The organism is Snodgrassella alvi wkB2 (assembly GCF_000600005.1).
GTDB classification, from domain to species: Bacteria; Pseudomonadota; Gammaproteobacteria; order Burkholderiales; family Neisseriaceae; genus Snodgrassella; species Snodgrassella alvi.
This window is the reverse complement of the sequence record NZ_CP007446.1, coordinates 288356-346026: the sequence shown is the minus strand read 5'-3', so window position 1 is coordinate 346026 and position 57671 is coordinate 288356. Positions and strand designations below refer to the sequence as shown.

Sequence of the window (57671 nt, the reverse complement as noted above, 5' to 3'; positions counted from 1 at the left end):
CGCAATTCACTAAATGGTTTAGCAGCTGCTATCCCTGCCGGTGGTATCCTGATTTACACCAATCAACCCTGGCACCCACAATTGAAAACCATTGCATGGTCTTTAACCAGCCATCGTCAGGGTCAGCCGTGGATTATGCGTAATCGTTCTCAAGGTGAAATGGATGCTCTGGTAAGTGCAGCCGGTTTTGATAAATGTGCACAAATTATTGATGAATGGGGGATTTTCAGCGTATCCATGGCAATTCGCCGTGCATCATGAATTTGCGTAGTCAATTAAACTGTCTGGCAGTAGGCTGGTTAATCATTCTGGCGCCGTTTTTCTTGGTAATGTATGAACTGGTTAATCAGTTTACTGCCACACGAGCTGATATTAATAGTGTGGTATATAGCTGGGAACAATACATCCCGTTTATTCCACTCACCATTATTCCTTACTGTAGTCTGGCTTTGCTTTATAGTATATCTTTATTTTTGTGTCGCTCTGTATCTGAACAGACTCGTCAGGCCTGCCGGTTAGTATTAGCTTCTACAATAGCCTGTATCAGTTTTTTACTATTTCCTCTTCGTTTTAGCTTTATCCGTCCCAAAGTTGAAGGTTTTACCGGCTGGTGGTTTTATCAGCTGGAGCAGTTTAATTTATCTTATAATCAGTCTTCAATACTCTATATCATCCTAAGCTGGCTGCTGTGGCAACACTTTTTACAACATACTCCTAAACGTCTGCGCTGGCTGATTCATTGCTGGTTTCTGTTAATTAGTATTTCTGTATTGACGACATGGCAACATCATTTTATTGATGTAATCATCGGCGTCGCTATTGGTATGTTTATTGACTGGCTAATACCGGTTAAAAAAATACCAAAAACCCATATTCATATACCGTGTACACAGTCAAAAAAGCTGACTAAGTATTATGCAACAGCAGCGCTTGTGTGCTTATGTTTTGGAATTTATTCTACTCCGTGGTTATTATGGCTGGCATTATCTTTATTTATTGTCAGTTGTTCATATCATTTTGGTGTTAATACAATATATAAATCACAGCATGGCAAATATTCAGCGGCTACTTATATTCTGTTATTTCCCTGGCGATGTCTGATGACTATTTCCAGATGGCTGTATACCCGTAAAATTCCTGCTATCAGCCCAATCAATGAGCACATTTTTATGGGTAGTTATCCTTGCAGCAGTGTTAAACAAAAAGCCATTCTGGATTTAACATTCGAATTTCCACGCGCCCAATCTACATATAATCGTGTGTATAGATGTATACCGATGCTGGATCTGGTTTGCCCCAGTATGTTGCAATTGCAACAAGCTGTCAGTGAATTAGAAAAATTACGTACACAGCACAATAGTGTTTTAATCCATTGCTCATTGGGACTATCACGTAGTGCCATTGTAGTAGTAGCATGGCTGCTGGCTTTTGATAATTTTAAAACTGTAGAACAGGCCTGTACATTTGTGCAGCAACAACGCCCGCAAATTGTACTAGGCTCCAAACATATGGAACTCCTTGAGCAATGGCATATCAGCATAACCCAGAATCCAATGAACATAAACTTAGTAAAGTGTTAGTCAGCCACACATTAGCAAGCTGGCGCTTTTTGTTATTGATGGCATTAATACCTTTATTATGGGCAATATTTTGCGCACCTGCCGGCTTAATACGATCACTGATCACAGCTGGGGCCGGTATGGTTATTTATCAATGCTGGCGGCTATGGCTGGATAATCATTATTTTTCTGAACTCACTCAGGAAAATAACCGGCAGGCTGGTATTATTCTTACTTCTATTTGGCAAAAACAAAAACTGCAAGATTTTACTTTGGAACAAAGATATCAGGGAGCACTGAAGCAACTCAAATATTCCTTAATAAGCTGTGCTCTACTCTGGCTAATCTGGATTATTACTTTATTGTTTAAATGAAATATCTGTAGATTTAATGATAAAAATAAGATTAATCTATGTTAAATTAAAATGGTATAGAAATTTTCTATCTATAAACAGTTAAGCGAATAAGCGATATATCTGTCACATTCTTCATTCGAAGCAATAGTCACTTAAATTTTCAATATAGATTATACTAATCATCTTTTTTGTATCAATAAAAAACTAATCAGATGAGTCTGCACATAGCTCTGTATCAACCCCAAATTCCTGCTAATACCGGCAATATCGCCCGTACTTGTGCCGGAACACATACCAGTCTGCATTTAATCCATCCTTTAGGTTTCTCTACAGATGACAAGATGCTTAAGCGTGCTGGTCTGGATTACTGGCCTCATGTAGATATTCATTATCATGACAGTCTGGAAGCATTCATCGGCATGACTGAAACTCAAACTAATGCACAAGTCTACCTGATAGAAACCTACGGCACACGCAACTACACTCAGTTCGACTACAGCGACCCCAATCAGCAAATCTACTTTCTCTTTGGTCGCGAAACCACCGGATTGCCCCGGGCATTCGCACAGGCTCGCGCCGAGCAATGTCTGCGTATTCCGCAGTCAGAGCACATCCGCTCACTGAACCTGTCCAACGCCGCCGCCATCGTTCTCTACGAAGCACTGCGTCAGCAGTCCTTCCCCTCTCTGGCCTAGATACAGCAACAGCAGCCATCAGGCTGCTGCGGTATTGTTTTTTCTTCTGTGGTACTTCTCAGTACTTAAAGTAAGAAACCCGGTTGACTAATCAACCGGGTTCTTCTATGGGGAGTCTGGCGGTGTCCTACTTTCACATGGGCAATCCATACTATCATCGGCGCTAGGTCGTTTCACGGTCCTGTTCGGGATGGGAAGGCGTGGGACCAACCCGCTATGGCCGCCAGACATTAAACTGTCAAATCAGAAAGCCTTAATCTCGGTGATGATGTGTATTCATCAGTAAGCTTTATCATTCTCTGTGCATTTACTGCACGAAGTCCTTCAAATGATAGAGTCAAGCCTCACGAGCAATTAGTATCGGTTAGCTCCAAGTGTTACCACTCTTCCACACCCGACCTATCAACGTCCTGGTCTCGAACGTCTCTTTAGAGGGATTAAATCCCTAGGGAAGTCTCATCTTCAGGCGAGTTTCACGCTTAGATGCTTTCAGCGTTTATCTCTTCCGAACTTAGCTACCCGGCGATGCGACTGGCGTCACAACCGGTACACCAGAGGTTCGTCCACTCCGGTCCTCTCGTACTAGGAGCAGCCCCCGTCAAACTTCCAACGCCCACTGCAGATAGGGACCAAACTGTCTCACGACGTTTTAAACCCAGCTCACGTACCACTTTAAATGGCGAACAGCCATACCCTTGGGACCGACTACAGCCCCAGGATGTGATGAGCCGACATCGAGGTGCCAAACTCCGCCGTCGATATGAACTCTTGGGCGGAATCAGCCTGTTATCCCCGGAGTACCTTTTATCCGTTGAGCGATGGCCCTTCCATTCAGAACCACCGGATCACTATGTCCTGCTTTCGCACCTGCTCGACTTGTCGGTCTCGCAGTTAAGCTACCTTGTGCCATTGTACTATCAGTCCGATTTCCGACCGGACCTAGGTAACCTTCGAACTCCTCCGTTACTCTTTGGGAGGAGACCGCCCCAGTCAAACTGCCTACCATGCACGGTCCCCGATCCAGATGATGGATCCGGGTTAGAACCTCAAAGTCACCAGGGTGGTATTTCAAGGACGGCTCCACAAGAACTAGCGTTCCTGCTTCTTAGCCTCCCACCTATCCTACACAAGTGACTTCAAAGTCCAATGCAAAGCTACAGTAAAGGTTCACGGGGTCTTTCCGTCTAGCAGCGGGGAGATTGCATCTTCACAACCATTTCAACTTCGCTGAGTCTCAGGAGGAGACAGTGTGGCCATCGTTACGCCATTCGTGCGGGTCGGAACTTACCCGACAAGGAATTTCGCTACCTTAGGACCGTTATAGTTACGGCCGCCGTTTACTGGGGCTTCGATCCGATGCTTGCACATCTTCAATTAACCTTCCAGCACCGGGCAGGCGTCACACCCTATACGTCCACTTTCGTGTTTGCAGAGTGCTGTGTTTTTATTAAACAGTCGCAGCCACCTATTCTCTGCGACCTCTCATAGCTTACGGAGTAAATCCTTCACCATAAGAGGCATACCTTCTCCCGAAGTTACGGTATCAATTTGCCGAGTTCCTTCTCCTGAGTTCTCTCAAGCGCCTTAGAATTCTCATCCTACCCACCTGTGTCGGTTTGCGGTACGGTTTCATTCAAACTGTAGCTTAGTGGCTTTTCCTGGAAGCGTGGTATCAGTCACTTCGTGTCCGTAGACACTCGTCATCACTTCTCGGTGTTGAGCACCCGGATTTGCCTAAGTGCTCCACCTACCGGCTTAAACGATCTATTCCAACAGATCGATGACCTAACCTTCTCCGTCCCCACATCGCATTTGAATCAAGTACAGGAATATTAACCTGTTTCCCATCGACTACGCATCTCTGCCTTGCCTTAGGGGCCGACTCACCCTACGCCGATGAACGTTGCGTAGGAAACCTTGGGTTTTCGGCGACAGGGCTTTTCACCCTGTTTATCGCTACTCATGTCAACATTCGCACTTCTGATACCTCCAGCATGCTTCTCAACACACCTTCTTCGGCCTACAGAACGCTCCCCTACCATGCCAGTTAACTGACATCCGCAGCTTCGGTTACAGATTTGAGCCCCGTTACATCTTCCGCGCAGGACGACTCGACCAGTGAGCTATTACGCTTTCTTTAAATGATGGCTGCTTCTAAGCCAACATCCTGGCTGTCTGGGCCTTCCCACTTCGTTTACCACTTAATCTGTCATTTGGGACCTTAGCTGGCGGTCTGGGTTGTTTCCCTCTTGACACCGGACGTTAGCACCCGATGTCTGTCTCCCGAGGAACCACTTGATGGTATTCTTAGTTTGCCATGGGTTGGTAAGTCGCAATGACCCCCTAGCCATAACAGTGCTTTACCCCCATCAGTGTCTTGCTCGAGGCACTACCTAAATAGTTTTCGGGGAGAACCAGCTATCTCCGAGTTTGTTTAGCCTTTCACCCCTATCCACAGCTCATCCCCGCATTTTGCAACATGCGTGGGTTCGGTCCTCCAGTACCTGTTACGGCACCTTCAACCTGGCCATGGATAGATCACTCGGTTTCGGGTCTACACCCAGCAACTCAACGCCCTATTAAGACTCGGTTTCCCTGCGCCTCCCCTAATCGGTTAAGCTCGCTACTGAATGTAAGTCGTTGACCCATTATACAAAAGGTACGCAGTCACGGATTGCTCCGCTCCCACTGTTTGTATGCATCAGGTTTCAGGTTCTATTTCACTCCCCTCCCGGGGTTCTTTTCGCCTTTCCCTCACGGTACTGGTTCACTATCGGTCGATGATGAGTATTTAGCCTTGGAGGATGGTCCCCCCATCTTCAGACAGGATTTCTCGTGTCCCGCCCTACTTTTCGTATACTTAGTACCGCCTCTGAAATTTCGAATACGGGGCTATCACCCTCTACGGCCAAGCTTCCCAGCTTGTTCTTCTATCTCAGTGACTATCATATACTGGCTCCTGCGCGTTCGCTCGCCACTACTTGCGCAATCTCGGTTGATTTCTTTTCCTCTGGGTACTTAGATGGTTCAGTTCTCCAGGTTCGCTTCTCTGTACCTATGTATTCAGTACAGGATACCATGCTTATACATGGTGGGTTTCCCCATTCGGATATCGCGGGATCACAGCTCTATTGCCAGCTCCCCCACGCTTTTCGCAGGCTTACACGTCCTTCTTCGCCTATCATCGCCAAGGCATCCACCTGATGCACTTATTCACTTGACTCTATCATTTCAAGAACCTCCTGACTTCGTCAGCATACCGTTGACTAGTATCTCTGACTTAAGGCCTTTACTCTCATAAAGCTTACTGCTTTGGTTGTCTGAACAACGCCTTTTGTGCTCGTTGTTCAGCGATACAATCATCACCCAATTCTTGCAGCACTTCTCTTCTTCTGTCTCCAGAATCAGTTCTATGCTCCAATCTTTGTTTGTTGATTTCGGCTTTCCAATTTGTTAAAGATCGATGCGTTACTTCGCAAATTAAAATCAGCTCTCTGAACTGCCTTTAATTTCCAAAGTATTTTACTGAACCCAACCTCCTCAGAGTGGTGGTGGAGGCAAACGGGATCGAACCGATGACCCCCTGCTTGCAAAGCAGGTGCTCTACCAACTGAGCTATGCCCCCTCTGTCCTTAAATAAGTGGTGGGTCTGGGAGGACTTGAACCTCCGACCCCACGCTTATCAAGCGTGTGCTCTAACCAGCTGAGCTACAAACCCAGTTTATTCAGTCTCTTCTCGCATCTTTTCAGTTTACCGATAAGTGTGAATGCCAATCAGCCCCTTCTTTTCTCTAGAAAGGAGGTGATCCAGCCGCAGGTTCCCCTACGGCTACCTTGTTACGACTTCACCCCAGTCATGAAGCATACCGTGTTAAGCGACCTCCTTGCGGTTAGTCTACCCAATTCTGGTATCCCCCACTCCCATGGTGTGACGGGCGGTGTGTACAAGACCCGGGAACGTATTCACCGCAGTATGCTGACCTGCGATTACTAGCGATTCCGACTTCATGCACTCGAGTTGCAGAGTGCAATCCGGACTACGATCGGCTTTCTGAGATTGGCTTCACCTCGCGGCTTCGCTACCCTCTGTACCGACCATTGTATGACGTGTGAAGCCCTGGTCATAAGGGCCATGAGGACTTGACGTCATCCCCACCTTCCTCCGGTTTGTCACCGGCAGTCTCATTAGAGTGCCCAACTTAATGATGGCAACTAATGACAAGGGTTGCGCTCGTTGCGGGACTTAACCCAACATCTCACGACACGAGCTGACGACAGCCATGCAGCACCTGTGTTACGGTTCCCGAAGGCACTCTCCTATCTCTAAGAGATTCCGTACATGTCAAGACCAGGTAAGGTTCTTCGCGTTGCATCGAATTAATCCACATCATCCACCGCTTGTGCGGGTCCCCGTCAATTCCTTTGAGTTTTAATCTTGCGACCGTACTCCCCAGGCGGACAATTTCACGCGTTAGCTTCGCTACTAAGACATCTAGTGTCCCAACAGCTAATTGTCATCGTTTAGGGCGTGGACTACCAGGGTATCTAATCCTGTTTGCTACCCACGCTTTCGAGCATGAACGTCAGTGTTATCCCAGGAGGCTGCCTTCGCCATCGGTATTCCTCCACATCTCTACGCATTTCACTGCTACACGTGGAATTCTACCTCCCTCTGACACACTCTAGTTAACCAGTTTCAAATGCACGTCCCAAGTTGAGCTCGGGGATTTCACATCTGACTTAATTAACCGTCTGCGCTCGCTTTACGCCCAGTAATTCCGATTAACGCTCGCACCCTACGTATTACCGCGGCTGCTGGCACGTAGTTAGCCGGTGCTTATTCTTTAGGTACCGTCAGCACCAGGTGGTATTAACACCCGGCTTTTCTTCCCTAACAAAAGTCCTTTACAACCCGAAGGCCTTCTTCAGACACGCGGCATGGCTGGATCAGGGTTCCCCCCATTGTCCAAAATTCCCCACTGCTGCCTCCCGTAGGAGTTTGGGCCGTGTCTCAGTCCCAATGTGGCGGATCATCCTCTCAGACCCGCTATGGATCGTCGCCTTGGTAGGCCTTTACCCCACCAACTAGCTAATCCAACATCGGCCGCTCAAATAACGCGAGGTCACTAAGATCCCCCGCTTTCCCCCTCAGGGCGTATGCGGTATTAGCCATCCTTTCGGACAGTTATCCCCCATTACTCGGTACGTTCCGATGCATTACTCACCCGTTCGCCACTCGCCACCAGAGAGCAAGCTCTCCGTGCTGCCGTTCGACTTGCATGTGTAAAGCATGCCGCCAGCGTTCAATCTGAGCCAGGATCAAACTCTTATGTTTAATCTTAGCTTTTTTGTAATCCCGAAGTCCCCTTCGGTTTCACTGGTCTGCTTCAAAGTTATTGACAAGAAATGTTTTTATCTTGTCTCTCTGAATCAGTGTGAGGCCGCTTGGCACTCACACTTATCGGTAATCTGTTCTGTTAAAGAGCGTTGCTTTCGACTGCGTTCTACTTTAAACTGTTCGTTTGTTTCGTGTCGCGTCATCAGCGAAGAAGGCGAACTATACGCCTCCACAAATCCCCTGTCAACTCCTGCCTGCATTTATTTTTGACTTTCTTCTCATTCAACTGTTTTTACTAAGTTTATTTTTGGCGCCTTTGACTCAGTCTTTGCGGTTTTATTTGACTCCACTATCTGCTGATAAGGATGTTGACTTGTTTATAGCCTCTATTTCCTTTTACTTGTGATTAGATGACAGTACTATTTATCAAGGTCTTTTTTGAGTTTAGCATTTTCATAGTATTCTTTTTTAAATCTCAACAATGCTATTTGCTTTTTTAATGTTTCCATGGTGTCGAACAGCTTTTGTTCTTGCTGGCTAATTATATTCAGCCGCTGATCCAGTGTTTTGTCTCCTTGCAAACAGAGCTCTACATAGTGTTGAACATCTTTTATGGACATATTGGCGTTGCGTAAACACTCGATTAATTTAGCCCATTGTAAATCTGCATCTGAAAAAAATCTTTTGTCATACAGATCTCTCTGTAAGAACGGGAATAGATTAAGGGAATCGTAATAGCGCAGAGTATGTGCTGATAATCCAAGAATTTGAGCCGCTTCGGTTACGGAATATTTGGGTTTGAGGCTTAACTGCCCATTATTGGCTATTGATAAAATACAATCCTGTAAATCCACCATTTTTTACCTCTTTAGTTTTATAAATCAACAAAATATCACAATTAGTAAAGACGGGATATTAAGCTTGACTTCGAGTTACTCTAATTATTACATTTAATGCCTATTAAATGAATAAAATCTGAAAGAATGGGAATATGAACCTAAATAATATTAGAAATTTTTGTATTATTGCTCATATTGATCATGGTAAATCTACGCTGGCTGACAGGTTAATTGAAATGACAAAAACGGTCAGCGAAAGAGAAATGAAAGAGCAATTATTAGATAATATGGAGCTTGAAAGAGAGCGCGGTATTACTATTAAGCTCCAGACTGTGCGCATGTATTATCAGGCCGAAGATCAGGCTGAGTATGAACTTAATTTGATTGATACACCCGGTCATACTGACTTTGCCTATGAAGTTTCCCGCAGTTTAGCCGCTTGTGAAGGGGCATTATTGGTGATTGATGCCACACAGGGAGTGCAGGCTCAGACTATTGCTAATTTAAAATTAGCGCAGGAACAGAATTTAACGATTATTCCGGTTATCAATAAGATTGATATGCCAAATGCGGATGTAGAACGTGTTACCAAAGAGCTCGAAGAGCTGGATGGGATTAATCTGGATAATATTATATTGGCTTCGGCCAGAACAGGGGCCGGAGTCGATAATATTCTGAATGCTATTGTTAAAGAAATACCGGCACCTAGTGGTGAGCAGAATCGTCCTCTTCAAGCTTTAATTTTTGATTCGCATTACGATATGTATCGTGGTGTAGTTCTGCATGTCCGTATCTTCAATGGTTCGGTGACTAATGGTCAGAAAATTAAAATGATCAAAAGTGAACTGGAGTTTGAAGCATTACAGATTGGTGTATTTCTGCCTGAAATGAGGTCTGTTGAAACGCTTGTTGCGGGCGAGGTAGGTTATATTTCTACTAATATAAAGGTGGTGTCCAATGTGAAAGTTGGTGATACATTAATTGATATTAATGCACCAGACACTCCGCCCGTACCCGGATATAAAGATGTTAAACCCATGGTATATGCAGGCTTGTTTCCTATTAAAAATGAGGAACAGGAAAAGCTGCGCGATGCGATAGAAAAACTGGCTCTGAATGATTCGGCCTTTGTTTATCAACAGGAAAATTCTCTGGCACTTGGCAGTGGCTTTCGATGTGGCTTTCTAGGCATTTTGCACATGGAAATTATTCAGGAAAGACTTGAACGGGAGCATGGTATTGAAATTATTTCTACGTTTCCCAGTGTTGAGTATCGAGTAACGCTTACGAATGGCCAGATAATAACGGTAAATAATCCGACATTGTTACCGAGTTTTGAAAAAATAGCTTCCATTGAAGAACCCTTTATTGAGTCAGCCATTATTATTCCTGTGGAAAATATTGGCGAAATTATGAATCTGTGCCAGGAAAAGCGAGGCATATTCGTTGATATGACCTACCTCAATAATAAAATGGCGGAACTATTTTTTAAGCTGCCGATTTCTGAAATTGCCTATACTTTTTTCAATTCACTAAAATCCATCACGCATGGTTATGCTTCAGTTGATTACCGCGACAGATGTTATATTGCGTCTGATCTTGTGAAAATGGATATCTGGCTGAATGATGAAATAGTAGATGCATTTTCATTTATTTTACCGCGCAGCAGTAGTTATGAACGCGGTAAGCAAATAGCTCTGAAAATGAAGCATGTGATTCCGCGCAAGTTATATCCCATGCCAGTTCAGTCTGTGGTTGAAAACAGAGTTATTGCGCGTGAGGATATTCCGCCCTTACGAAAAAGCGTAACCGGAAAAGGATATTCCGGCTCTCTATCCAAAAAGAGAAAAATTGCTAAAAATATAAAGGATAATAAAGTCAGACAACGTAAATTTGGCGGTGTAGATATTCCTCAAGCTGCATTCCATGCAGTGCTGGATATTAGCTGATAAATGTTTATCTCTATCAATTTAAAGCTAAGAGGGTATGCTTTTTCTATACCCTCTTAGTTTTTCTACAGCTATTGAAATAATACTTTGAGTATTAACTGTTTTAGCTTACATTTTTTGTACCTGAATTTCATTCAGATAGATATAGCTTATGAAATGAGAACATCACTGACAATCTGTTATCTTTATTAGGAATTATTGACAACTAAAAGCAAAATAAATTGTCATGAATCAATCAAATAGAGTTCATTGAATATCGTAGAACAATTTTTAATATATCCTCTCGTTTCAGTCAGAAATCTATTTTAGAACGGAATCAAAAATAAATTCTCATAATGCAATAAATAACTCTGCTCGATAATTTAACTGAGTTAATTATTTAATCAACTGTTCGTCATTAAGATAGTTTTAAGAAGTCGAGCAATCTTTTCCATTGTGGTCACGTATCAGCTCAAAATCATGACCCAGTGCAAAATTTGTTGCACTAAAGGCCTGCGATTTTATTAACACACTCCATAATATTGTTTGTTTTATAAAAAGAATTGTTATTTTATACATTATAGATGATAATGATTATTATTACTTTAATAAGGTACTCATTTAATGAAACCGTGTAATAACAGTCCTGCTTTTCGACTTTGGCAACTCACCTTTAAAAATAAAATTTTAATTATTTTATCTTGTTTATTTTCAGTTTTAAGTGTTGCTACTGCTTTTATCCCTTTTATTTCGGTTTATTATATTGTTTACGAATTAATAATGAGTTTAGCCAATAAGGACGTATTAAATAACGGGCTTATTATTCATTATGGTTGGCTGGCTTTTATTGCGGCTGCATTGTCGCTATTTTTTAATTTCCTTGCACTCTGCTTCTCGCATATTGCTGCGTTTAAAACGCTTTACTATTTGAAATATAATTTCGTTCGGTATTTATCATATTTACCATTAGGATTTTATACTGAACATTCGAGTGGAGAGTTACGAAAAATCGTTGATGATGATATTGAAAAGATAGAAATTTTTATTGCTCATCAACTCCCTGATATGGTTGGTTCGTTTGCGACTCCGATTATCATTTTAATTATTTTAGCTGTTTTTGACTGGCGTTTAGGGTTGGCAACGCTAGTACCCATTATTTTGGCTTATATTGTTTTGATAAGCGGCTACCGTCGTAAAGATATTAAAAACCATATGCAGGAGTTTCAAAATCGACTCATTGATATGAGTAATGCTTCAGTTGAATATATTCGTGGTATTGCTGTTGTAAAAGCTTTCAATCAAACTTTTTTCTCATTTAAACGCTTTTATGAGTCAATCAAAGCGTATCAAGTATTTTGCCTTAAGTTTACTGATTGTTTTAAATATCATATGGCATTTTTTCTACTGATATTAAATAACATCTATCTTTTTATTCTCCCGGTAATAATTTTCTTACTCGGTTCTGTAGATAATTATGCAAATTTTATCTTAGCTTCTATTTTTTATTTAATTTTCTCACTGGCGTTACCAGCGCCTTTTTTAAAACTGATGTATGTTTCTCAGGGCCTTCAAAAAGCAGTTAAAAGCGTTGAAAATATGGATAGTGTTTTAAACGTAAAACCTTTAGCTGAACCCGAATTCGGTTTAGAAGTAAATCATTATGATATTGGTTTTAATGATGTCACTTTTGCCTACAATAAGATTCAGGGTAGCGAGGCTTCAGAAAATAATGCGCTAAATCACATTTCGTTTACGGCAAAACAAGGAACAACTACTGCTCTGGTTGGGCTTTCCGGCAGTGGTAAAAGTACAGTTTCATTGCTTATTCCTCGCTTCTTTGATCCTGATGAAGGTTCGATAACGATTGGTGGTGTAGATATTAAGCAAATGAAAAGTGAGTATTTATTGTCGTTAGTGAGTTTTGTGTTTCAGGATGTTTTTCTCTTTAAACAAACTATTTTAGATAATATTAAAATCGGCAAACCCGATGCCCGGTTAGATGAAGTTATTGCCGCCTCTAAAGCTGCACAATGTCACGAATTTATTGAAAAGCTGCCAGACGGCTATCAGTCGGTAATAGGTACTAAAGGACTGCATCTTTCAGGCGGTGAAATGCAACGTTTAGCAATCGCCCGCGCATTATTAAAAAACTCACCTATTTTAATTCTTGATGAAGCCACTTCTTTTGCTGATCCTGAAAATGAATACAAAATTCAGCTTGCCTTGAAAGTTTTGATGCAGGGTAAAACCGTTATTATGATTGCTCATCGTTTATCAACAATAAAAGATGCAAATCAAATTGTGGTATTAGATAAAGGTCGAATTGTTGAAAAAGGAACGCATGAGCAGCTAATTGATAAGCATCATACCTATTACAAAATGTGGCAATACTATAAGCAAACATTAAATTGGCAAATGTATCAGTCTGGTCAAGATGATGAGGTGGCATATGTTTAAAAAATTATTGATGTTGTCTGATGCAGAGAATAAAAATCTTAATCAAGCTATTATCGCCTGTATCATCTCTAATTTGACATTAATGTTACCGTTTGTCATTTTATTACAGATAATTATCCTGCTAATTAAGCCATTAACTGACCAAATTCCTGTAAATATAAATTACTTATGGATTATGGCGGGAGCAGGCGTAGTTTCAGCCTTATTATTCTTATTTTGTTATAAAAGAGAATATGAAAAAACTTACGCTAATGCTGTTAGTCTGGCTGCCAATACCCGAATTGAAGTTGCTGAAAAAATCCGCAAACTACCGCTTAGTTTTTTCAACCGAAAAGATCTTTCTGAACTTACGGCTAATATTATGGGTGATTGTGCCGTTATTGAAAACATGCTTAGCCATGTGATACCTCAATTAATCGGTTATTCAATCAGCAGTCTGATAACTTGTTGTTTATTGGCATTTTATGATTGGCGGATGGCTGGTGCTATTTTTTGTACTCTGCCGATTTCTATTATTATTGTTGTTATTGGTAAAAGACTTGAACAAAAATTTGGTGAAAAACATGTTCAGGCTAAATTAATTGTTTCCGACGAAGTTCAGGAATATCTGGATGGTATTAAAATTATCAAAGGTTACGGAATAAGTGGTAAAAAATTCCAACGTCTGGATAAAGCCCTTAAAAAAATGATGTGGGCATCAATTAAGTTTGAAGGAATAGGAGGAATTATTGTCACTTTGTCTACTATGACATTACAAGTCGGTTTAGGCATAGTGGTTTTACTCGGTGTTTCGCTGATGGTTTCTGGCAGCTTAAATCCAATTACTTTTATTGCCTTTGTTATTATCAGTTCACGAATTTATAGCCCTCTGATTTCTATTTTGACATTATTACCCGAGCTGTTTTATATGCTTGTTTCAATCGATAGAATGAGGAGTTTACAAACTGAGTCTATTATGGAAGGAAAAGAAGATGTGACTTTTGCTAATCATACTATCAATATTGATCATGTTAATTTTTCCTACAATCAAATAAACGTTATTAATAATTTAAGCTGCACTATTCCGGAAGGAAAAATGACAGCATTAGTTGGACCATCAGGTAGTGGTAAAAGTACTTTATTACAATTGATTGCGCGCTTTTGGGATGTAAATTCGGGGAGGATTACCATTGGTAATCTCGATATTAAGCAAATTGACCCTGAAACCTTGATGCATTCAATGGCTTTTGTTTTCCAACAGGTGGTATTGTTTGATGATACGATTATGAACAATATTCGCATCGGAAGGCATAATGCATCTGATGAAGAAGTCAAACTTGCCGCTAAAATAGCCAGATGTGATGAACTAATTGCCCGATTACCTGATGGCTGGAATACCTTAATAGGTGAAAACGGCAGTAAATTATCGGGCGGTGAAAGGCAACGAATCTCAATTGCCAGAGCATTATTAAAAAATGCTCCTATTATTTTGCTTGATGAGGCTACCGCCTCATTGGATCCTGAAAATGAGATTTATATTCAGGAAGCAATCGCCAGTCTGGTCAAAGACAGGACTGTAATCGTTATTGCTCATCGTTTAAAAACGATTATCGGTGCGGATAATATTATTGTTCTGGATAAAGGCTCAATTGCGGAACAAGGTAATTACCAAGACTTGATGGACAATAATGGTTTATTTACTAAGCTCTATAGTTTTCAAAAACAAGCATTATCTGTTAATTATTGATTAATTATTTTTCTCATAATTATCGGTACATGCTATAGCGACATAACTGATAAGAAACAGGCGCAGGTTGCAGTCATTCATTTAACGGGGAAATACCATGTTTTATTTATCTGATGCTGAGCTGGATAAACTATTACTCGATGATATCGCTTATGGTGATTTAACCACCCGTGCTTTAGGTTTTGGCCGGCAGGCTGGAAAAATGACATTCTGTCGCCAGAAAGCTGGCAGGGTTAGTGGTGTGGCCATTGCGGCCAGGCTATTGCAGAAACTTGGGCTGGAAGTAATGATACAAGAACAAGATGGTGCTGATGTTAATGCTGAAACCGTGCTGTTAACCGCTTTTGGTCAAGCTGAAAATCTGCATCAGGGCTGGAAGGTGGCACAGAATGTACTGGAATGGTGCAGTGGTGTAGCACAATATATGGCGCAAATGCTGGCTAGTGCACATGAGATTAATCCGCTGGTACAAATTGCCTGCACGCGTAAGAGTATTCCCGGTACGAAATCTCTGGCTATTGCGGCTGTAATAGATGGCGGAGGAATATTACATCGTGCCGGCACAGCTGAGTCTGTTTTGCTGTTTGCCAATCACCGCCATTTTTATGCACAGCCGGATGATTGGGCTGCTATGGTAACGCGTTTAAAGTATGCTGCGCCGGAAAAGAAAATTATTGTCGAAGCAGATAATATCGAAGAGGCTTTCGCAGCACTGGCAGCACAGGCAGATATTGTACAGCTGGATAAATTTACGCCGGAAGAATTTGCAATGGTGTTGGCAAAACAGCAAATATTAGCGCCAATGAGTTTATTGTCTGCTGCCGGTGGCGTTACTTTATTAAATATAGCGGAATATGTTCGTGCGGGAGCGCAATTACTGGTTACCTCTGCGCCCTATTATGCTCCGCCGGCAGATATTAAAGTGAAATTGAAACCTGTTTAATGCTAATTTGTGTTTTAAATGATTAGCTGATGGTTTACTGCATAGTATTGGCGACGACATTAACTATGGTTGATGGAATAGTTATAAATAATAGTGCATCAACCATAGTTAATTCTAAGTAACTAATTATCTGCTTTACTTATCCAGACCCTGCTGCACCATATGCGCCGCTCTGATTACTGCTCTGGCTTTATTTTGAGTTTCCTGCCATTCCAGCTCTTCATCTGAATCAAAGACGATACCGCCACCACTTTGTACATATAGTGTATTGTTTCTGACAACACCAGTACGAATAGCGATACATAAATCCATATCTCCGGAAAAACTCAGATAACCGGCTGCTCCGCCATAAACACCACGTTTGTTTGGCTCCAGTTCTTCGATGATTTCCAGAGCACGCATTTTTGGTGCGCCTGAAAGCGTACCAGCCGGAAAGGTGGCAGCCAGTACATCCAGATTCGATGTTCCATCCTGTAATTCACCTTCAACATTGGATACCAGATGCATTACATGAGAATAGCGTTCGATAATCATTTTATCGGTAACTTTTACCTGACCGATTTTACTAATGCGTCCGACATCATTGCGTCCAAGATCAATTAGCATGACATGCTCGGCCACTTCTTTGGGATCATTTATCAGATCCTGTGCCAGTGCCTGATCTTCGTCTGGTGTTCTGCCCCGAGGACGCGTTCCGGCAATAGGACGTACGGTAACGCTGCTTTGTTCACGTCTTACCAGAATTTCCGGAGAAGACCCCACCACATAGAAGTCGTCAAAATGATAATAAAATAAATAAGGGGAAGGATTCAAAGTACGCAGAGCACGGTACAGACTCAATGGATTATCGTAAAAAGGCATGCTGAGGCGCTGACTGGGGACAACCTGCATACAATCGCCATTGAGAATGTACTCTTTTACTTGTTTAACATAATTTTTATATTGTTCTTCGCCAGTTTCTGCCACAGGCTCAGTTAATTCACTGCCAAGTGACAATGGTAACTGCACACTCTGACGCAGCGCGGTGCGTAACTCTTCTAAACGTGCTCTGGCCTGCTGATAACCATCTTTTTTACTGGTATCGGCATAAACAATCAGATAAATTTTGCCTGATAAATTATCCACAACCGCCAGCTCTAAGGAAAGCAGCAGAAAAATATCAGGCACACCAATCGGATTAGGTTTGTCTGCCTGCTTCAGCCGGTGGGCTATTTGTTCAAAATGATAAATGGTTTCATATCCGAAATAACCTACCAATCCGCCTGTAAATCTTGGCAAGTCAGGAATATCAGGAGTTTTATATCTGTTCTGAAATGTTTTAATGAATTCCAGCGGATTACCCTGATGCGTTTCTATTAGCTGATTTTTCTGGTATACCCTTGTGTTTTGTCCGGATATTTTAATATAGGTATCACAGGGCAAACCGATAAAAGAATATCGACCAAAACGCTCACCATTTACTACCGACTCCAGCAAATAGCTGAATGGTTTATTTGCCAGTTTCAGGTAAAGTGACAATGGTGTATCCATATCTGCCAGCACTTCCTGTACTAATGGAATATGAGTATAGCCGGCAGTCATTTGTTGCTGATATTCAGCTAAAGTGATCATGATTTATGCTTGGTGTTGTTTAAAAGGTGTGGTTTCTGATTGGAAATTTTTACAAATAGTACTATTTTCCTTTTCAATATCATAACTTAAATCCGCTTTAAAAGCATTTATCAGATGTATACATGAAGTAATGGAATGGTCTCTGACTCTGCAACTCATTTCCGTATTATCAATGGTATTGCTTATTCCATAAGCAATTACCTTTCTTTTAACTATATACTATCCAGAATTTTCCAGTCGATTTTTAACTCATATAAGCTAATAAAAAAGCTGCTTAGTGTAGCTAAGCAGCTTTTTAAAACAGACCCGTTTAGTCTTCGGCAGGCATTTCACCATCAGTATCATCCAACTGCCCTTCGGTATTCTGAGCAGTGATACCTACTTTATTGCGAATTTTAAGATTAATTTCGTCGGCTATTTCCTGATTATCTTTCAACCATTGACGTACATTGTCTTTACCCTGACCTATTTTGCTGCCATTGTAGCTGTACCATGCACCTGATTTTTCAACAATGCCTAGCTTAACGCCGATATCAATCAACTCACCTTCCCAGCTGATACCTTCGCCATACAAAATATCGAACTCAGCCTGTTTAAATGGCGGAGCTACTTTGTTTTTGATTACTTTAACGCGTGTTTCATTACCAATAACATCATCACCTTTTTTAATCTGGCCGATTTTACGGATATCCAGACGTACAGATGAGTAGAATTTCAGTGCATTACCACCAGTAGTGGTTTCAGGATTACCAAACATGACACCGATTTTCATACGAATCTGATTAATGAAAATAACCAGAGTATTGGTTTTTTTGATGTTACCAGTTAGTTTACGCAAAGCCTGACTCATCAGACGAGCCTGCAAGCCGACATGACTGTCACCCATTTCGCCCTCAATTTCAGCCTTGGGTACCAAAGCTGCAACCGAGTCAACAACAACCATGTCCACCCCGCCACTGCGAACCAGCATGTCACAAATTTCCAGAGCCTGTTCGCCGGTGTCAGGTTGTGATACCAGTAATTCTTCAACTTTTACCCCAAGTTTACGGGCGTAAATCGGGTCAAAGGCATTCTCGGCATCGATAAATGCACATACACCACCATCTTTCTGACACTGTGCTATGGCTTCCAGACACAGCGTTGTTTTACCGGAAGATTCCGGTCCGTAGATTTCTACGATACGACCACGTGGTAAACCACCCACACCCAGAGCCAGATCCAGTCCGAGTGAACCGGTAGAGATTACTTCGAGATTTTCATCGGTATGGCTGCCATCCATTTTCATGATGGAACCTTTACCAAAATTCTTTTCTATCTGCGCCAGTGCCGCAGCCAAAGCCTTGCTTTTTTCATCTGACATATTGATATGCTCGCTTGTACTGTATGATTAACTTAATAAAGTTAATTATCTCATAAGCCTATGATTAGATGTTTAGCAAAAGCTTATTTATGCTATCTATTTGAATTATACGATTTTGTTATCTGTTACTTAGTAGCTGAATGCCCGTCTGCAAAAGGTTATACAAAGCTGTAATGACTTCATTCAAATGCTAATTTACGAATTTTTATTTAATTTTAGCCAGATAGCAGTCAGGTTTATAACGGGTTGATAAAGATGATACACTATTGGTTTACATTAGTGACTATTTTGTCACAATAACCATAACATCAATGATTACCATCTGCCGTTATGGTGCTTTTCTAAAAATAATGATATTTGAACAGTCATCTATTCTATCCAATTCGTAACAGTTGTATGTATATGCAGACAACAACTGGAGGTTGTCAAAATGAATGCTTTTGCCAGCCTGGGTTTATCTCAGGAAATTGTTTCTGCGCTAACAGAACAGGGTTATCACGAACCTACACCTATACAGTATGCGGCTATTCCGAAAGCGCTGGCAGGTATGGATTTACTTGCTGCCGCACAAACAGGTACAGGAAAAACTGCAGCCTTTATGCTGCCCAGTCTGGAAAGACTGAAACGCTATGCTAATACCAGTACATCTCCGGCAATGCATCCTGTGCGTATGCTGGTACTGACGCCAACCCGTGAGCTGGCTGACCAGATTGATCAGAATGTACAGGGTTATCTGAAAAATCTTTCTTTACGCCAGACCGTGCTGTTTGGCGGGATGAATATGGAGATTCAGAAACAGGATTTACGTCAGGGCTGCGAGATTGTTATTGCTACAGTAGGACGTTTGCTTGACCACGTACAACAAAAAAATATCCAGCTAAACAAAGTGGAAATTGTGGTTCTGGATGAAGCAGACCGAATGCTCGATATGGGCTTTATTGACGATATCCGCAAAATCATGCAAATGCTGCCATCACAGCGTCAGACTTTACTGTTTTCAGCAACTTTTGCACCGGCCATTCAGCGGCTCGCTCAGGATTTTATGCATAATCCGGAAAAAATTCAGGTAGCAGCACAAAATACCACTTCTGCCAATGTGGAACAGCATATTATTGCACTGGATAACGGACGCAAGCGTTCACTTCTGCAGCGGCTGATCTGTGATCTGAATATGAATCAGGTAATTGTATTCTGTAATACTAAGCAAAGTGTTGATCAGGTTAATCGCGAATTAAACCGCCGCGGGATAAGTGCACAAGCTATTCATGGCGATAAGTCCCAGCAAACACGTCTGGAAACACTGGCACAATTCAAGGAAGGCAGTTTGCGTGTTCTGGTGGCCACGGATGTAGCGGCACGCGGTCTGGATATTGCTGAACTTCCGTTTGTAATCAATTATGAGCTACCTTTGAATGCCGAAGATTATGTACATCGTATCGGGCGTACCGGCCGTGCCGGCGCTGAAGGGGTAGCTATTTCCCTGATGGATGAGCAGGAACAAAAGGTATTTAATGCAATAAAAGAATTAACTCAGAATAACCTGCAAATTGAACGCATTGAAGGCTTTGAACCGCGCTGGTGGGAACAGGCACCCGCTGAAAATAAAGCGTCACAGACTTCTTCGGTTAAAGTTGAGAGTGATAAACCGCGTCAACGCGAACGAGCAGCTAAAGCCAATCAGGCTAATGCAAATAATCAGACAGGCAGAACTCAGGATAGTAATGACGTAAGTGTCAGCTGTCAGCAAATTCCGGGACGTGCGCGTCGTTTCAGCCGTCATAATCATCCGCAATGCGCTCTGCTTCAACCGGATTATGGTGTACGTAAAACCAAAATCAGCCTTTAATTTTTGCGATTAATTATTTGAAATAGCTATTGTTTTAACAATAGCTATTTTTGTTTGTATTAAAATTAAGAAAACAGTTGGGAATTAGTCCAACTACCGGTATAATACCGCGCTGTGGCGGGTCTCCCCGCATGGTTATTTAGGACAACGGGTCAGGTGCGGAAGCAAGCAGCCCATCTTAAAGCGACCAGTGCCGGGGGTTTGGCTCGCCACCTTCATTTCTAAATTCTCTGTATATTCCTCATCTTTTCCCATTATTATCAAATAATTATTGTATTTAATCTGTCACCTTGCTAATCTGCTTTCATTATATTGTGACAAAGGTTTGTACAATGAACCGCCGCTTTATTTCATATATCTTCATAGTATTACTATCTGTATATTCAACAAGTAGCAGTCTGGCAGAAGAAATAAAATTAAATTATGGTGTAGTAGAGCTGAGTACACAGGCGTCGCAAACCGTTACTCGGGATGAAATGGTGCTGGTATTAAAGATTCAGCAACAGGGAGCGGACAGACAGCAGATCAGCAATAAAGTTACCAGTCAACTGAATCAGATTCTGGCTAATGCACACCGGCATGCTGATTTTAATACCACACAATTAACGCGTGCGGTTGAGCCAAGATTTGATTATCAAAAAGATAAACGCATCGATAATGGCTGGCAGGACAGTGCTCTGATACAGATTAAAAGTACAAATTTAGCGGCTTTAAATCAGTTCGCTGCTACAGTACAGCGTCTGGCAACCATTGAAGCTATAAATTATCAGGTTGCGGATACAACACTGAAAAACTATGAAACAAAATTAACCCGACAGGCCATTGCCCGTTTTCAGGAGCGTGCAACACAAATTACTTATGAACTAGGCGGTCATGGATACAAAATAGTGAATATAAATTTAGGCAATAGCCAAGCTACCCAGAATTATGCAGCCTATGTTCAACCTATGATGCTAAGCCGTACAGCCGGCTCTGCTCCGGTTCAGGATATTGCAGCCGGTGAAACTCGCCTCACATTAAACATTAATGGAAAAATTCAGATAACCGGACTACCTGAATAAAAAACCAGTCACTCTTACTTAAATTAGTTTAATAAATTTATGAATTCTGAACAGAAATCTGGATAAAAGAAAAGCCAGCTTAAAAAGCTGGCTTTTCTTATTAACTGGCACGCCCACGGGGAATCGAACCCCGGTTACCGCCGTGAAAGGGCGATGTCCTAACCGCTAGACGATGGGCGCGGAAACTTGGTGCACCCGGAGCGATTCGAACGCCCGACCCTCTGGTTCGTAGCCAGATACTCTATCCAACTGAGCTACGGGTGCGAGAAAGATGTGCAGTATAGGTAACATCGGCATTACTGTCAAGACCAGTCATAATTAAAAAATGGCAATATTAAGCAATATACTGTTTTATCGACAGATAAATTCATATTTAAATTCTGGAGACCTGTATAGATAGTGTTTATATAAATTCATTAAACTTCTTAGTATAAAGGCATTATTCCATAACCTGCATTTTAGTATAGAATGACTATTTTTTAAGCGTTAGTTATTTGCGTCATGAGTATTGTTACCAACGATGACGCCGCTGCATTTGCCGAGCTGGCAGCGGTTTTTTGTACGCTGCCTCTGCCTGTTGCCATAGTCGATCTTGAAACCACCGGTGGCCATTTCGCTCAGGACCGGATTACTGAAATCGCTATTTTACGTTTTCATCAGGGTTGTATCAGCCGACATCAATGGCTGGTTAATCCGCAGCAGCCAATCAGTGATTTTATTACTAAATTAACAGGTATCAGCAATGAAATGGTGCAGGATGCACCGAGCTTTACCGACATTGCTGGCGAGCTTCTACCTTTACTGCGCGGGCACCTTCTGGTCGCACATAATAGTCGCTTTGATTACACTTTTTTGCGTCATGCTTTTGCACGCAATAATATTAATTTTGCAGCACCAACACTTGATACAGTCCCCTTTTCACGAAAATTATACCCGCAGCATTTCAAACATAATCTGGATGCCATTATTGCTCGTTTCGAGATTGATCTGAACGCAGCCGACCGCCATCGTGCCATGGGTGACGTTCTTGCTTTAACTGAGTTTTTACAGCGCAGCTTGCGTGAGCATGATAATGCCCTTTGGCAGTCTCAGTGGCGGGCAATGATTAAACCGGGTTATTTCCCTGCATGGCTTAAACCTGAATTACGTCAGCAATTATATGCTCTGCCAGACAGCTCCGGACTTCTGTTACAACATACTCCGAATCAGCCTGAATCTTTAATGATAGTGGAACGGGCTTTTACCGATATATGTATACAGTTTCAGCGCCAAAATACACAAAGCTACTGGAAAAATACTACAGAAATTAATTTTATTCCCGCTGTCAGCTCTTTGCATGCATTATGGCTATATGGTTACTATCAGTTGCACCCACAAACACAGACACATTTATCCAAATCTTCCTCACCTGCTAACTGGTATACGGTTTCTTTTGTAGCCAATCAGCGCGGACAATTACAGGCAAGAATTATTCGGCTACAGGAAGAAATATTGCGACATCCGCCTTACGGATTATTTGCTCATCCGCGTGCAGCAAAACGTGCATTATCTGACTGGGCACGCCGCTATGATCTGTGCCCAGCGGTACTGGATATTCTGCCGCAAAGCATCAGCATTCATGAGCCATGTCCGAAACAGGCTGCTCATTTATGTGATGGTCACTGTCGTAAAGAAACAGCTATGGATGAACAAAATGACAAAGTTATCCAATATGCGCCATTGTTACCGGTTTGCGACTGGGGCAAATGGCATCAGATACGTGTTACTGACACAGATACCGTAACTGATACGAATGTGACGATTGAGGCTCAGGCAGGCTGTATCCGGCTGGATGACCAGCACTGGTATTTTCATCCTCTTTTACCTAAACTACTTAAACAGAGATTGAAAAAACCGGAAAATATCGAATTTATACGCTAATTAAAATAAAAATCAGGCTGTAGCAAAAATTTTGCTACAGCCTGATTTTTTAATGCATTAAACCCTAATCAGGATTTACTCTGTTGTAAATCAACTGATTTTTCTGTTGATCCACCGTCACGTGTAACATTTTTGCTTTTAGGATGTGTCAGCTGCTCATGGCTATGTATCACGTTAGGACCGATACGATCAGGTACCTGATCCGGCATGCCGTTAATTGGGATGACGGCCGCTTGCATCACATCAGTATAAGGCAAGGTCGAATCCGCATCCGTTTGCGGATTTTTATTTTCTGAACTGGTCATAAATGCCAAAGTGACACTTTTATCAGCACGTTTCTGTAGCAGTTCCTGCAAAGTATTTTTTTCCATCAATTGCTTTGCATCAATATTGAGTTGTTGCAATACTTTTTCATAGCAGCGGTTTAGCTCATCTACAGCACTGGCCGTATGAATAAAATGCTGGTCTACCTGCTGACGATAACTGTCAAAGCTGGCTTTAACTGACTGATATTGCTGATTCTGACTACTGCGCCGCAATAACAGCCACATCAGCCCCATACCAAGCACCAAACCGATTATTGCAGCAATTAATACATACAACCAAATCTGACCACTCATGCTGTTTTCCTTTTCCTGTTGAATATCATATCTGACATCAGCCCCATGCAGATTACTTTATCATTATGGTTAGCATAGCATAACGCATTCCGGATTATTATTGATTAAAGATTTAACTGTTTTATGCAATTTTATCTGAATATATTCAAGATTGAATCATAAGATGATATACAGTATCCGGCCAGTAATAACACCAGTAAACTAAAAATTGCCGCAATCAAATCATCCAGCATAATACCGAAACCGCCGTGTACCCGGGCGTCAAACCAGCGAATAGGCCATGGTTTTACAGCATCGAAAAAACGGAAAATAACAAAAGCAGCCAGCCACCATATCCAGCCTGCCGGGATACAAAATAAAATCAGCATCATAGCAGCAATTTCATCCCAGACGATGCCTCCATAATCCTGCCGGCGCAATGCTTGTTCAGTATAATCACAAATAAATATACCAACCAGAAACAGCGACAAAGCAAAAATGATATTCAGCCACAGGGGTAATCCCAGCATAAGCCATAATGCGGCCAATGGAATGGCTGGTAGCGTCCCGAATGTTCCGGGTGCTTTCGGCGCTAATCCCGTACCAAAACCAAAACCCAGCCAGCATACCGGATGCCGGCACAACCAGCGCCAGGTAGGTGTTACCGGTGCAGTAGTCAAATCTTGTTCAGCCAAAATGGTCAAATCCTTGTTTAGATAAGCTGATAATATTGCCCGCATTATCTTTTAACTGCAATAGTCCTGATGCAGTAATAGCACCAATCCGTGTTACTGGTGTAACAGTAGTCTGAGCTGCTGTTAAAATTGCTTCACGTTGTACAGGAGATGCAGTAAACACCAGTTCATAATCATCACCTCCGGCCAGCATCCATTGCCTTAATTGCTGCTCATCATCAGATATCTGCCGTAAAGTCTGTAAGCCGGGAATAGCATCGACATTCAACTGTGCGCCCACCTTACTCGCAGCCAGAATATGTCCGAGATCCTGAGCCAGACCATCAGAAATATCCTGCGCAGCATGCGCAAGGGAGAGCAGCTGTCTTCCTAGTGCAACCCGCGGTTCCGGACGCAGACGTTTCTGTTCACACGTCTTATATACATCTACGGGTAATTTTACTTTTCCCCAGTGCATATCCAATGCAGCGGCAGCCAACCCCAACTGACCGGACACCCAGATATCATCACCGATTTTTGCAACATCACGCCGCAAAGCCTGTCCTCTAGGTGTTTCACCAATAATATTAACATTAAATATCCAGTTACCTTTAGTGGTATCACCACCAATCAGTGTTACCCCAAAGCGCGCAGCAAGAGCAAACAAAGCATCACAAAACGCTGCTAACCATTCTTTATTTAGCTCAGGCAGCGCCACACTAAGCAATGCCCAGCGCGGACTGGCTCCCATAGCAGCCATATCCGACAAATTAACAGCCAGTATTTTATGCGCCAAATCCCCCGGAGCAACATCCGGAAAAAAATGTGTTCCGCCTATCAGCATATCAGTACTGAAATGCAGATCATAGCCACTACGAGGTCTTATAATAGCGGCATCATCCCCAATACCCAGAATAAGTTGCTCATCCTGCTGCTGACGATATAAATATTGACGAATAAAATCAAATTCATTCACGATAGACAGACTTTAGAATACAAATCAGATTCAGATTTTAAGATGTCTGCCTGAATCTTTCCAGAAAAGCCTATTACCATAACCAGGCAGAGTTTATTGCCTTATCTAAAGATATCATTGCTTAGATTTAAAATAAATTTCTCCAATAATTAAAAAGTTATACAATCAATTCTAGATAAATCCAATACAATAAATATATATGAATAAAACATTAAAAAACGATTTAACTGCCATCCATGAGCTTTTAGAAAATACTTTTCATCAATCTATCGACTTTCTAAACAACCTCGACAGTATGCCAACATGTTGCCAATTAACTCAGCAACAGCAAAATAGTTTGCCGCAACTAAATCTACCCGAACAAGGTTATGGCGGATTAGCGGCCTTAAATCAATTTAATACTCAGTTTAAAGAGTTTATTGTTGCTTCAGGCGGTCCCAGATATTGGGGGTATGTAACCGGAGGCAGTACACCGGCTGCAATAATAGGCGATATTCTGGCCACTATTTACGATCAGAATACTCAGGCTATCAGCGGCGAGGGGGATGTATCTGCACGTATTGAAACTCAGACAACTGATTTATTACTGGATTTATTCAATCTGCCAAGAGAATTTACCGGCGGATTTGTCACCGGCACGACCATGGCAAATTTTTCTGCGCTGGCTGTGGCCAGACAATGGTATGGCACTCAGTTTAAACAGGATATTGCTGCTGATGGTTTAATAAATCTGTCACTGCCAGTTATATCGGCTACCCCTCATTCATCAGTATTAAAATCATTAGCTATGCTTGGTTTAGGCAGAAATAACTTAATTACCATTCCTACTCTTTCAAATCAGCGTGAAGCCATTAATGTAGCCGAATTAAAACTGTTTATTGAAGATCGTTTCAAACATCAGCCATTTATTCTGGTTTTAAATGCGGGTACAGCCAATACAGCTGATTTTGATGCTATTGCGGAAATTATGGAGTTGAAGCATAGCTATAACTGTTGGATACATATTGATGCCGCCTTTGGAGCATTTGCCGCCTGCTCTTCACACTATCCACATTTACTCAATGGTTGGGAAATGGCTGACAGCATTGCCATAGATTGCCATAAATGGTTAAACGTACCTTATGAAAACGCCTGCTTTTTTATACGAAAAGAGCATTTCAGCTTACAGTTTAACCAGTTTAAAAACAGCAGTGCTCCATATCTGGAAAATCAACTGGAAAATTTTAACTTTATGAATATCTTGCCGGAAAATTCAAGAAGACTAAAAGCATTACCAGTATTGTTCAGCCTGTTGGCCTATGGCAGAGAAGGGTATCGGTATATTGTGGATAATTCTATTGAGCTGGCTCAAGAATTTGGTAACTATATACGTAAAAGCAGCTATTTTGAATTATTGGCTGAAGTACGTTTAAATATTGTCTGCTTTAAAGTTGCTGCCGCCTGCGATACCGCTGAATTTCTGCAAAAATTAAATAAAACCGGCCTTGTATTTATGACACCAACCACTTTTAATCATGAAAAAGGCATTCGTGCAGCATTTGTAAACTGGCGAACTACTATTGAAGATATTAAATTAGTATGTTCATTAATTGAAAACATGATCAATAGTAAATAAAATCTATAAAGAGATAAATATTTTTTCCTAGGATAAAAACCATACATAATTCGTTTTTAATCCCATTTAACCTATAAAAATGTTTATCTTTTTTAGAAGTTATACATATTATTGGTTTAGCGTTTATCAGTCTTCTATTTTTGTTTAAATACTTACTTTAAATAAAAATTTACTTATTATTTATTGATTTGTAATTTTTTCGGCTAGCTATCTAATTTAAAGGGATACTTCGTTCTTAACTGCTTTAAGGCAACAGACCGCTTAACTCTCCCAGAAACCAGTTTACCCGTGGATCAGGCGTAGGACGGGTAACAGCAAAATGATTTACTATATTAGTCGCCTGCTGTGCCAGTAATGGCACCAGTTCACCTGTACGAACGTAAGGCTCAGCCATATCTTGTGATAAAAAACCAAGATGGCTGCCTGCGAGAATAAACAACAATGTTGCCCGCTCTTTATCTGCAGTAGCCGTAGTTACTCCGGCAGAAAAGCCGGCATTAGCCGGAAAATCAGCATAGGTACGTTTTACCCAGTGATATTCTTCAGCAAGCTGATTTAATGTTAAATCTTTAACTTTTGCAGCCGGATGTTCTGCATGACAATAAACATGCTCACGCTGCTCGAAAACTATCTGATATTGCAAATTTTTCAGCAGACTATAGTAATAGCCGATACCAAAATCCATCTGATTATTGGCAATAGCGGTTTCGATATCATGTGGCGCACAAATATCAATAGTCAGACGCAGCTCCGGATAATGCTGATAGGCACTGGCAATTACCTGATTAAAAATATGCTGAAAATCAGGTGGTAAGTACTCAACTAAGCCAATTCGCAACTTACCGGAAAGCACAGAACGATGCCATTTAATATTCTGTACTTCCCGATGAAACTCAGAGGTTGCCTGTAAAAGTAATGTACATGCTTCATATAATTGATGCCCGGCTTTAGTCAGCCCGAAACCGGAACGACCGCGTCGGCATAATATCACCCCCAGACTTTCTTCCAGATGCGCCAAATGCATACTGATTGCCGATTGTGACATATTCAGCCGTTTCTGTGCAGCAGTCACACCCTGACATTCAACAATGGCCACAAATGCCTGTAAAGCCTTCAAATCATGTTTAATCAAGGTATGCAACATCACTATTTCCCCTTATCAGAAATCAGCTCAAAACCGGAATAGATATGTCATCGTCACAGGCGGCAGACAGTACCTGATTTAAGACCGCAAAAAATTCACTGCCATCCCGTGCTGAAAGCCATTGACCGTTCTTACAGGCAAAATGATAACCACCACTTTTTGCTGCTATCCATAATTCCTGAGTAGCAGCATGCCGGTTTACAATAATCTGCTCTCCGCTTTCTGCTTCAATTGTGAGTACATTTCCGCCAGCTTCACAATCGAGATCCCAACCGCCTTCATCTATTTTTTCCTCAATATAGCCAAACAAATCATCACTATATTGTAAAAATTCACTTTCGGTCATCTTACTTACCATACCCCTGCATTTTATTACATTCACACTGTTATCTTGCCATATAATATGTTTAAATCCTAGTTTTATCCGTTCTGGCAGTACAGCTGTTCACTGCCAGCTTAACTACAATAGGTCAGATTAATGTTTCGTTTCTTCTTTTTAACTGTAATTGCAACCAGTTGTTTAGCGGCCTGTGGTTATAAGGGTGATCTTTATTTGCCAAAAGAGGGAGATAAAGCCAAATACGGACCTGTACAAACCGGACTGACTATTGATCCGATTGATCAGAAAAATTTACCTAAACATGACTAATTCCCTGAAATGTGAACAAGTACCCTACTCTGTACTGGCTGCACAGTATGGTACACCATTATATGTTTATAGCCAGAAAGCAATAACTGATGCTTTTAATCTTTATCAACAGGCTTTTGCCGATTTAAAACCTTTAATATGTTACGCAGTCAAAGCCAATGGAAATTTATCTATTCTGCGCTATTTTGCCAGTCTGGGCTGCGGTTTTGATATCGTTTCAGGCGGAGAATTAGAGCGGGTATTACTGGCTGGCGGAGCTGCCGACAAGATCATCTTTTCTGGTGTAGGCAAAAGCAGTGCTGAAATTGAATTTGCCCTGAAAAACAATATTCGCTGTTTTAATGTTGAATCACTGGCTGAGCTGGAACGTATTAATAGTATTGCCCAGCGTCTGAATAAAATTGCCCCGGTATCATTGCGTATTAATCCTGATGTTGATGCTCATACCCATCCATATATTTCTACTGGGTTAAAAGCCAATAAATTCGGAATTGCCAGTCAGGATGCATTAGCAGCATATCAGCTTGCTGCTACGTTACCGCACTTAAAAATCACAGGAATTGACTGTCACATTGGCTCACAACTAACTGATTTATCACCTTTAATCGAAGCATTACAACGATTATTAGTACTAGTAGACAAACTAGACGAACTGGGAATCCGGATAGAGCATATTGATTTGGGTGGTGGCATAGGTATTGTTTATCAAAACGAAAATGTGCCTGATCTGAATGCTTATGCAGCAGCAGTCAGCAAATTGTTATCCGGGCGTAACCTGCCATTAATACTGGAACCCGGGCGCAGTCTGATTGGTAATACTGGCAGTTTGCTCACTACAGTTGAATACATTAAACAAGGTGAAGAAAAGAACTTTGTGATTGTAGATGCGGCCATGAATGATCTGATGCGACCTTCACTATATCAGGCCTATCACAATATTATTAACGCCAGTCCGACAACAGTAGATAAATTTGTTGCTGATGTCGTCGGACCAATTTGCGAAACCGGAGATTTTCTGGCTAAAGACCGAACCATTGCAGCTAAAGCAGGTGATTTACTGTTAATACAAAGTGCCGGGGCATATGCTTCCAGTATGGCAAGTAACTATAACACTCGCTGTCGTGCCGCTGAGGTATTGGTTAATGGTACAGAACATCATCTGATTCGAGAGCGAGAAACAATTGACAGTCTGTTGGCTACCGAAACAGCATGCTTATGAATAATCCATACTTATTGTAATAATGAAGTACAAGTATAGCGTTATCTGTCAGTATTTTTGCACAGGCGCTATACTAATTTTATGTTACTCATCGAAAAGCTTTTCAGATATTGAATATTCTCCGGCTGATATTACGCTTTATAAGTACGATAAAAAATTCGTTGCATTATCCAAACCATAATTAAAAAATAATTTTAAAATCAAATAAGATAAATATATTTTAACAATTAAGCAAATATCATCTAAAAAGGTCAGATTTATGCCCTGGAAATTTTCCCGACGTGCGCAAAATTTAAAAAGCTCAACTATCAGAGAAATCCTTAAAGTCACCGAACAGGCAGATGTTATTTCATTTGCTGGCGGCTTACCGGCTCCAGATACATTTCCATTATCAGAAATCAAAGATGCAACTAATGCCTTACTGGAAAACCAGGATATTTATGGTGCACTACAATACGGACCAAGTGAAGGCTATACACCTTTACGGCAATGGATAGCTAATTATTTATCAGAACGTGATCATGTATCAGTCAGTAGTGATGAAATTCTGATAGTAACTGGTTCACAGCAGGCATTGGATTTAATCGGGAAAGCACTAATTGATACTAACGATACAGTACTGGTAGAAACTCCGACTTATCTTGGGGCATTACAATCCTTTAATCAATACAATCCCGAATATGTAGCTATTGCCAGTGATAATGAAGGCTTAATTCCTGAAACTATAGATAATGAACTGGCAAGCTCTGCAAAATTTCTATATAGCATTCCAAATTTTCAAAACCCTACCGGACGTCGGTTACCATTACACCGGCGAGAGGCTTTAGCCGCAAAAGCAAAACAGAATAATTTATTGCTGATTGAAGATGATCCTTATGGCGATTTGGATTATCAGGGTCAGCGTTTGCCTGCTTTATATACGCTGGCACCAGAAAACACTGTTTATTTAGGTTCTTTTTCCAAAATTTTAGCGCCGGGACTCCACTTAGGATATTTGGTTGCGAATAAGCAATTCATCAGTAAACTGCTTCCGCTAAAACAGGCTTCGGATTTACATACCCCTAGCCTGACTCAGTACATTGCTTATCAGGTTCTTAGTAAAAATAATTTTCTCAATCATCATATTCCGAAAATCCGCCAGCTCTATAATGCCCGCTGCCAGTATATGTTGCAATCATTAGCACAGTATATGCCTAAAGAAGTTAGCTGGAATCAACCTGAAGGAGGTATGTTTATCTGGGTTGAATTACCTGAATATATTAATGCTACTGAATTACTCAAAGAAACCATTGCTCAAAAAATAGTTTTTGCTCCCGGTGAAACTTTCTATGTACACGGTGAAAAAAATAATTGTTTAAGGCTGGCTTTTGTAACTGTTTCAGAAGAAAAAATCGATACAGGGATAAAAAAAATGGCAGATATAATTAAACATCACATTCAACAACAATTGCTGTGAAATATTAGCAAACTGCATTAATCTGTTTTTCCCATCACGGCCGATACCCAGTATAGTATTGTTTTTTTAGAGCTTAAACTATTAACTAAATACTCTTCACACCAATTCAAGCTGGCTAATAAATTCCGCATTAATGGAAAAATCATTAACCGCAAAATATTTACCTTACCAGTCAAAGCACAGATATTGCTTAATACTCTGAATTGGTTATTCTAACCTGTTCAATTACCCGAATTAAGAATAAATAAAAAACGGACTGGAAAATATACAGTCCGTTTTAGTAATTCAATTAATTATTGAACTTTAATTTCAACATCAACACCAGCTGGCAAGTCCAGTTTCATCAATGCATCAGTGGTTTTATCAGTCCAGTCGATAATGTCCATCAGACGCAGATGAGTACGAATTTCCAACTGTTCACGTGAAGTTTTATTCACGTGAGGAGAACGCAGCAGATTAAAACGTTCGATTTTGGTTGGCAGAGGAATCGGACCTTTTACCACAGCGCCAGTACGTTTGGCAGTGTCTACGATTTCCTGAGCAGAACGATCAATTAGAGCGTAGTCATAAGCTTTCAGACGAATACGGATTTTCTGGTTTTTCATATCTATATTCTTCCTGATTAAGCGATAACTTTAGCAACCACACCGGCACCAACTGTTCGGCCACCTTCACGAATCGCAAAGCGTAAGCCTTCTTCCATCGCAATCGGATGAATCAGTTCTACGTCTATCGTTACATTCTCTCCCGGCATTACCATTTCCACACCTTCCGCCAGGCTTACTGCGCCAGTTACGTCTGTTGTACGGAAATAGAACTGCGGACGGTAGTTCGCAAAGAACGGTGTATGACGACCACCTTCTTCTTTGCTCAGTACGTATACTTCTGCTTTGAATTTGGTGTGCGGAGTGATGCTGCCCGGTTTTGCCAGTACCTGACCACGTTCTACTTCTTCACGTTTGGTACCACGCAGCAATACACCTACGTTATCACCTGCCTGACCCTGATCCAGCAATTTGCGGAACATTTCAACGCCAGTACATGTGGTTTTCTGGGTGTCTTTCAAACCAACGATTTCAATTTCATCACCCACATTGATTACACCGCGTTCTACACGACCGGTAACCACGGTACCACGACCTGAAATTGAGAATACGTCTTCAATCGGCAACAGGAATGGTTTGTCTACTGCACGTTCCGGTGTAGGAATGTAGCTGTCCAGTGCATCTGCCAAAGCCATAATTGAAGCTTCACCGATGTCTGACTGGTCACCTTCCAGTGCTTTCAGAGCTGAACCTTTAATCAAAGGAACATCATCACCCGGGAATTCGTAGCTTGACAACAGGTCACGAATTTCCATTTCTACCAGTTCCAGCAACTCTTCGTCGTCTACCATGTCACATTTGTTCATGTAAACGATAATGTAAGGTACACCTACCTGACGGGCTAACAGGATGTGCTCACGGGTTTGTGGCATCGGACCGTCAGCTGCAGAAACCACCAGAATCGCGCCGTCCATCTGGGCTGCACCGGTAATCATGTTTTTCACGTAGTCAGCGTGTCCCGGGCAGTCAACGTGTGCATAGTGACGTTCTGCAGTTTCGTATTCTACGTGTGATGTATTAATGGTAATACCACGGGCTTTTTCTTCCGGGGCATTGTCAATCTGATCATAAGCTTTGGCTGCACCACCGAATTTCTGGGACAGAATGGTACACATTGCAGCTGTCAAAGTGGTTTTACCATGGTCAACGTGACCAATGGTGCCAACGTTTACGTGCGGTTTGCTCCGCTCGAATTTTTCTTTAGCCATGAGCTAAGTTTCCTTGAATAAAGATCATTAAAGAACGATGATAACCTGAAAGTACAGGTACTTTCAGGTTATCGGTAAATAAGTTAGCCTTTACGTGCAGCAATTACCTGCTCGGCTACATTATTTGGTGCTTCAGCGTATTTCTTGAACTCCATGGAGTAAGTAGCACGTCCCTGAGTAGCAGAGCGTAGGTCGGTTGAGTAACCGAACATTTCTGCCAGTGGTACTTCGGCACGAACTTTCTTGCCGCCGATACCATCATCATCCATACCCAGCACGATGCCACGACGACGATTCAAGTCGCCCATTACATCACCCATGTAGTCTTCCGGTGTTTCTACTTCAACCGCCATGATAGGTTCCAGCAGTGCCGGAGAAGCTTTGCGCATACCGTCTTTGAATGCCATAGAACCGGCTAATTCAAACGCGATTTGCGAAGAGTCCACATCATGGTATGAACCGAAAGTCAGACGCACACGGATATCCACAACCGGATAACCGGCCAGAATACCATTAGTCATGGTATCACGAATACCTTTATCCACAGACGGAATAAATTCACGTGGAATCACACCACCTTTAATTTCGTCGATGAATTCGTAGTTTACACCACCCGGTTCCAAAGGTTCCATAGTGATCACTACATGACCATACTGACCTTTACCACCAGACTGCTTAACGTATTTGGCTTCGGATTCCACTGATTTACGGATGGTTTCACGATAAGCTACCTGTGGTGCACCCACATTGGCTTCTACACCAAATTCACGTTTCATACGGTCTACAATAATTTCCAGATGCAATTCACCCATACCGGAAATAATAGTCTGACCAGATTCTTCATCTGTTTTCACACGGAAAGACGGGTCTTCTTTAGCCAGACGGTTCAGAGCCAGACCCATTTTTTCCTGGTCAGCTTTAGTTTTTGGTTCAACTGCTACATGAATAACTGGTTCAGGGAATTCCATACGTTCCAGAATAATCGGAGCGTCAGTATCACACAGCGTTTCACCAGTAGTTACATCTTTCAAACCAATTACAGCTGCAATGTCACCGGCACGTACTTCTTCGATTTCATCACGATCATTGGCTTTCATCTGTACCAGACGACCAATACGTTCTTTAGTGCCTTTAACAGAGTTCACTACAGTATCACCGGATTTCACCACGCCGGAATACACGCGGATGAAAGTCAGCTGACCAACGTATTTATCGTTCATCAGTTTAAATGCCAACGCAGAGAATTTCTCATCGTCGCTAGCTTTACGGCTGTCTTTTTCACCATCCGGTTTTTCACCGGCTACCGGCGGAATGTCTGTCGGGCTTGGCAGATACTCAACCACAGCATCCAGCAGACGCTGTACACCTTTATTCTTGAATGCTGAACCGCACAGTACCGGCTGAATTTCACCAGCCAGTGTACGTGCACGCAGGGCAGCAACGATTTCTTCCTCGCTCAGCTCTTCACCGCCGAGGTATTTTTCCATCAGTTCTTCGTTGGCTTCTGCTGCAGCTTCAACCATTTTTTCGCGCCATTCTTCGGCAACGTCTTTCAGGTCAGCAGGAATATCAGCATACTCAAATTTCAAACCCTGAGTTGCATCATCCCATACGATAGCCTGCATCTTCAGCAAATCTACCACGCCTTCGAAACCGTCTTCAGCTCCTACCGGAATGACAACCGGTACCGGATTGGCACGCAGACGGGTCTGCATCTGTTCAACCACACGGAAGAAGTTGGCACCCTGACGGTCCATTTTATTTACAAAAGCCAGACGAGGCACTTTGTATTTATTGGCCTGACGCCATACAGTTTCAGACTGAGGCTGTACACCACCCACAGCACAGTAAACCATTACCGCACCATCCAGTACACGCATAGAACGCTCTACTTCAACAGTAAAGTCTACGTGTCCCGGGGTATCAATAATATTTAAACGGTGTTCTTTAAACTGACCTGCCATACCTTTCCAGAAGGTGGTAACAGCAGCAGAGGTAATGGTAATACCACGTTCCTGTTCTTGCTCCATCCAGTCGGTGGTGGCTGCACCGTCATGTACTTCACCCAGTTTGTGAGTCATGCCGGTGTAAAACAGAATACGTTCTGAAGTGGTGGTTTTACCAGCATCAATATGTGCAGAAATACCGATATTGCGGTATTGCTCAATAGGGGTTTTACGAGCCACGATAATTGCCTTTCTGCATTAGAAGCGGAAGTGAGAGAAGGCTTTGTTGGCTTCAGCCATGCGATGTACTTCCTCACGTTTTTTCAATGCACCGCCGCGACCTTCGGCCGCATCAATTAATTCACCAGCCAGACGCAAATCCATGGATTTTTCACCGCGTTTACGAGCCGCATCGCGTACCCAGCGCATGGCCAGAGCCAGACGACGGGCAGGACGAACCTCAACAGGAACTTGATAGTTAGCACCACCAACACGACGGCTTTTTACTTCTACCACCGGTTTGGCATTGGCAATGGCTTCGTTAAACACTTCAATGGCTTCTTTGCCGGTTTTCTTTTCAATCTGTTCCAGAGCGCCGTATACAATGCGTTCTGCTACAGATTTTTTACCGTCAATCATCAGCACATTCATGAATTTGGATAATTCGATACTGCCGAATTTCGGATCTGGCAATATGTCACGTTTTGGGACTTCTCTACGTCTTGGCATTTCAATTTCCTTAAACTATTCAGCTGGGCATAGCCCGCGAATATTTATGTAAATATTCACTTACTCGACAGATGATCTGCCGATGCGTCCGATTATTTAGGACGTTTAGCACCGTATTTAGAACGGGACTGCTTACGGTCTTTAACACCTGCAGTGTCCAGAGAACCGCGTACAGTATGGTAACGCACACCCGGCAAGTCTTTTACACGACCGCCGCGAATCAGTACTACGCTGTGTTCCTGCAAGTTGTGGCCTTCACCACCGATATATGAAATCACTTCATAACCGTTGGTCAGACGCACTTTGCATACTTTACGCAGCGCTGAGTTAGGTTTTTTCGGAGTAGTGGTGTATACACGGGTGCATACGCCACGTTTTTGAGGACAAGCCTCTAAAGCAGGTACTTTGTTGACGTAAACCGGAGCCTGACGTCCTTTACGTACCAATTGGTTGATAGTAGGCATATTTTCTCTTTATCCTGTTGAGTCAATATATGCCGGCACCATGCCGGCAAAACGGGTATTTTAACATTCCTGCTTTATTATGGTCAAGATAATCAAACTTTAAACGCTTTATATCTGTTGAAAAAACAACTATATAAAAGCATGTGCAAAATAAAACCGCTGAATGGCTTTCAGCGGTTTTATTTACAACAGATATTAAAGCTTATTCGCTTTTCTCTGCAGCCTCAGCAGCCAACTGCTCCTGCCATTTCTGGCGGCGACTGCGATGGTAAGTCAGTCCGGTACCGGCCGGAATCAGACGACCAACAATTACGTTTTCTTTCAGGCCGCGCAAATCGTCACGTTTACCCATAATAGCCGCTTCAGTCAGCACACGGGTAGTTTCCTGGAAGGATGCAGCAGAAATAAACGAATCGGTAGACAATGATGCTTTAGTAATACCCAGCAATACATTGTCAAAGCGTACCGGTTCTTTACCTTCCGCCAGCAACTTCTCGTTGGCAATCATTACATCACCGCGTTCAACCTGCTCACCAGTAATGAAGTGACTGTCACCGGCATCGGCAATATTTACCCGGCGCAGCATCTGGCGAATGATCACTTCGATATGTTTATCGGAAATCTTCACACCTTGTAGACGATACACTTCCTGTACTTCCTGCACGATATAACGAGCTAGCGCCTCAATACCCTGCAAACGCAGAATATCATGCGGATCGACTGCACCATCTACAATTACTTCACCGCGATTCACCACCTGACCATCATGTACCAGCACCTGTTTTTCTTTGGAAATCAGGGTTTCATAAGCAGCACCGTCTGCATCAGTAATAATCAGACGCTGTTTACCCTTGGTTTCCTTACCGAAAGAAACAGTACCAGTTACTTCAGCCAGCATACCCACATCTTTCGGAGTACGTGCTTCGAACAATTCAGCTACACGCGGCAGACCACCGGTAATATCGCGGGTTTTGGATGAAGCCTGAGGAATACGGGCCAGTACATCACCTTTACCTACTTCCTGTCCTTCTCGTACAGTAATCACCGCACCAACCGGGAAGGCCATGGAAACAGCGGTTTCACTTCCTGCCATGCGAATTTCTTCGCCTTTGTCATCCAGCAGTTTTACTGTCGGACGCAACAGTTTAGACTGAGTAGAGGAACGACGTTTACCATCAATAACTACCAGTGTAGACAAACCGGTAACATCATCGGTCTGTTTGGCTACAGTAACGCCTTCTTCGATGTTTTCAAAGCGGACACGACCGGCAAACTCGGTAATCATCGGACGGGTATGCGGATCCCACGTAGCCAGTGTCTGACCGGCTTTCACCACACCACCATCTTTTACCTGCAACAATGCACCGTAAGGTACTTTATGGCGTTCACGCTCACGACCAATATCGTCATGAATCACAATTTCGGATGAACGACCAATAACGACCAGTTCACCTTTGTTATTGGCTACATAACGCATCTGGCTGGAGAAGCGAACCGTACCACCAGATTTAGCCTCTACCTGACTTGCGGCTGCAGCTCGTGAAGCGGCACCACCAATGTGGAAGGTACGCATAGTCAGCTGAGTACCCGGCTCACCAATAGATTGAGCAGCAATCACACCAACAGATTCACCGGCATTGACCAGTTTACCGCGCGCCAGATCTCGGCCATAACATTTGGCACACAATCCATGACGTGTTTTACAGGTAATCGGAGTACGTACTTTAACTTCATCGACACCTGAATTATCAATCAGATCAACCAGACTTTCGTTCAGCAGCGTACCTGCTTCAACTAAAGTTTCACCACTGGTCGGGTCAACAACATCTTCAGCAGTAACACGTCCCAGTACGCGATCACGTAATGATTCAATGATATCACCGCCCTGTACCACTGCTTTCATCACAAAGCCGTCGTTGGTACCACAATCATCTTCTACTACCACCAAGTCTTGTGTCACATCAACAAGACGACGGGTCAGATAACCGGAGTTAGCAGTTTTCAATGCCGTATCAGCCAGACCTTTACGGGCACCGTGAGTAGAAATAAAGTACTGTAATACTGTCAGACCTTCGCGGAAGTTAGAAGTAATCGGTGTTTCAATAATGGAACCATCCGGTTTCGCCATCAAACCACGCATACCTGACAACTGCTTAATCTGAGCGGCAGAACCGCGGGCACCGGAGTCAGCCATCATGTAAATTGAGTTAAATGACTCCTGATCAACCAGATTACCTTCGCGGTCAACTACTTTCTGAGTAGACAGATTATCCATCATCGCTTTGGCAATCTTGTCACCGGTACGACCCCAGATATCGACTACTTTATTGTAACGTTCGCCATTGGTTACCAGACCCTGACGGTACTGGTCTTCAATTTCTTTAACTTCTGCATTAGCTTCTGCCAGCAATTGTGGTTTACTTTCAGGCACCAGCATATCGTCAACGCAGATTGAAATACCGGCACGAGTTGAGAATGCATAACCGGTATACATCAGGTGGTCAGCAAAAATGACAGTATCACGCAATCCGCAGCGACGGAATGAAGCATTAATCAGCTTAGAAATTTCTTTTTTCTTCAGCGTTTTATTAATATGATCGAAAGACAAACCTTTTGGCAGAATCTCTGACAGCAGAGCACGGCCGACAGTAGTTTCATAACGGTTAACTACCGGTACAAATTCGTCCTGACCATTTTTCACCCATTCACGCAAACGTACAGTAATTTTAGTACCCAGCTCTACCTGACGAGTCTGGTAGGCACGGTGTACTTCTTTTACATCAGCAAACAGGCTGCCTTCGCCCTTACCATTAATTTTATCGCGGGTCATATAATACAGACCCAATACGATATCCTGTGACGGTACGATAATTGGTTCACCATTGGCTGGTGACAATACATTATTCGAAGCCAGCATCAAGGTACGTGCTTCCATCTGTGCTTCCAGACTCAGTGGTACGTGCACAGCCATCTGGTCACCGTCAAAGTCGGCGTTAAATGCAGTACATACCAGCGGATGCAGCTGAATTGCCTTACCTTCAATCAGAATCGGCTCAAATGCCTGAATACCCAAACGGTGCAAGGTTGGTGCACGGTTGAGCAGAATCGGATGTTCACGAATAACATCTTCAAGAATATCCCATACAATCGGCTCTTCCTGTTCCACCATTTTTTTGGCTTTTTTGATGGTAGTTACGGTTGGATCTAACTGTTCAAGTTTATGGAAAATAAATGGTTTGAACAGTTCCAAAGCCATTTTCTTCGGCAAACCGCACTGATGCAGACGCAGGTACGGACCAACTGTAATCACAGAACGACCAGAATAATCGACACGTTTACCCAGCAGATTCTGACGGAAACGACCGCCCTTACCTTTAATCATATCTGCCAGTGATTTCAGCGGACGTTTATTAGCACCAGTCATGGCTTTACCACGACGACCATTATCCAGTAATGAGTCTACCGCTTCCTGTAACATACGTTTTTCATTGCGTACGATGATATCCGGCGCACGTAGTTCAAGCAGGCGTTTCAAACGGTTGTTACGATTAATGACGCGACGATACAGGTCATTCAAATCAGAAGTAGCAAAACGGCCGCCATCCAGCGGTACCAGCGGACGCAAATCCGGTGGCAGTACTGGCAACACATCCATAATCATCCATTCCAGTTTCATACCGGAACGCTGGAATGCTTCCAGAACTTTCAGTCGTTTAGCAATTTTCTTAATTTTTGTATCTGAACTGGTTGAATCCAGTTCCTGACGCAATACAGTAACCTCATGGGCAATATCCATGGCTCGCAGTAAATCTCGAATGCCTTCAGCCCCCATTTTGGCTTCAAAATCGCCGCCAGACTCTTCATATTTGGTAATGTATTCTTCTTCACTAAGCAGCTGACGCGGCTGCAATGAAGTCAGCCCCGGATCAGTTACCACATAAGCTTCAAAATACAGAATACGTTCAATGTCACGCAAAGTCATATCTAATACCATACCCAGACGGGATGGTAAAGATTTCAAAAACCAGATATGCGCAACCGGTGCAGCCAGTTCGATATGTCCCATGCGCTCGCGGCGTACTTTGGACAAAGTTACTTCCACACCACATTTTTCACAGGTTACTCCGCGAAATTTCAGGCGTTTGTATTTACCACACAAACATTCATAATCTTTAATCGGGCCAAAAATCTTGGCACAAAACAAACCGTCACGTTCCGGTTTAAAAGTACGGTAATTAATCGTTTCCGGTTTTTTTACTTCACCGTACGACCAAGAACGAATGGTATCCGGCGAAGCAATGCCGATTTTAATTGCGTCAAATTCTTCTTCGGCACTGGCATTTTGCAGCGGATTAAATAAGTCTGATAAAGCTTTCATATTTGCTCCTGACGATGCCGTATACAGTATGCCTCACACACTGTATACGACCGGTGTCGGTTAGTAACGTTCCAAATCCATATCCAGGCCTAAAGAGCGAATCTCTTTCAGTAACACATTGAATGATTCCGGCATGCCGGCATCAATCTTGTACTCGCCTTTAACAATGTTTTCATACATTTTGGTACGACCGGTGACGTCATCTGATTTCACAGTCAACATTTCCTGCAGAGTATAGGCAGCACCATAAGCTTCCAGTGCCCAAACCTCCATCTCACCAAAACGCTGACCACCGAACTGAGCTTTACCACCCAGCGGCTGCTGAGTGACCAGACTGTACGGACCAGTAGAACGGGCATGCATTTTTTCATCAACCAGATGGTGCAGTTTCAGATAATGCATTACCCCTACAGTCACCTTACGGTCAAAGGCTTCTCCGGTATGACCATCATACAGTGTCATCTGCGTACGGGTATCATTAAAGCCCAGTTTCTGAATTTCCGGATCATCCTCTGGATAAGCCAGTGCCAGCATATTTTTGATTTCGGATTCTTCCGCACCATCAAATACCGGTGTAGCTACAGTCATACCTTTACGCAAATGCTGAGCCAGATTGATGATTTCGTCGTCATTAAACTGCGATAAATCCTCTTTCTTACCACTGCTGTTGTACACTTTTTCAAGGAAAGCACGAATATCATCAGCAGCACGTTTTTCTGTCAGCATACGGTCAATACGCTCACCAATACCTTTGGCAGCCCAACCCAGATGTACTTCCAGAATCTGACCAATATTCATACGGCTTGGTACACCGAGCGGATTCAGTACGATATCCACAGCGCGTCCGTCGGCCATGTAAGGCATGTCTTCAACCGGCAGAATGCGGGATACCACACCTTTATTACCATGGCGGCCGGCCATTTTGTCACCGGCTTTCAGGCGACGTTTAATGGCAATAAACACCTTAACCATTTTCTGTACACCCGGCTGTAATTCATCGCCTTGTGTCAGTTTTTTCTTCTTGATTTCATACAGAGCATCTGATTCTTCATGCTTGGCCTGCAAACTTTCCTTAATCAGTTCCACCTGCTTCGCAATACTTTCATCACTCAGACGAATATCAAACCAGTCATGACGACTCGGCAATGAAGCCAGATATTCTTTAGTAACTTCTGCACCTTTAGCCAGTTTCAATGGTCCACCATTGACTTTTTGTCCCAGTATCAGGCGTTCAGTACGGTCAAAAGCATCATCATTGAAAATGCGCAACTGATCAGTCAGATTCTGACGATAGCGTTTCAGTTCTGCATCGATAATCGCCTTAGCACGTTTATCGCGTTCAATACCTTCACGGGTAAATACCTGAACATCAATAACAGTACCACTCATTCCGGTAGGCATACGCAGTGAAGTATCTTTTACATCACTGGCTTTTTCACCAAAAATAGCACGCAACAGTTTTTCTTCTGGTGTAAGCTGAGTTTCACCTTTAGGTGTCACCTTGCCTACCAGTACATCACCGGCTTCTACTTCAGCACCAATGTAAACGATACCGGATTCATCCAGACGATTTTGCATACGCTCAGACAAATTCGGAATATCACGGGTAATTTCCTCGGCGCCCAGCTTGGTATCACGGGATACCACATTCAATTCTTCAATATGAATTGAAGTATAACGATCACCGGCAACGACACGTTCTGAAATCAGAATTGAGTCTTCATAGTTATAACCATTCCATGGCATGAAGGCGATAGTCATATTCTGACCCAGTGCCAGCTCACCTAAATCAGTAGAAGCACCATCCGCAATAACATCACCGCGCTGGATAACATCACCCTTCTGTACGGCAGGACGCTGATTAATATTGGTTGACTGGTTAGAACGGGTAAATTTCACCAGATTGTAAATATCCACACCCACTTCACCAGCAGTAGCCTCGTCATCATTAACACGTACTACGACACGGTTTGCATCCACATATTCCACAACACCGCCGCGACTGGCCGCAATAGCTGTAGCACTGTCAATAGCCACAGAGCGTTCAATACCAGTACCAACCAATGGTTTTTCAGCACGCAGACAAGGTACTGCCTGACGCTGCATGTTGGCACCCATCAAAGCACGGTTGGCGTCGTCATGCTCAAGGAACGGAATCAGTGAAGCCGCTACTGAAACCACCTGACCGGTAGCCACGTCCATATACTGTACGCGATCCGGTGTTGCCATTATGGTTTCACCTTTTTCACGGCAGGTTACTAAATCACCGATAATCCGGCCGTCTTTATCCAGATCGGCATTCGCCTGGGCAATAACAAAACGACCTTCTTCAATAGCTGACAAATAATCAATGTCATTGGTTACTTTACCGTCGACAACTCGGCGATAAGGTGTTTCCAGAAAACCGTATTTATTGGTACGGGCATAAACTGCCAGCGAATTAATCAAACCAATATTCGGACCTTCAGGTGTTTCAATCGGGCATACACGACCGTAATGAGTCGGATGTACGTCACGCACTTCAAAGCCGGCACGCTCACGGGTCAGACCACCGGGTCCCAATGCAGATACACGGCGTTTATGGGTGACTTCAGACAATGGATTAGTCTGATCCATAAACTGAGACAACTGACTGGATCCGAAAAACTCTTTGATTGCAGCAGAAACCGGTTTGGCATTAATCAGGTCATGCGGCATCAGATTTTCTGATTCTGCCTGATTCAGGCGTTCTTTAACGGCACGTTCTACACGTGACAGACCACTACGGAACTGGTTCTCAGCCAACTCACCCACAGAACGTACGCGACGGTTACCCAAATGGTCAATATCATCTACTTCACCATGTCCGTTGCGCAATTCAACCAGTGTAGCAATTACAGATACTATATCCGGAATAGTCAGTACATGATTGCCTTCTTTATCAGCATTGGCAAAAGTTTGTGTCATCAGACGGCCATACCATGACTCTTGCTGTGCTTCCAGCAATTTTTGCTGATAGGTACGGGTGTTGAATTTCATCCGGCCGACACGTGACAAGTCATAGCTGTCTTCACTAAAGAACAGGCGATTAAACAATGCCTCAACAGCGTCTTCGGTTGGCGGTTCACCCGGGCGCATCATGCGATAAATTGCAATACGTGCAGCCTGCTGACCTTCAGTTTCATCAGTACGCAAAGTATTTGAAACATAACCACCCTGATCCAGATCATTAATATACAGCGTTGAAATTTCTTTGATTCCCTGTATATCAAACTGTGCCAGCAACTCTTCCGTGATTTCATCATTGGATTTAGCCAGTATTTCACCGGTATCTGGTACAACCACATCAGCAGCCAGTACCTTGCCAATCAGACTTTCCGGTTCAACTTCCAGCCATTTAATATCTGCAGCAATAATGTCACGGATATTCTTGGCATTAATACGTTTGCCTTTTTGTACCAGTACTTTGCCGTCTTTATCTACCAGATCAAACTTGGCAGTTTCACCTCTCAGACGTGCCGGAATCAAATCAGTATGCACACCATCTTTAGACAGGTGGTAACTTTCACGGTCATAGAACATGTCCAGAATCTGTTCCGGTGTAAACCCAAGTGCTTTCAGTAAAATAGTTACTGGCATTTTACGACGACGGTCGATACGAAAATACAGCAAATCTTTCGGGTCAAATTCAAAGTCAAGCCAGGATCCGCGGTAAGGAATAATCCGTGCTGAAAATAATAATTTGCCAGATGAATGTGATTTACCTCTGTCATGTTCAAAGAATACACCCGGAGAACGATGCAACTGTGAAACAATGACGCGTTCTGTACCGTTAATAATGAATGAACCGCTGGGTGTCATCAACGGAATTTCACCCATATAAACTTCATTTTCACGAACTTCTTTAACTACATTAGGTTTGGATGACTCTTTGTCCAAAATCACCAGCCGGATACGTGCCCGCAACGGAGCTGCATAAGTAATACCACGCAGCTGACATTCCGGAATGTCAAACACTGGTTCACCTAATACATAATGGGTGAACTCAAGGCGGGCATAACCGTTATGACTAATGATCGGAAAAATAGACTGAAAAGCAGCCTGAAGACCAACATCAGCGCGTTGGTCATAGGGTGTTTCCATCTGTAAAAACTGTGTATAAGAATCCAACTGCGTAGCCAATAAAAACGGCACTTCTAATACATTCGCACGTTTGGCAAAGCTTTTACGGATACGTTTTTTTTCAGTAAAAGAGTAGGACATGTACAGTCTCCAGTAGGGAGGTTTGGCAAGTAAGGTTTTATAAATACTCAGATAGCTGTTGATATCAAAAGAGTAAAATTAGGTAAATTAAAGGTTTTTTTGTAAATATTTATAAAATATCACTTGAGGTAGACAAGCGAAAGCAGGCTGGTAGCCTAAGCTACCAGCCTGTAAAACGCAACTGAAATTACTTGATTTCGACAGAAGCGCCGGCTTCTTCCAGTTGTTTTTTAATGTCGTCAGCCTCAGCCTGAGAAACACCTTCTTTAAGAGTTTTAGGTGCACCGTCAACCAGATCTTTAGCTTCTTTCAGACCCAGACCAGTGATAGCACGAACAACTTTAATCACGCCAACTTTCTGAGCACCGGCAGAAGTCAATACTACATCGAATTCAGATTTTTCTTCGGCAGCTGTAGCACCGTTATTAGAACCATTATTAACAGCCAAAGCAGCTGCAGATACACCAAATTTTTCTTCAAAAGCTTTAACCAGATCGTTTAATTCCATAACGGTCAGGTTACCAACTGCTTCCAGAATGTCTTCTTTAGTAATAGCCATGCTATTAAACTCCAATAATTGAGAATAAAAATTTAAATATAAATCAGATGAAATTTAGGCAGCTTCTTCGCCGGCTTTTTTCTCAGCCAAAGCAGCAAGTGCACGGGCAAAACCTGAAACAGGAGCTTGCATAATACCCAGCAATTTCGCGAGCAATTCGTCGCGGCTCGGAATAGAAGCAAGTTCTGCTACCTGAGCAACATCCAGCAGATCACCATTATATGAACCTGCTTTCAGTACAATTTTTTCATCTTTTTTCGAGAACTGGTGCAGTACTTTTGCAGCAGCAACCGGATCTTCAGATACCGCATAAACCAACGGACCAACCATCTGATCAGCCAGAGCGGCAAATGATGTACCTTCAACAGCGCGACGGGCTAATGTGTTTTTCAACACATGCAGGTATACACCTGCTTTACGAGCATTGGCACGCAGTTCGGTCATACTGGCAACACTGATACCACGATACTCGGCAATAACCATAGTTTGAGCGTTAGCAATGGCTGCTACGATTTCGGCTACGGCTGCTTGCTTGGTTTCAATATTGAGACTCAAGGTCTACCTCCCACTGTTTTTAATCAGAGCGATATGAATACCACTCCACCCAGCGCGGCAACCCAAAAAGACATCCGTAAGCAAAGCTTACACAAGATTATCCGGGACTACCGTCTGCGTAGGGTTAATTTTTAAAATTTGTTTTACTACCACAAATTCCCTACGGTCTTGGACATCTACTTATTTCTAAGTAGCCCAACATATAAATGTAAGACATTTATATGAATTTTTAAGGCAGTCTGATATGAGACCAAACTGCCAAAATTAACGATACTTCTTAATTATTTACAGAAGTACTGTCAACACGCAGACCTGTACCCATCGTGCTGGATACGGCGATTTTGCGCAAATACTGACCTTTTGCTGCAGCAGGTTTAGCTTTAACAATGGCGTCTAGTAATGCGTTAAAGTTTTCACGCAGATCAGCGACATCAAAAGAAGCACGACCAATAGTTGCTTGTACAATACCATCTTTATTTGTACGATACCGTATGCCAGTTTTCGCATTTTTAACAGCTTCAGCAACATTCGGTGTAACAGTACTGTCTTTCGGATTTGGCATCAAACCACGCGGACCCAAAATAGTACCCAGCTGACCTACCACACGCATAGCATCAGGAGATGCAATTACCCGATCAAAGTCCAGATTACCTGCTTTTACTTCAGCAGCCAAATCATCGAAACCAACCACATCAGCACCAGCCGCTTTTGCAGCTTCGGCATTAGCACCCTGAGTAAATACAGCTACACGTACAGTTTTACCGATACCTTTAGGCAGTACTACACTACCACGAACAATCTGATCAGATTTACGTGGATCAATGCCTAGATTGAAAGATACATCGATAGATTCATCAAATTTGGCTGTAGCATTAGCTTTAACCAGACTCAGTGCTTCATCAATAGCATATAATTTATTGGTTTCCACAGCAGCACGAATAGCCTGCATGCGTTTTGAAAGCTTAGCCATTTACACACCCTCCACATCTAAACCCATTGAACGGGCACTACCGGCAATGGTGCGTACCGCCGCATCCAGATCAGCAGCAGTTAAATCAGGCTCTTTAGTCTTGGCGATTTCTTCCAATTGTGCACGAGTCACTTTACCCACTTTCTGGGTTAATGGATTTGAACTACCTTTTTGCAGACCAGCTGCTTTTTTCAGCAAAATAGAAGCCGGTGGCGTTTTCATTACAAAGGTAAATGATTTATCTGCAAACGCAGTAATCACCACCGGAACCGGCAGACCCGGTTCAACATTCTGCGTAGCCGCATTAAAGGCTTTACAGAATTCCATAATATTCAGACCACGCTGACCCAGTGCCGGACCAACCGGAGGAGACGGATTGGCTTTACCTGCAGGAATCTGCAGTTTGATATAGCCTACAATTTTTTTTGCCACTTGATTTAAACTCCAAATAAACGGGTATGACGCAGCAAATGCTGCTCCCCAAAAGCAAGACCCGTGATTATAAAGAAAAAACCTTTTCCTTACAAGCACAGGTTAGTTTATGTTGTATTATTGCAGTTAAATTTTCTCTACCTGAGAAAATTCCAGCTCAACCGGTGTTTCACGTCCAAATATCTGCACAGCAACACGCAGTTTATTGCGTTCGTAATTGACTTCTTCTACAACACCATTAAAGTCTTTAAACGGACCTTCATTTACCCGCACTTGCTGACCAACATCAAAGAGGACTTTTGGTTTTGGTTTTTCTACCCCACTTTGCACCTGATGCAAGATAGCATCCACTTCACGAGCTGAAATAGGCAATGGTTTATTGGCTGTTCCGCCAATAAAGCCCGTCACACGTGGTGTATTTTTAACCAAGTGCCACGAAGCATCGGTCATATCCATTTCTACCAGAACATAACCAGGAAAAAATTTACGTTCAGTAATACTGCGACGCCCGTTTTTTATATCCACAACTTCTTCAACCGGCACCAGTATCTGACCAAAATATTCACCCATTCCTTCACGCTCAATGCGCTCTTTTAAGGTTTTTTGTACATTTTTTTCAAAACCGGAATAAGCGTGTACAACATACCACTGTTTTGCCATGATCAGCTTCTCCTCATAAAGATGTCAAATAACAACCATGAAATCAGGCTGTCAACACCCCAAATAAATAACGACAAGATAGCAACAAATATCAGCACAAACAGGGTCATGCGTAATGCCTCATTACGCTCTGGCCAAACTACTTTTCTGGCTTCCGATACACAGTCGCGCACATAAGCAGTAAGTTTGCGTCCACCCGTACTCCAAAAAAATACAATTACAATGGCTGCTACTACACCTACCAATGGAAATAAATAACGGATATAAAGTGGCAATTGCGCATCAAGAGCATAGAATGCCTGAATACCAGCGGTAACCAATATAGCGGAGAGAAGATATTTCAATAAATCAAACCATTTATTACGTTTGACTTCCAACTCCTGCTGTTGCTTAGCTTCAGCTTTTAATTGTGCTTTGGTTTTGGCTCCTACATCTTTCGATGTTTTGTTGTCCATATAACCACCTTTTAATTAATACAAAAAAGACTAACCGACCATTGGCCGATTAGTCTGATTTTTTGGCAGGCCAGGAGGGTCTCGAACCCCCAACCCTCGGTTTTGGAGACCGATACTCTACCAATTGAGCTACTGGCCTACAAAACTTTAAGCGATAACTTTAGCAACCACACCGGCACCAACTGTTCGGCCACCTTCACGAATCGCAAAGCGTAAGCCTTCTTCCATCGCAATCGGATGAATCAGTTCTACGTCTATCGTTACATTCTCTCCCGGCATTACCATTTCCACTCCTTCTGCCAGACTTACTGCGCCAGTTACGTCTGTTGTACGGAAATAGAACTGCGGACGGTAGTTCGCAAAGAACGGTGTATGACGACCACCTTCTTCTTTGCTCAGTACGTATACTTCTGCTTTGAATTTGGTGTGCGGAGTGATGCTGCCCGGTTTTGCCAGTACCTGACCACGTTCTACTTCTTCACGTTTGGTACCACGCAGCAATACACCTACGTTATCACCTGCCTGACCCTGATCCAGCAATTTGCGGAACATTTCAACGCCAGTACATGTGGTTTTCTGGGTATCTTTCAAACCAACGATTTCAATTTCGTCACCTACATTGATTACACCGCGTTCTACACGACCGGTAACCACGGTACCACGACCTGAAATTGAGAATACGTCTTCAATCGGCAACAGGAATGGTTTGTCTACCGCACGTTCCGGTGTAGGAATGTAGCTGTCCAGTGCATCTGCCAAAGCCATAATTGAAGCTTCACCAATGTCTGACTGGTCACCTTCCAGTGCTTTCAGAGCTGAACCTTTAATCAAAGGAACATCATCACCCGGGAATTCGTAGCTTGACAACAGGTCACGAATTTCCATTTCTACCAGTTCCAGCAATTCTTCATCGTCAACCATGTCACATTTGTTCATGTAAACGATAATGTAAGGTACACCTACCTGACGGGCTAACAGGATGTGCTCACGGGTTTGTGGCATCGGACCGTCAGCTGCAGAAACCACCAGAATCGCGCCATCCATCTGGGCTGCACCGGTAATCATGTTTTTCACGTAGTCAGCGTGTCCCGGGCAGTCAACGTGTGCATAGTGACGTTCTGCGGTTTCGTATTCTACGTGTGATGTATTAATGGTAATACCACGGGCTTTTTCTTCCGGGGCATTGTCAATCTGATCATAAGCTTTGGCTGCACCACCAAATTTCTGGGACAGAATGGTACACATTGCAGCAGTCAAAGTGGTTTTACCATGGTCAACGTGACCAATGGTGCCAACGTTTACGTGCGGTTTGCTCCGCTCGAATTTTTCTTTAGCCATGGCTACTTCCTATCTAAAGATGATTAGGTTTATCAATTCTAATGGTGCCCATGGACAGAATTGAACTGTCGGCCTCTCCCTTACCAAGGGAGTGCTCTACCCCTGAGCTACATGGGCGTACGGTAGGTATTTACTTATCTGGAGCGGGTGAAGGGAATCGAACCCTCACCGTAAGCTTGGAAGGCTTCTGCTCTACCATTGAGCTACACCCGCATACTCACTTAAAAAAATTACAAGTAAGACTGGAATTTTGGTGGAGGGAGAAGGATTCGAACCTTCGAAGCTTTCGCAACAGATTTACAGTCTGCCCCCTTTGGCCGCTCGGGAATCCCTCCAAAAGAGAACGGCATGATAATGTTCATTTGCCACTTCGTCAAGTCTATTCAGCATTTTTTTTTGCTTAAAATAGTAATCAACTGTTTCAAATACATTTCATGCCTGGAAAAATTTACTCTTTTTCCGCCATTAGCTGCTGATATTTTGCTTCCAGCTCTTCTTCGCTTTCCGGATGTTCTTCATCAATAATGATACAGTCTACCGGGCAAACCTGCTGGCATTGCGGCTCATCATAATGGCCGATACACTGTGTACAGCGCTCAGGAGTGATTTCATAAATCTCATCACCCTGATAAATAGCGTTGTTCGGGCACTCAGGCTCACATACATCGCAGTTAATGCACTCATCTGTTATCAAGAGTGACATGTTTTTCCTTTATCGTTAAATTTAACTCTAAACCGTTGGGCGCGGATTATAGCACTATTTTGTTTTCTCTCCTGCAATCCGGTCTTTCTCCCTACTCAGTATCAATTTTATGATAAGTTAATAATTCAAAACGACTTATACCTGACTTTCCTTGTTTAAGTACCTCCCAGCCAGCTGGAAGTACAGGTAATGTGTTACTTTCCATGTATACGCGCGCATTCGGAAGCAAATGTAATGAAACAACCTCCAGCAGTTCATGCCATTGCTGCCAGACATACGGCGGATCGAGAAATACTATGTTAAATTGCTGGTGATTATTTATGAGAAAACTGTGTGCTTCTGTACAGATAAGCTCTATCTGCCCAAAATTCAATTGCTGCACATTACTTTTTATTGCTGCCGCAACCTGACGATTTTTTTCTATCATAGTAACTTTGGCAGCATTTCGTGAGGCAGCCTCCAGCCCCATTACCCCACTACCGGCAAAAAGGTCCAGAACTGCCATCCCGGTTAAATCCTGTCCCAGCCAGTTAAACAATCGTTCACGCACGCTATCTGCAGTCGGACGCAGTCCTTCGGCTGCCGGAAATGTTAATTTACGTCCGCGATGAGTACCGCCAATAATGCGTACCTGATTGCGATGCTGATACTGTACTTTTGCCACGTATACTCACTCCGATAAAAAAAGACTTTCAGGCATTCTGAAAGTCTTGATACATCTAATTTTTTAAAGCAGCCTGATTTATTCTTTTGGTGCAGGTGGTTCAATCTGCTCGGTATAACCGCACTCTTTTTGCGGACACACTTTTTCAGTTCCACGCCGCTTAGTTGTTTTGATGGTCATTATTGGCCAGCCACACTGCGGACAGCTTTCTTTAACCGGCGGATTCCAGACAGCATAATCACAGTCCGGATAAGTATTACAACTGTAAAATAATTTACCATAACGACTTTTACGCTCAATCAGACTGCCTTTATGACATTTAGGGCACTCAATACCAGTGTCTTTTGGCTTTTCAAGCGGTTCAATATATTTACATTTAGGATAATTGGAACAACCGATAAATTTGCCGTAACGTCCGCGTTTATATACCAGTTGTCCTTCACACTTCGGACAAACCCGCCCTTCTACAACTGTCGGTTCTTCCGCTGCCTTTGCTGCTTCCTCGGCTGTTTCATTAACATTGCGGGTGTAGTCACATTCCGGATAACCGCTGCATGCAATAAAACGCCCGCGCTTACCAAATTTAATTTGTAATTGGTGGGTACCGCATTTAGGACAGATTTCATCCAGATTTTCGGCAGTTAATTCTGCGCGGGGTATATCTTCCTTAGCTTTGATTTCTTTATCAAAGCCTTTCCAGAACTGCTGCATTACGGGTTTCCATTCCCGTTTACCGCCGGCTATATCATCCAGCTGATTTTCCAGTCTGGCAGTAAAGTTATAATCCACATACTGACCGAAATGTTCGGTCAGAAATTTATTAACCACTTCACCGGTATCAGTGGGCATAAAACGTTTCTGCTCCAGAGTAACATATTCCCGCTCTTTTAGTGTGGAAATAATACTGGCATAGGTTGATGGGCGACCAATACCATACTCTTCCAGTGCTTTGACCAGACTGGCTTCAGAATAACGTGGTGGCGGCTGGGTAAAATGCTGCTCGCCAAAAATCCTGTCAACCGGCAAACTGTCACCCTCATGTAGTTCCGGCAATTTTTTGGCATTCTCATCTTCTTCGCTGTCGTCCACACCCTCTTCATAGACACTGAGGAAACCGGCAAAAATTTGTACCTGTCCGGTTACTCTGAAGATACCTTTACCCACAACAATATCAACACTGGTAGTATCAAAGCGTGCAGGCGCCATCTGACAGGCCACTGCCCGCTGCCATATCATCTGATACAGGCGAAACTGGTCGGCAGTCAGAAATGGTTTTACTGCTTCTGGCGTACGATATACTGAGGTAGGACGAATAGCCTCATGCGCTTCCTGTGCATTTTTAGATTTGGTTTTGTATATTTTGGGCGATGAAGGTAAAAATTCATTACCGATTTTGTTGTCAATATAATGACGTATTTCTGTTACAGCTTCATCTGAGAGACTAACCGAATCGGTACGCATATACGTAATCAGACCCACAGCTCCTTGTCCGACATCCACACCTTCATATAACTGCTGTGCGGTACGCATGGTACGATCAGTGGTCATACTCAGCTTACGTACTGCTTCCTGCTGCATAGTCGAGGTAGTAAATGGAGCAGCAGGATTACGGCTGCGCTTTTTCTTTTCTACGTTAGATACATGAGCTGGTTGACCGGCCAAAGCAGAAACGATACCTTGCTGACGTTCCTCATCAGGAATGTCAAATTGTTCCAGCTTCTGTCCCTGCCAATGAGTTAGTTTAGCGGTAAATTTAGTACGTGCTTTATGGCTGTCAAGGTGTACAGTCCAGTATTCCTGTGCAGTAAACTCGCGGATTTCCTCTTCTCGTTCACAAATCATGCGTAATGCCGGGCTTTGTACTCTGCCAGCAGATAAACCACGACGAATTTTTTTCCACAATAAAGGTGACAGATTAAAACCTACCAGATAATCCAGTGCCCGTCTCGTCTGCTGCGCATCTACCAGCGTTTGTGACAATTCACGCGGATGAGCTACTGCATCCAGTACAGCTTTTTTGGTCACTTCATGAAACACTACCCGCTTTGGCTGCAGGTTTTTCAGACCGCGTTTGGATTTCAGTATTTCCTGCAAATGCCATGAGATGGCTTCACCTTCCCTATCCGGGTCGGTAGCCAGATACAATGCATCAGCCTCTTTAGCTGCAGCCACAATTGCATCGAGATGTTTGGCATTACGACTTACTAACTGGTATTTCATAGCAAAGTCATTTTCTGGATCCACTGCACCGCTTTTGGGAACCAGATCACGCACGTGACCGTAGGAAGCGAGAATTTCAAAATCGCTACCTAAATATTTCTTCAGCGTTTTCGCTTTAGATGGAGATTCAACAATCAACAGGTTTTTTGCCATTAGTTCAGGCTCACATTCGTAATTTAAATATTTGTGATATGTTGTTAGTCTGGATTATTCTAATAAATACATTTGAACAATGCAAAAAGCTTTCAGACACGCTGACTGAAAGCTTTCATGCAACTGTATCGCTTCAGTAACTTACTGCATGACGGCTTCACCATTGAGCGCAGCCATTAATTCATCACCTATCAGCACCGGTAATTCTGAGCGGTGTGCCCATAACACCAGTAAAGCTAATACTTTAGCATGATCCACCGTAATATCTTCGTAAGGTAAGTTCATCAGGGCATTGAGTACAAATTCACGCTGCTCAGGATTAAGAGCACCATTCTGCTCCAGAAAATGTACCAGTCCACGCACTTCAAGCGGAAGCGCATCGAGCTCTTCATTATTATAAATGCGTGATCCAGTGCTATTGCGTAACTTTTCTGCCGGAATTAATGGTTCAAAACGCAAATCGTCCAGACAGGATAAAGCGTCGCCGATTTCTTCATCATTAAAACCGACTTCTTCCAACAATACGCCTAAGTCTTTACGCGGTGGAAATGCATCAACGTCTTGAAAGTGCTCAATCAAAAACGCTATTACATCAATCATTTGCTTTCCTCTCAAGATTTAATGCGTTGATAACAGCCGCCTGGCAGAGTGGTAATCCAGCCACCAAGCTCCAATGTCACGAGATGAGCATACACATCTGTAGCAGCCATGCCAAGTGCTGTAACTAACATATCCGGATGCATTATGCCGTAACCCAGTCCGTCCAGCACCTGCTGCTCCATCGGGTTAAGTATACAATCTGGTGAATGAACTGATAATGAATCTTCTGAACTATCAGTATTTGTAGATGATTTACTTATATCATCAGTTTGCAGATGAGGACGATTGCTATATGATTGCAAATCTTTTTTTTGCAAGAGGCGTGGACATTCCTGCAAAATATCTTCCAGATTTTCTACTAATTTGGCACCCTGTTTGATTAATGCGTGGCAGCCTTTACTTAAAGGGTTATCAATAGAACCCGGTATCGCCATAACTTCCCGCCCCATTTCTCCGGCCAGTCTTGCAGTAATCAATGAGCCCGATTCAGTTGCGGCTTCAACTACCAGCGTACCCTGACTAAGTGCAGCAATCAAGCGGTTACGTCGCGGAAAATTTCCTGGAGAAGGACGAGTACCTAAAGGAAATTCAGAAATAATACAGCCATGAGCAGCAATTTGTGTGGCTAAATTTTTGTTACGTGCCGGATATACTCTGTCAATACCTGTACCCCAAACTGCCACTGTTGTACCCATTGCCTGCAAAGCACCCTGATGTGCTGCTGTATCTGCCCCACTAGCCATGCCTGAAATAATTGTTACACCTTTCCGTGCCAGTGCGGCTGCAAAATCATGTGTAATGCGCATGGCTTGTGGTGTAGCATGCCGACTGCCAACAATTGATAAAGCAGGTTGATGCAAACACTGGCTATCACCACGAACAAACAATAATGGAGGCGGTGTTAAACCCTTGGTCAGCATTGCCGGAAAATCATTATCTGCCAGTAGTAATAAACGTGCATCAGTATGCGCTTGCTCCCATTCTATAGCTGCTTCAGTTGCCTGCTTTGCTACATCACTATGCCAATACTTACTGATTTGCCGTTGACAAAAAGGCGATATTTCAGCAGCCGATGTACTAAGAGCATTTTGCGCGGAACCAAAATATTTAATTATGCGAAGAAAAGTTTCAGCACCTACAAACGGAGTCAATGCCAATTCAATCCAGGCTAGGCGTTCTTGTGTATCCATATTATATTTTTAATATTTATTACATTTGATTATGACAAAATTATTAAAAATAAACAAATTTTGTTTTTTATTATTATTTATTCACATAATATTCAAATCAAATAATTTTACAATTATGACAAACATATTAAATAGATAATTCCCCGTTTACCATAAGCTAATTAATTAGCTTTTAAAAATATAATTTTATCTAATATTCTTTATATATAAAAAAATTAATTTATGATATGAAATTATTATTTTTTATAATGTAAATATTTAAAATAAATTTAATAATTTATATTAATTAATGTTTACTTTTGTAAATTTAATATATATACTAAATTTAGGAAAATTTATAACTCCTGATACTGATTAGATTTCCAGATAAGAATTAAAGGTATTGATATGCTAACGCCTCTTAAATTTAAAGATTTTCTGCATCCGCGTCCGGCTCCATCAGGCATAGATGTAGACTGTAAATTAAAACATTTTGCTATTATTACTTACGCGATTGATGCAGAGAGATTTGCAGGATTATTTCCATCACGTTTTCAGCTGGATAGTGTCATAATTAATGGTGAGCAAAAAGGCTTGTTATCAGTAGTACCTTTTATGGATGTTGATTTCACTTCAGCCGTTTATCCGTTCCCTGTTTTTACCATGGGGCAAACCAACTATAGAATTTATATTATAGATACCACTACTGGTGAACGCTGTGTCTGGTTTTTAGGCACAACTCTGGATTCCTGGACGATTATGGTACCCCGGAATGTATGGAAATTACCCTGGCATCGGGGCAAAATAAGTTTCAATTGTCACTTTGACCCACTTTCCAAATGTTACCAGCACTATGAAATGCATACAGAGTCTGACTGGGCACCTGCACAGGTACAATTAAGCCAGCAGCCAGACCAAAAATTTCATTTTCAGGGATTTCCTGATAATGAAACTGCACTGGTATATCTGACTCATCCACTGGCCGGCTTCTACTATCGGCGTAATAGCAAATTGGGTACTTACCGTGTATGGCATGATCGACTAGACGTAAAGCCGGCAAAACTTGAGTCAGCACAATTTGGCCTGTTAAGTAGAATGAATTTAGTTAATCAGGATGAACAACAGCATCCCTACAGCGTTTTACTTCAGCCTATCAACGAATTTACTATCTATTTACCACCAACAGCGTTATAGATTTTATCAACAAAAATTATAAGTTACTAATAGTATTGTTCTGCACATAGAAATAGGTACTTTAACGAATAGCAGAATATCGTCTGGCAGACAGAATTCAACGAAAACGACCAGATTTAATGGTTAGCCCCTGTTGAATTCTTGAAGCCAGACTATAATTTCGTAAAGCATGAGTTAATGCTACCGCTAAAGCATCCGCAGCATCAGCCTGAGGCGTACCCGACAGCGACAGCATTTGCACCACCATATGCTGTACCTGCTCTTTAGCAGCTTTCCCCTTACCTACTACAGCCTGTTTGACCTGTAATGCAGTATATTCAAATACAGGCAGCTCTCCCAAGGTTAATGCTGCCAATACGGCTCCGCGAGCCTGTCCCAGTACCAGTGTTGCAGCAGGATTAACATTGACAAAAACCTGTTCTACAGCAGTTTGCGTTGGCTGATAGGTTGTAATCA

General features: G+C 42.6%; 43 protein-coding genes, 8 tRNA genes, 3 rRNA genes, 1 other RNA gene and 1 pseudogene (2 of these 56 running past the window's edge). 17 read left to right on the top strand and 39 right to left on the bottom strand.

The window, feature by feature from the left end:
* The 4 genes from SALWKB2_RS01505 to trmL all read left to right on the top strand — a co-directional run.
* Positions 1-261, top strand: partial view of a bifunctional alpha/beta hydrolase/class I SAM-dependent methyltransferase gene (locus tag SALWKB2_RS01505; RefSeq protein WP_025329925.1) — the 3' portion only. It extends 1500 nt beyond the left edge of the window; the window shows 261 of its 1761 coding nt (coding positions 1501-1761); its start codon lies beyond the left edge, outside the window; it ends in the stop codon at positions 259-261.
* Positions 258-1580 carry a phosphatase PAP2/dual specificity phosphatase family protein gene (locus SALWKB2_RS01500; protein WP_025329924.1) on the top strand — a complete coding sequence of 441 codons (1323 nt, stop codon included), beginning with the start codon at positions 258-260 and terminating at the stop codon, positions 1578-1580. Before SALWKB2_RS01505 ends, SALWKB2_RS01500 begins: the two co-directional genes overlap by 4 nt.
* A gap of 119 nt (positions 1581-1699) precedes the next feature.
* A complete protein-coding gene (locus SALWKB2_RS12160) occupies positions 1700-1933 on the top strand; it encodes a hypothetical protein (protein ID WP_148295342.1) in 234 nt (77 codons plus the stop codon).
* A 194-nt stretch (positions 1934-2127) separates the two neighbouring features.
* Positions 2128-2610, top strand: a complete 483-nt coding sequence (gene trmL / locus SALWKB2_RS01490) for a tRNA (uridine(34)/cytosine(34)/5-carboxymethylaminomethyluridine(34)-2'-O)-methyltransferase TrmL (RefSeq protein WP_025329922.1) — start codon at positions 2128-2130, stop codon at positions 2608-2610.
* A 114-nt stretch (positions 2611-2724) separates the two neighbouring features.
* On the opposite strand, the gene rrf is transcribed toward trmL, so the two are convergent.
* From rrf to SALWKB2_RS01460, 6 genes are all read right to left on the bottom strand, one after another.
* A 5S ribosomal RNA gene (gene rrf / locus SALWKB2_RS01485) occupies positions 2725-2838 on the bottom strand.
* Between the two features lie 105 nt (positions 2839-2943).
* A 23S ribosomal RNA gene (locus tag SALWKB2_RS01480) occupies positions 2944-5833 on the bottom strand.
* A gap of 326 nt (positions 5834-6159) precedes the next feature.
* Positions 6160-6235, bottom strand: a tRNA-Ala gene (locus SALWKB2_RS01475).
* Between the two features lie 16 nt (positions 6236-6251).
* A tRNA-Ile gene (locus tag SALWKB2_RS01470) sits at positions 6252-6328 on the bottom strand.
* 77 nt (positions 6329-6405) lie between these two features.
* Positions 6406-7945, bottom strand: a 16S ribosomal RNA gene (locus tag SALWKB2_RS01465).
* The 16S, 23S and 5S rRNA genes sit together here with 2 tRNA genes alongside, the layout of an rRNA operon.
* A gap of 422 nt (positions 7946-8367) precedes the next feature.
* Entirely contained in the window at positions 8368-8805 is a 438-nt protein-coding gene (locus tag SALWKB2_RS01460; RefSeq protein ID WP_025329921.1) for a MerR family transcriptional regulator, read from the bottom strand.
* Positions 8806-8939: 134 nt separating this feature from the next.
* Here SALWKB2_RS01460 and lepA point away from each other — a divergent pair, with 134 nt between their 5' ends.
* From lepA to modD, 4 genes are all read left to right on the top strand, one after another.
* The gene (gene lepA / locus SALWKB2_RS01455; protein ID WP_025329920.1) at positions 8940-10736 is read left to right on the top strand and encodes a translation elongation factor 4; all 1797 of its coding nucleotides are present in this window, start codon (positions 8940-8942) and stop codon (positions 10734-10736) included.
* Positions 10737-11339: 603 nt separating this feature from the next.
* Positions 11340-13172: an ABC transporter ATP-binding protein gene (locus SALWKB2_RS01450; RefSeq protein WP_025329919.1), complete on the top strand. Its 1833-nt coding sequence runs from the start codon at positions 11340-11342 to the stop codon at positions 13170-13172.
* Positions 13165-14898, top strand: coding sequence for an ABC transporter ATP-binding protein (locus SALWKB2_RS01445; protein WP_025329918.1), 1734 nt, complete (start codon positions 13165-13167; stop codon positions 14896-14898). Before SALWKB2_RS01450 ends, SALWKB2_RS01445 begins: the two co-directional genes overlap by 8 nt.
* 97 nt (positions 14899-14995) lie before the next feature.
* On the top strand, positions 14996-15841 hold the full coding sequence (gene modD, locus SALWKB2_RS01440) for a ModD protein (RefSeq protein WP_025329917.1): 846 nt from the start codon (positions 14996-14998) through the stop codon (positions 15839-15841).
* 135 nt (positions 15842-15976) lie between these two features.
* Here the strand turns inward: modD and trpE are convergent, their stop codons facing one another.
* Positions 15977-17452, bottom strand: a complete 1476-nt coding sequence (gene trpE, locus SALWKB2_RS01435) for an anthranilate synthase component I (protein ID WP_025329916.1) — start codon at positions 17450-17452, stop codon at positions 15977-15979.
* Positions 17453-17762: 310 nt separating this feature from the next.
* Positions 17763-18812, bottom strand: a complete 1050-nt coding sequence (gene recA / locus SALWKB2_RS01430) for a recombinase RecA (RefSeq protein ID WP_025329915.1) — start codon at positions 18810-18812, stop codon at positions 17763-17765.
* Positions 18813-19242: 430 nt separating this feature from the next.
* Between recA and SALWKB2_RS01425 the strand changes: the two are divergent.
* The 3 genes and pseudogenes from SALWKB2_RS01425 to SALWKB2_RS01420 form a co-directional block, all read left to right on the top strand.
* Positions 19243-20479 (top strand): annotated as a pseudogene (locus SALWKB2_RS01425) (DEAD/DEAH box helicase); the annotation flags it as partial.
* Positions 20480-20774: 295 nt separating this feature from the next.
* Positions 20775-20872, top strand: an RNA gene (ffs, locus tag SALWKB2_RS11815) — signal recognition particle sRNA small type.
* A gap of 118 nt (positions 20873-20990) precedes the next feature.
* Positions 20991-21719, top strand: coding sequence for an SIMPL domain-containing protein (locus tag SALWKB2_RS01420; protein WP_025329913.1), 729 nt, complete (start codon positions 20991-20993; stop codon positions 21717-21719).
* A gap of 105 nt (positions 21720-21824) precedes the next feature.
* Here SALWKB2_RS01420 and SALWKB2_RS01415 read toward each other — a convergent pair.
* Together SALWKB2_RS01415 and SALWKB2_RS01410 are read right to left on the bottom strand one after the other, a co-directional pair.
* Positions 21825-21899, bottom strand: a tRNA-Glu gene (locus SALWKB2_RS01415).
* 7 nt (positions 21900-21906) lie between these two features.
* A tRNA-Arg gene (locus SALWKB2_RS01410) sits at positions 21907-21983 on the bottom strand.
* A gap of 237 nt (positions 21984-22220) precedes the next feature.
* Here SALWKB2_RS01410 and SALWKB2_RS01405 point away from each other — a divergent pair.
* The gene (locus SALWKB2_RS01405; protein ID WP_025329912.1) at positions 22221-23639 is read left to right on the top strand and encodes a 3'-5' exonuclease family protein; all 1419 of its coding nucleotides are present in this window, start codon (positions 22221-22223) and stop codon (positions 23637-23639) included.
* A 68-nt stretch (positions 23640-23707) separates the two neighbouring features.
* On the opposite strand, the gene SALWKB2_RS11535 is transcribed toward SALWKB2_RS01405, so the two are convergent.
* From SALWKB2_RS11535 to thiL, 3 genes are all read right to left on the bottom strand, one after another.
* The gene (locus tag SALWKB2_RS11535; protein ID WP_025329911.1) at positions 23708-24259 is read right to left on the bottom strand and encodes a ZapG family protein; all 552 of its coding nucleotides are present in this window, start codon (positions 24257-24259) and stop codon (positions 23708-23710) included.
* A gap of 131 nt (positions 24260-24390) precedes the next feature.
* Positions 24391-24942 carry a phosphatidylglycerophosphatase A family protein gene (locus SALWKB2_RS01395; protein ID WP_025329910.1) on the bottom strand — a complete coding sequence of 184 codons (552 nt, stop codon included), beginning with the start codon at positions 24940-24942 and terminating at the stop codon, positions 24391-24393.
* Positions 24926-25888 carry a thiamine-phosphate kinase gene (thiL, locus tag SALWKB2_RS01390; RefSeq protein ID WP_025329909.1) on the bottom strand — a complete coding sequence of 321 codons (963 nt, stop codon included), beginning with the start codon at positions 25886-25888 and terminating at the stop codon, positions 24926-24928. The genes SALWKB2_RS01395 and thiL overlap by 17 nt, the downstream gene beginning before the upstream one ends.
* A 199-nt stretch (positions 25889-26087) precedes the next feature.
* On the opposite strand from thiL, the gene SALWKB2_RS01385 reads away from it, so the two are divergent.
* Positions 26088-27503: a pyridoxal phosphate-dependent decarboxylase family protein gene (locus SALWKB2_RS01385; protein WP_025329908.1), complete on the top strand. Its 1416-nt coding sequence runs from the start codon at positions 26088-26090 to the stop codon at positions 27501-27503.
* Positions 27504-27747: 244 nt separating this feature from the next.
* Here SALWKB2_RS01385 and SALWKB2_RS01380 read toward each other — a convergent pair whose 3' ends face one another.
* Entirely contained in the window at positions 27748-28647 is a 900-nt protein-coding gene (locus SALWKB2_RS01380) for a LysR family transcriptional regulator (RefSeq protein WP_025329907.1), read from the bottom strand.
* A gap of 22 nt (positions 28648-28669) precedes the next feature.
* Positions 28670-28993 (bottom strand): iron donor protein CyaY, encoded by a 324-nt coding sequence (gene cyaY, locus SALWKB2_RS01375; protein ID WP_025329906.1) that lies wholly within the window; start codon positions 28991-28993, stop codon positions 28670-28672.
* A 132-nt stretch (positions 28994-29125) separates the two neighbouring features.
* Here cyaY and lptM point away from each other — a divergent pair, with 132 nt between their 5' ends.
* From lptM to SALWKB2_RS01365, 3 genes are all read left to right on the top strand, one after another.
* On the top strand, positions 29126-29296 hold the full coding sequence (gene lptM / locus SALWKB2_RS11810) for an LPS translocon maturation chaperone LptM (RefSeq protein WP_078474526.1): 171 nt from the start codon (positions 29126-29128) through the stop codon (positions 29294-29296).
* The gene (gene lysA, locus SALWKB2_RS01370; RefSeq protein ID WP_025329905.1) at positions 29289-30515 is read left to right on the top strand and encodes a diaminopimelate decarboxylase; all 1227 of its coding nucleotides are present in this window, start codon (positions 29289-29291) and stop codon (positions 30513-30515) included. Before lptM ends, lysA begins: the two co-directional genes overlap by 8 nt.
* A gap of 259 nt (positions 30516-30774) precedes the next feature.
* The gene (locus SALWKB2_RS01365; protein ID WP_180297663.1) at positions 30775-31971 is read left to right on the top strand and encodes an aminotransferase-like domain-containing protein; all 1197 of its coding nucleotides are present in this window, start codon (positions 30775-30777) and stop codon (positions 31969-31971) included.
* Between the two features lie 293 nt (positions 31972-32264).
* On the opposite strand, the gene rpsJ is transcribed toward SALWKB2_RS01365, so the two are convergent.
* The 23 genes from rpsJ to dprA all read right to left on the bottom strand — a co-directional run bounded on the left by rpsJ (position 32265) and on the right by dprA (position 56042).
* A complete protein-coding gene (rpsJ, locus tag SALWKB2_RS01360; protein WP_025329903.1) occupies positions 32265-32576 on the bottom strand; it encodes a 30S ribosomal protein S10 in 312 nt (103 codons plus the stop codon).
* Positions 32577-32593: 17 nt separating this feature from the next.
* The gene (tuf, locus tag SALWKB2_RS01355) at positions 32594-33784 is read right to left on the bottom strand and encodes an elongation factor Tu (RefSeq protein WP_025329891.1); all 1191 of its coding nucleotides are present in this window, start codon (positions 33782-33784) and stop codon (positions 32594-32596) included.
* A gap of 83 nt (positions 33785-33867) precedes the next feature.
* Positions 33868-35970 carry an elongation factor G gene (gene fusA / locus SALWKB2_RS01350; protein WP_025329902.1) on the bottom strand — a complete coding sequence of 701 codons (2103 nt, stop codon included), beginning with the start codon at positions 35968-35970 and terminating at the stop codon, positions 33868-33870.
* A gap of 18 nt (positions 35971-35988) precedes the next feature.
* Positions 35989-36459, bottom strand: coding sequence for a 30S ribosomal protein S7 (gene rpsG, locus SALWKB2_RS01345; RefSeq protein WP_025329901.1), 471 nt, complete (start codon positions 36457-36459; stop codon positions 35989-35991).
* Positions 36460-36551: 92 nt separating this feature from the next.
* Entirely contained in the window at positions 36552-36923 is a 372-nt protein-coding gene (gene rpsL / locus SALWKB2_RS01340) for a 30S ribosomal protein S12 (protein ID WP_025329900.1), read from the bottom strand.
* A gap of 202 nt (positions 36924-37125) precedes the next feature.
* Positions 37126-41301 (bottom strand): DNA-directed RNA polymerase subunit beta', encoded by a 4176-nt coding sequence (gene rpoC, locus SALWKB2_RS01335; RefSeq protein ID WP_025329899.1) that lies wholly within the window; start codon positions 41299-41301, stop codon positions 37126-37128.
* 60 nt (positions 41302-41361) lie between these two features.
* Positions 41362-45543 carry a DNA-directed RNA polymerase subunit beta gene (gene rpoB, locus SALWKB2_RS01330; protein WP_025329898.1) on the bottom strand — a complete coding sequence of 1394 codons (4182 nt, stop codon included), beginning with the start codon at positions 45541-45543 and terminating at the stop codon, positions 41362-41364.
* 187 nt (positions 45544-45730) lie between these two features.
* A complete protein-coding gene (rplL, locus tag SALWKB2_RS01325; RefSeq protein WP_025329897.1) occupies positions 45731-46102 on the bottom strand; it encodes a 50S ribosomal protein L7/L12 in 372 nt (123 codons plus the stop codon).
* 54 nt (positions 46103-46156) lie between these two features.
* Entirely contained in the window at positions 46157-46657 is a 501-nt protein-coding gene (rplJ, locus tag SALWKB2_RS01320; RefSeq protein WP_025329896.1) for a 50S ribosomal protein L10, read from the bottom strand.
* A gap of 277 nt (positions 46658-46934) precedes the next feature.
* Positions 46935-47627 (bottom strand): 50S ribosomal protein L1, encoded by a 693-nt coding sequence (gene rplA / locus SALWKB2_RS01315; protein ID WP_025329895.1) that lies wholly within the window; start codon positions 47625-47627, stop codon positions 46935-46937.
* Positions 47628-48059 carry a 50S ribosomal protein L11 gene (gene rplK, locus SALWKB2_RS01310; protein ID WP_025329894.1) on the bottom strand — a complete coding sequence of 144 codons (432 nt, stop codon included), beginning with the start codon at positions 48057-48059 and terminating at the stop codon, positions 47628-47630.
* Between the two features lie 126 nt (positions 48060-48185).
* On the bottom strand, positions 48186-48719 hold the full coding sequence (nusG, locus tag SALWKB2_RS01305) for a transcription termination/antitermination protein NusG (protein ID WP_025329893.1): 534 nt from the start codon (positions 48717-48719) through the stop codon (positions 48186-48188).
* A gap of 2 nt (positions 48720-48721) precedes the next feature.
* A complete protein-coding gene (gene secE / locus SALWKB2_RS01300; RefSeq protein ID WP_025329892.1) occupies positions 48722-49174 on the bottom strand; it encodes a preprotein translocase subunit SecE in 453 nt (150 codons plus the stop codon).
* 63 nt (positions 49175-49237) lie between these two features.
* Positions 49238-49313: transfer RNA gene (locus SALWKB2_RS01295), tRNA-Trp, on the bottom strand.
* A gap of 8 nt (positions 49314-49321) precedes the next feature.
* Positions 49322-50512, bottom strand: coding sequence for an elongation factor Tu (gene tuf / locus SALWKB2_RS01290; protein WP_025329891.1), 1191 nt, complete (start codon positions 50510-50512; stop codon positions 49322-49324).
* Between the two features lie 42 nt (positions 50513-50554).
* Positions 50555-50629: transfer RNA gene (locus tag SALWKB2_RS01285), tRNA-Thr, on the bottom strand.
* A gap of 22 nt (positions 50630-50651) precedes the next feature.
* Positions 50652-50725, bottom strand: a tRNA-Gly gene (locus SALWKB2_RS01280).
* 38 nt (positions 50726-50763) lie between these two features.
* Positions 50764-50847, bottom strand: a tRNA-Tyr gene (locus SALWKB2_RS01275).
* Between the two features lie 113 nt (positions 50848-50960).
* On the bottom strand, positions 50961-51215 hold the full coding sequence (locus SALWKB2_RS01270; protein ID WP_025329890.1) for a YfhL family 4Fe-4S dicluster ferredoxin: 255 nt from the start codon (positions 51213-51215) through the stop codon (positions 50961-50963).
* A gap of 91 nt (positions 51216-51306) precedes the next feature.
* Positions 51307-51879, bottom strand: coding sequence for a 16S rRNA (guanine(966)-N(2))-methyltransferase RsmD (gene rsmD, locus SALWKB2_RS01265; RefSeq protein ID WP_025329889.1), 573 nt, complete (start codon positions 51877-51879; stop codon positions 51307-51309).
* 78 nt (positions 51880-51957) lie between these two features.
* Positions 51958-54252 carry a type I DNA topoisomerase gene (gene topA / locus SALWKB2_RS01260; RefSeq protein WP_025329888.1) on the bottom strand — a complete coding sequence of 765 codons (2295 nt, stop codon included), beginning with the start codon at positions 54250-54252 and terminating at the stop codon, positions 51958-51960.
* A 141-nt stretch (positions 54253-54393) separates the two neighbouring features.
* The gene (locus tag SALWKB2_RS01255) at positions 54394-54852 is read right to left on the bottom strand and encodes a DUF494 family protein (protein WP_025329887.1); all 459 of its coding nucleotides are present in this window, start codon (positions 54850-54852) and stop codon (positions 54394-54396) included.
* An 11-nt stretch (positions 54853-54863) separates the two neighbouring features.
* Positions 54864-56042 carry a DNA-processing protein DprA gene (gene dprA / locus SALWKB2_RS01250; RefSeq protein WP_025329886.1) on the bottom strand — a complete coding sequence of 393 codons (1179 nt, stop codon included), beginning with the start codon at positions 56040-56042 and terminating at the stop codon, positions 54864-54866.
* Positions 56043-56429: 387 nt separating this feature from the next.
* On the opposite strand from dprA, the gene SALWKB2_RS01245 reads away from it, so the two are divergent.
* Positions 56430-57215 carry a DUF2071 domain-containing protein gene (locus tag SALWKB2_RS01245; protein WP_025329885.1) on the top strand — a complete coding sequence of 262 codons (786 nt, stop codon included), beginning with the start codon at positions 56430-56432 and terminating at the stop codon, positions 57213-57215.
* A gap of 97 nt (positions 57216-57312) precedes the next feature.
* Here the strand turns inward: SALWKB2_RS01245 and ruvC are convergent, their stop codons facing one another.
* On the bottom strand, positions 57313-57671 hold the 3' portion of the coding sequence (ruvC, locus tag SALWKB2_RS01240; protein ID WP_025329884.1) for a crossover junction endodeoxyribonuclease RuvC. The gene runs 193 nt beyond the window's last position; only the last 359 of its 552 coding nucleotides appear in the window; its start codon lies off the right edge, out of view — the gene reads right to left on this strand; its stop codon occupies positions 57313-57315.

Excerpts from the sequence above, each read along its gene's own strand:
- SALWKB2_RS01500 (WP_025329924.1), top strand. The coding sequence starts at position 258 with ATGAATTTGCGTAGTCAATTAAACTGTCTGGCAGTAGGCTGGTTAATC.
- SALWKB2_RS12160 (WP_148295342.1), top strand. The coding sequence starts at position 1,700 with ATGGTTATTTATCAATGCTGGCGGCTATGGCTGGATAATCATTATTTT.
- trmL (WP_025329922.1), top strand. The coding sequence starts at position 2,128 with ATGAGTCTGCACATAGCTCTGTATCAACCCCAAATTCCTGCTAATACC.
- SALWKB2_RS01460 (WP_025329921.1), bottom strand. The coding sequence starts at position 8,805 with ATGGTGGATTTACAGGATTGTATTTTATCAATAGCCAATAATGGGCAG.
- lepA (WP_025329920.1), top strand. The coding sequence starts at position 8,940 with ATGAACCTAAATAATATTAGAAATTTTTGTATTATTGCTCATATTGAT.
- SALWKB2_RS01450 (WP_025329919.1), top strand. The coding sequence starts at position 11,340 with ATGAAACCGTGTAATAACAGTCCTGCTTTTCGACTTTGGCAACTCACC.
- SALWKB2_RS01445 (WP_025329918.1), top strand. The coding sequence starts at position 13,165 with ATGTTTAAAAAATTATTGATGTTGTCTGATGCAGAGAATAAAAATCTT.
- modD (WP_025329917.1), top strand. The coding sequence starts at position 14,996 with ATGTTTTATTTATCTGATGCTGAGCTGGATAAACTATTACTCGATGAT.
- trpE (WP_025329916.1), bottom strand. The coding sequence starts at position 17,452 with ATGATCACTTTAGCTGAATATCAGCAACAAATGACTGCCGGCTATACT.
- recA (WP_025329915.1), bottom strand. The coding sequence starts at position 18,812 with ATGTCAGATGAAAAAAGCAAGGCTTTGGCTGCGGCACTGGCGCAGATA.
- SALWKB2_RS01420 (WP_025329913.1), top strand. The coding sequence starts at position 20,991 with ATGAACCGCCGCTTTATTTCATATATCTTCATAGTATTACTATCTGTA.
- SALWKB2_RS01405 (WP_025329912.1), top strand. The coding sequence starts at position 22,221 with ATGAGTATTGTTACCAACGATGACGCCGCTGCATTTGCCGAGCTGGCA.
- SALWKB2_RS11535 (WP_025329911.1), bottom strand. The coding sequence starts at position 24,259 with ATGAGTGGTCAGATTTGGTTGTATGTATTAATTGCTGCAATAATCGGT.
- SALWKB2_RS01385 (WP_025329908.1), top strand. The coding sequence starts at position 26,088 with ATGAATAAAACATTAAAAAACGATTTAACTGCCATCCATGAGCTTTTA.
- SALWKB2_RS01380 (WP_025329907.1), bottom strand. The coding sequence starts at position 28,647 with ATGTTGCATACCTTGATTAAACATGATTTGAAGGCTTTACAGGCATTT.
- cyaY (WP_025329906.1), bottom strand. The coding sequence starts at position 28,993 with ATGACCGAAAGTGAATTTTTACAATATAGTGATGATTTGTTTGGCTAT.
- lptM (WP_078474526.1), top strand. The coding sequence starts at position 29,126 with ATGTTTCGTTTCTTCTTTTTAACTGTAATTGCAACCAGTTGTTTAGCG.
- lysA (WP_025329905.1), top strand. The coding sequence starts at position 29,289 with ATGACTAATTCCCTGAAATGTGAACAAGTACCCTACTCTGTACTGGCT.
- SALWKB2_RS01365 (WP_180297663.1), top strand. The coding sequence starts at position 30,775 with ATGCCCTGGAAATTTTCCCGACGTGCGCAAAATTTAAAAAGCTCAACT.
- rpsJ (WP_025329903.1), bottom strand. The coding sequence starts at position 32,576 with ATGAAAAACCAGAAAATCCGTATTCGTCTGAAAGCTTATGACTACGCT.
- tuf (WP_025329891.1), bottom strand. The coding sequence starts at position 33,784 with ATGGCTAAAGAAAAATTCGAGCGGAGCAAACCGCACGTAAACGTTGGC.
- rpsG (WP_025329901.1), bottom strand. The coding sequence starts at position 36,459 with ATGCCAAGACGTAGAGAAGTCCCAAAACGTGACATATTGCCAGATCCG.
- rpsL (WP_025329900.1), bottom strand. The coding sequence starts at position 36,923 with ATGCCTACTATCAACCAATTGGTACGTAAAGGACGTCAGGCTCCGGTT.
- rpoC (WP_025329899.1), bottom strand. The coding sequence starts at position 41,301 with ATGAAAGCTTTATCAGACTTATTTAATCCGCTGCAAAATGCCAGTGCC.
- rpoB (WP_025329898.1), bottom strand. The coding sequence starts at position 45,543 with ATGTCCTACTCTTTTACTGAAAAAAAACGTATCCGTAAAAGCTTTGCC.
- rplL (WP_025329897.1), bottom strand. The coding sequence starts at position 46,102 with ATGGCTATTACTAAAGAAGACATTCTGGAAGCAGTTGGTAACCTGACC.
- rplA (WP_025329895.1), bottom strand. The coding sequence starts at position 47,627 with ATGGCTAAGCTTTCAAAACGCATGCAGGCTATTCGTGCTGCTGTGGAA.
- nusG (WP_025329893.1), bottom strand. The coding sequence starts at position 48,719 with ATGGCAAAACAGTGGTATGTTGTACACGCTTATTCCGGTTTTGAAAAA.
- secE (WP_025329892.1), bottom strand. The coding sequence starts at position 49,174 with ATGGACAACAAAACATCGAAAGATGTAGGAGCCAAAACCAAAGCACAA.
- tuf (WP_025329891.1), bottom strand. The coding sequence starts at position 50,512 with ATGGCTAAAGAAAAATTCGAGCGGAGCAAACCGCACGTAAACGTTGGC.
- SALWKB2_RS01270 (WP_025329890.1), bottom strand. The coding sequence starts at position 51,215 with ATGTCACTCTTGATAACAGATGAGTGCATTAACTGCGATGTATGTGAG.
- topA (WP_025329888.1), bottom strand. The coding sequence starts at position 54,252 with ATGGCAAAAAACCTGTTGATTGTTGAATCTCCATCTAAAGCGAAAACG.
- SALWKB2_RS01255 (WP_025329887.1), bottom strand. The coding sequence starts at position 54,852 with ATGATTGATGTAATAGCGTTTTTGATTGAGCACTTTCAAGACGTTGAT.
- dprA (WP_025329886.1), bottom strand. The coding sequence starts at position 56,042 with ATGGATACACAAGAACGCCTAGCCTGGATTGAATTGGCATTGACTCCG.
- SALWKB2_RS01245 (WP_025329885.1), top strand. The coding sequence starts at position 56,430 with ATGCTAACGCCTCTTAAATTTAAAGATTTTCTGCATCCGCGTCCGGCT.